56 protein-coding genes and 1 pseudogene (2 of these 57 running past the window's edge) are annotated in these 57671 nt (G+C 48.9%); 26 read left to right on the top strand and 31 right to left on the bottom strand.

Features of this window, described 5'->3' with window-relative positions; translation table 11 throughout:
* Together pdsS and pdsR are read right to left on the bottom strand one after the other, a co-directional pair.
* On the bottom strand, positions 1 to 1519 hold the 5' portion of the coding sequence (gene pdsS / locus ACXAGC_RS15875; RefSeq protein ID WP_474845329.1) for a proteobacterial dedicated sortase system histidine kinase. Its footprint begins 659 nt before the window's first position; 1519 of the gene's 2178 nt are visible here — the first part of the coding sequence; its start codon is at positions 1517 to 1519; the stop codon falls past the left edge of the window.
* A 6-nt stretch (positions 1520 to 1525) separates the two neighbouring features.
* On the bottom strand, positions 1526 to 2215 hold the full coding sequence (pdsR, locus tag ACXAGC_RS15870; RefSeq protein WP_119503272.1) for a proteobacterial dedicated sortase system response regulator: 690 nt from the start codon (positions 2213 to 2215) through the stop codon (positions 1526 to 1528).
* 258 nt (positions 2216 to 2473) lie between these two features.
* Between pdsR and pdsO the strand changes: the two genes are divergently transcribed.
* The 4 genes from pdsO to ACXAGC_RS15850 all read left to right on the top strand — a co-directional run bounded on the left by pdsO (position 2474) and on the right by ACXAGC_RS15850 (position 5688).
* Entirely contained in the window at positions 2474 to 3208 is a 735-nt protein-coding gene (gene pdsO, locus ACXAGC_RS15865) for a sortase-associated OmpA-like protein PdsO (protein WP_474845327.1), read from the top strand.
* Between the two features lie 100 nt (positions 3209 to 3308).
* Entirely contained in the window at positions 3309 to 4238 is a 930-nt protein-coding gene (locus ACXAGC_RS15860) for an ABC transporter ATP-binding protein (RefSeq protein ID WP_119499908.1), read from the top strand.
* A 2-nt stretch (positions 4239 to 4240) separates the two neighbouring features.
* On the top strand, positions 4241 to 5014 hold the full coding sequence (locus tag ACXAGC_RS15855) for an ABC transporter permease (RefSeq protein WP_474845325.1): 774 nt from the start codon (positions 4241 to 4243) through the stop codon (positions 5012 to 5014).
* A gap of 2 nt (positions 5015 to 5016) precedes the next feature.
* Positions 5017 to 5688, top strand: a complete 672-nt coding sequence (locus ACXAGC_RS15850) for a methyltransferase domain-containing protein (protein WP_474845323.1) — start codon at positions 5017 to 5019, stop codon at positions 5686 to 5688.
* Positions 5689 to 5793: 105 nt separating this feature from the next.
* On the opposite strand, the gene ACXAGC_RS15845 is transcribed toward ACXAGC_RS15850, so the two are convergent.
* The 3 genes from ACXAGC_RS15845 to ACXAGC_RS15835 form a co-directional block, all read right to left on the bottom strand.
* Positions 5794 to 8106 carry a GH92 family glycosyl hydrolase gene (locus ACXAGC_RS15845; RefSeq protein WP_474845321.1) on the bottom strand — a complete coding sequence of 771 codons (2313 nt, stop codon included), beginning with the start codon at positions 8104 to 8106 and terminating at the stop codon, positions 5794 to 5796.
* A gap of 55 nt (positions 8107 to 8161) precedes the next feature.
* Complete coding sequence (locus ACXAGC_RS15840) at positions 8162 to 8872, bottom strand: FadR/GntR family transcriptional regulator (RefSeq protein WP_474845319.1); 711 nt, start codon at positions 8870 to 8872, stop codon at positions 8162 to 8164.
* Between the two features lie 123 nt (positions 8873 to 8995).
* Positions 8996 to 11653: a TonB-dependent receptor gene (locus ACXAGC_RS15835; protein WP_474845317.1), complete on the bottom strand. Its 2658-nt coding sequence runs from the start codon at positions 11651 to 11653 to the stop codon at positions 8996 to 8998.
* 404 nt (positions 11654 to 12057) lie between these two features.
* On the opposite strand from ACXAGC_RS15835, the gene ACXAGC_RS15830 reads away from it, so the two are divergent.
* The 5 genes and pseudogenes from ACXAGC_RS15830 to ACXAGC_RS15810 all read left to right on the top strand — a co-directional run bounded on the left by ACXAGC_RS15830 (position 12058) and on the right by ACXAGC_RS15810 (position 17889).
* The gene (locus ACXAGC_RS15830; RefSeq protein ID WP_474845315.1) at positions 12058 to 13293 is read left to right on the top strand and encodes a sugar MFS transporter; all 1236 of its coding nucleotides are present in this window, start codon (positions 12058 to 12060) and stop codon (positions 13291 to 13293) included.
* Positions 13294 to 13307: 14 nt separating this feature from the next.
* Positions 13308 to 14486 carry an AGE family epimerase/isomerase gene (locus ACXAGC_RS15825; RefSeq protein WP_474845375.1) on the top strand — a complete coding sequence of 393 codons (1179 nt, stop codon included), beginning with the start codon at positions 13308 to 13310 and terminating at the stop codon, positions 14484 to 14486.
* A 20-nt stretch (positions 14487 to 14506) separates the two neighbouring features.
* A pseudogene (locus ACXAGC_RS15820) lies at positions 14507 to 14677 on the top strand (mannonate dehydratase); the annotation flags it as partial.
* A 1-nt stretch (position 14678) separates the two neighbouring features.
* Positions 14679 to 14951 carry a hypothetical protein gene (locus tag ACXAGC_RS15815; protein WP_474845377.1) on the top strand — a complete coding sequence of 91 codons (273 nt, stop codon included), beginning with the start codon at positions 14679 to 14681 and terminating at the stop codon, positions 14949 to 14951.
* Positions 14926 to 17889, top strand: a complete 2964-nt coding sequence (locus ACXAGC_RS15810; protein WP_474845314.1) for a glycosyl hydrolase 115 family protein — start codon at positions 14926 to 14928, stop codon at positions 17887 to 17889. Before ACXAGC_RS15815 ends, ACXAGC_RS15810 begins: the two co-directional genes overlap by 26 nt.
* A 68-nt stretch (positions 17890 to 17957) precedes the next feature.
* Here the strand turns inward: ACXAGC_RS15810 and ACXAGC_RS15805 are convergent, their stop codons facing one another.
* Entirely contained in the window at positions 17958 to 18686 is a 729-nt protein-coding gene (locus tag ACXAGC_RS15805; RefSeq protein ID WP_474845312.1) for an EAL domain-containing protein, read from the bottom strand.
* 309 nt (positions 18687 to 18995) lie between these two features.
* Between ACXAGC_RS15805 and panP the strand changes: the two genes are divergently transcribed.
* The gene (gene panP / locus ACXAGC_RS15800; protein WP_474845310.1) at positions 18996 to 20624 is read left to right on the top strand and encodes a pyridoxal-dependent aspartate 1-decarboxylase PanP; all 1629 of its coding nucleotides are present in this window, start codon (positions 18996 to 18998) and stop codon (positions 20622 to 20624) included.
* Positions 20625 to 20722: 98 nt separating this feature from the next.
* On the opposite strand, the gene panC is transcribed toward panP, so the two are convergent.
* The 7 genes from panC to sfsA all read right to left on the bottom strand — a co-directional run bounded on the left by panC (position 20723) and on the right by sfsA (position 26698).
* The gene (gene panC, locus ACXAGC_RS15795) at positions 20723 to 21571 is read right to left on the bottom strand and encodes a pantoate--beta-alanine ligase (protein WP_474845308.1); all 849 of its coding nucleotides are present in this window, start codon (positions 21569 to 21571) and stop codon (positions 20723 to 20725) included.
* Positions 21572 to 21574: 3 nt separating this feature from the next.
* Positions 21575 to 22369 carry a 3-methyl-2-oxobutanoate hydroxymethyltransferase gene (gene panB, locus ACXAGC_RS15790; RefSeq protein WP_119499914.1) on the bottom strand — a complete coding sequence of 265 codons (795 nt, stop codon included), beginning with the start codon at positions 22367 to 22369 and terminating at the stop codon, positions 21575 to 21577.
* A 61-nt stretch (positions 22370 to 22430) separates the two neighbouring features.
* Positions 22431 to 22934: a 2-amino-4-hydroxy-6-hydroxymethyldihydropteridine diphosphokinase gene (gene folK, locus ACXAGC_RS15785; RefSeq protein ID WP_474845305.1), complete on the bottom strand. Its 504-nt coding sequence runs from the start codon at positions 22932 to 22934 to the stop codon at positions 22431 to 22433.
* The gene (gene pcnB / locus ACXAGC_RS15780; protein WP_119503273.1) at positions 22927 to 24249 is read right to left on the bottom strand and encodes a polynucleotide adenylyltransferase PcnB; all 1323 of its coding nucleotides are present in this window, start codon (positions 24247 to 24249) and stop codon (positions 22927 to 22929) included. The genes folK and pcnB overlap by 8 nt, the downstream gene beginning before the upstream one ends.
* Before the next feature lie 84 nt (positions 24250 to 24333).
* A complete protein-coding gene (gene gluQRS, locus ACXAGC_RS15775) occupies positions 24334 to 25260 on the bottom strand; it encodes a tRNA glutamyl-Q(34) synthetase GluQRS (protein ID WP_474845303.1) in 927 nt (308 codons plus the stop codon).
* A gap of 66 nt (positions 25261 to 25326) precedes the next feature.
* A complete protein-coding gene (dksA, locus tag ACXAGC_RS15770) occupies positions 25327 to 25776 on the bottom strand; it encodes an RNA polymerase-binding protein DksA (RefSeq protein ID WP_119503274.1) in 450 nt (149 codons plus the stop codon).
* Between the two features lie 220 nt (positions 25777 to 25996).
* Positions 25997 to 26698, bottom strand: coding sequence for a DNA/RNA nuclease SfsA (gene sfsA, locus ACXAGC_RS15765; protein WP_474845301.1), 702 nt, complete (start codon positions 26696 to 26698; stop codon positions 25997 to 25999).
* A 69-nt stretch (positions 26699 to 26767) separates the two neighbouring features.
* On the opposite strand from sfsA, the gene pepB reads away from it, so the two are divergent.
* Entirely contained in the window at positions 26768 to 28051 is a 1284-nt protein-coding gene (pepB, locus tag ACXAGC_RS15760; protein ID WP_474845299.1) for an aminopeptidase PepB, read from the top strand.
* A gap of 85 nt (positions 28052 to 28136) precedes the next feature.
* On the opposite strand, the gene ACXAGC_RS15755 is transcribed toward pepB, so the two are convergent.
* Entirely contained in the window at positions 28137 to 28319 is a 183-nt protein-coding gene (locus ACXAGC_RS15755) for a helix-turn-helix domain-containing protein (RefSeq protein ID WP_119499919.1), read from the bottom strand.
* 174 nt (positions 28320 to 28493) lie between these two features.
* On the opposite strand from ACXAGC_RS15755, the gene ACXAGC_RS15750 reads away from it, so the two are divergent.
* Both ACXAGC_RS15750 and ACXAGC_RS15745 read left to right on the top strand, forming a co-directional pair.
* Entirely contained in the window at positions 28494 to 29102 is a 609-nt protein-coding gene (locus ACXAGC_RS15750) for a YhgN family NAAT transporter (protein WP_119499920.1), read from the top strand.
* Entirely contained in the window at positions 29102 to 29683 is a 582-nt protein-coding gene (locus ACXAGC_RS15745) for a YjaG family protein (RefSeq protein WP_474845296.1), read from the top strand. Before ACXAGC_RS15750 ends, ACXAGC_RS15745 begins: the two co-directional genes overlap by 1 nt.
* Positions 29684 to 29864: 181 nt before the next feature.
* Here the strand turns inward: ACXAGC_RS15745 and rsmD are convergent, their stop codons facing one another.
* Positions 29865 to 30455 carry a 16S rRNA (guanine(966)-N(2))-methyltransferase RsmD gene (rsmD, locus tag ACXAGC_RS15740; protein ID WP_474845294.1) on the bottom strand — a complete coding sequence of 197 codons (591 nt, stop codon included), beginning with the start codon at positions 30453 to 30455 and terminating at the stop codon, positions 29865 to 29867.
* A gap of 85 nt (positions 30456 to 30540) precedes the next feature.
* Between rsmD and ftsY the strand changes: the two genes are divergently transcribed.
* The 3 genes from ftsY to ftsX are packed head-to-tail and all read left to right on the top strand — an operon-like array spanning position 30541 to position 33737.
* Positions 30541 to 32028, top strand: coding sequence for a signal recognition particle-docking protein FtsY (gene ftsY / locus ACXAGC_RS15735; protein ID WP_474845292.1), 1488 nt, complete (start codon positions 30541 to 30543; stop codon positions 32026 to 32028).
* Positions 32029 to 32070: 42 nt separating this feature from the next.
* Positions 32071 to 32760: a cell division ATP-binding protein FtsE gene (gene ftsE, locus ACXAGC_RS15730; RefSeq protein ID WP_119499924.1), complete on the top strand. Its 690-nt coding sequence runs from the start codon at positions 32071 to 32073 to the stop codon at positions 32758 to 32760.
* Positions 32757 to 33737, top strand: coding sequence for a permease-like cell division protein FtsX (ftsX, locus tag ACXAGC_RS15725; RefSeq protein WP_474845290.1), 981 nt, complete (start codon positions 32757 to 32759; stop codon positions 33735 to 33737). The genes ftsE and ftsX overlap by 4 nt, the downstream gene beginning before the upstream one ends.
* Positions 33738 to 33818: 81 nt before the next feature.
* Here ftsX and ACXAGC_RS15720 read toward each other — a convergent pair whose 3' ends face one another.
* The gene (locus ACXAGC_RS15720; RefSeq protein ID WP_474845288.1) at positions 33819 to 35057 is read right to left on the bottom strand and encodes an EAL and HDOD domain-containing protein; all 1239 of its coding nucleotides are present in this window, start codon (positions 35055 to 35057) and stop codon (positions 33819 to 33821) included.
* A 153-nt stretch (positions 35058 to 35210) separates the two neighbouring features.
* On the bottom strand, positions 35211 to 36428 hold the full coding sequence (locus tag ACXAGC_RS15715; RefSeq protein WP_474845286.1) for an EAL and HDOD domain-containing protein: 1218 nt from the start codon (positions 36426 to 36428) through the stop codon (positions 35211 to 35213).
* A 428-nt stretch (positions 36429 to 36856) separates the two neighbouring features.
* On the opposite strand from ACXAGC_RS15715, the gene rpoH reads away from it, so the two are divergent.
* Positions 36857 to 37711 carry an RNA polymerase sigma factor RpoH gene (gene rpoH, locus ACXAGC_RS15710; RefSeq protein ID WP_119499928.1) on the top strand — a complete coding sequence of 285 codons (855 nt, stop codon included), beginning with the start codon at positions 36857 to 36859 and terminating at the stop codon, positions 37709 to 37711.
* A 40-nt stretch (positions 37712 to 37751) separates the two neighbouring features.
* Here the strand turns inward: rpoH and ACXAGC_RS15705 are convergent, their stop codons facing one another.
* The 6 genes from ACXAGC_RS15705 to pip form a co-directional block, all read right to left on the bottom strand.
* On the bottom strand, positions 37752 to 37946 hold the full coding sequence (locus ACXAGC_RS15705) for a YrhK family protein (RefSeq protein ID WP_349583794.1): 195 nt from the start codon (positions 37944 to 37946) through the stop codon (positions 37752 to 37754).
* Positions 37947 to 37949: 3 nt separating this feature from the next.
* Complete coding sequence (locus ACXAGC_RS15700; protein ID WP_474845283.1) at positions 37950 to 38408, bottom strand: carboxymuconolactone decarboxylase family protein; 459 nt, start codon at positions 38406 to 38408, stop codon at positions 37950 to 37952.
* A 101-nt stretch (positions 38409 to 38509) separates the two neighbouring features.
* A complete protein-coding gene (locus ACXAGC_RS15695; protein WP_474845281.1) occupies positions 38510 to 39316 on the bottom strand; it encodes a helix-turn-helix domain-containing protein in 807 nt (268 codons plus the stop codon).
* Between the two features lie 26 nt (positions 39317 to 39342).
* Positions 39343 to 40263: a bifunctional GNAT family N-acetyltransferase/hotdog fold thioesterase gene (locus tag ACXAGC_RS15690; protein WP_474845279.1), complete on the bottom strand. Its 921-nt coding sequence runs from the start codon at positions 40261 to 40263 to the stop codon at positions 39343 to 39345.
* A gap of 140 nt (positions 40264 to 40403) precedes the next feature.
* On the bottom strand, positions 40404 to 40841 hold the full coding sequence (gene dtd, locus ACXAGC_RS15685) for a D-aminoacyl-tRNA deacylase (protein WP_474845277.1): 438 nt from the start codon (positions 40839 to 40841) through the stop codon (positions 40404 to 40406).
* Positions 40838 to 41815: a prolyl aminopeptidase gene (gene pip, locus ACXAGC_RS15680; protein WP_474845275.1), complete on the bottom strand. Its 978-nt coding sequence runs from the start codon at positions 41813 to 41815 to the stop codon at positions 40838 to 40840. Before pip ends, dtd begins: the two co-directional genes overlap by 4 nt.
* A gap of 86 nt (positions 41816 to 41901) precedes the next feature.
* On the opposite strand from pip, the gene ACXAGC_RS15675 reads away from it, so the two are divergent.
* Together ACXAGC_RS15675 and ACXAGC_RS15670 are read left to right on the top strand one after the other, a co-directional pair.
* Complete coding sequence (locus ACXAGC_RS15675) at positions 41902 to 42144, top strand: DUF6677 family protein (RefSeq protein WP_119499934.1); 243 nt, start codon at positions 41902 to 41904, stop codon at positions 42142 to 42144.
* Positions 42141 to 42791, top strand: a complete 651-nt coding sequence (locus tag ACXAGC_RS15670) for a DUF2959 domain-containing protein (protein ID WP_303573895.1) — start codon at positions 42141 to 42143, stop codon at positions 42789 to 42791. The genes ACXAGC_RS15675 and ACXAGC_RS15670 overlap by 4 nt, the downstream gene beginning before the upstream one ends.
* Before the next feature lie 49 nt (positions 42792 to 42840).
* Here ACXAGC_RS15670 and ACXAGC_RS15665 read toward each other — a convergent pair whose 3' ends face one another.
* Positions 42841 to 43725, bottom strand: coding sequence for a virulence factor BrkB family protein (locus tag ACXAGC_RS15665; RefSeq protein ID WP_119499936.1), 885 nt, complete (start codon positions 43723 to 43725; stop codon positions 42841 to 42843).
* Positions 43726 to 44002: 277 nt separating this feature from the next.
* Positions 44003 to 44887, bottom strand: a complete 885-nt coding sequence (gene metF / locus ACXAGC_RS15660) for a methylenetetrahydrofolate reductase (protein ID WP_303573894.1) — start codon at positions 44885 to 44887, stop codon at positions 44003 to 44005.
* A gap of 156 nt (positions 44888 to 45043) precedes the next feature.
* Between metF and metJ the strand changes: the two genes are divergently transcribed.
* On the top strand, positions 45044 to 45367 hold the full coding sequence (metJ, locus tag ACXAGC_RS15655; RefSeq protein WP_119499938.1) for a met regulon transcriptional regulator MetJ: 324 nt from the start codon (positions 45044 to 45046) through the stop codon (positions 45365 to 45367).
* A 48-nt stretch (positions 45368 to 45415) separates the two neighbouring features.
* Here the strand turns inward: metJ and ACXAGC_RS15650 are convergent, their stop codons facing one another.
* The 3 genes from ACXAGC_RS15650 to rpmE form a co-directional block, all read right to left on the bottom strand.
* Positions 45416 to 46624: an MFS transporter gene (locus ACXAGC_RS15650; protein ID WP_474845271.1), complete on the bottom strand. Its 1209-nt coding sequence runs from the start codon at positions 46622 to 46624 to the stop codon at positions 45416 to 45418.
* 97 nt (positions 46625 to 46721) lie between these two features.
* Complete coding sequence (locus tag ACXAGC_RS15645) at positions 46722 to 47975, bottom strand: malic enzyme-like NAD(P)-binding protein (RefSeq protein ID WP_303573892.1); 1254 nt, start codon at positions 47973 to 47975, stop codon at positions 46722 to 46724.
* 381 nt (positions 47976 to 48356) lie between these two features.
* The gene (rpmE, locus tag ACXAGC_RS15640) at positions 48357 to 48569 is read right to left on the bottom strand and encodes a 50S ribosomal protein L31 (protein ID WP_303573891.1); all 213 of its coding nucleotides are present in this window, start codon (positions 48567 to 48569) and stop codon (positions 48357 to 48359) included.
* A gap of 176 nt (positions 48570 to 48745) precedes the next feature.
* Between rpmE and priA the strand changes: the two genes are divergently transcribed.
* From priA to ACXAGC_RS15610, 6 genes are all read left to right on the top strand, one after another.
* The gene (gene priA / locus ACXAGC_RS15635) at positions 48746 to 50917 is read left to right on the top strand and encodes a primosomal protein N' (protein WP_474845269.1); all 2172 of its coding nucleotides are present in this window, start codon (positions 48746 to 48748) and stop codon (positions 50915 to 50917) included.
* Positions 50918 to 51072: 155 nt separating this feature from the next.
* Positions 51073 to 51636 (top strand): SPOR domain-containing protein, encoded by a 564-nt coding sequence (locus ACXAGC_RS15630; protein WP_119499943.1) that lies wholly within the window; start codon positions 51073 to 51075, stop codon positions 51634 to 51636.
* A 405-nt stretch (positions 51637 to 52041) separates the two neighbouring features.
* The gene (hslV, locus tag ACXAGC_RS15625) at positions 52042 to 52566 is read left to right on the top strand and encodes an ATP-dependent protease subunit HslV (RefSeq protein ID WP_119499945.1); all 525 of its coding nucleotides are present in this window, start codon (positions 52042 to 52044) and stop codon (positions 52564 to 52566) included.
* A 73-nt stretch (positions 52567 to 52639) separates the two neighbouring features.
* Entirely contained in the window at positions 52640 to 53971 is a 1332-nt protein-coding gene (gene hslU / locus ACXAGC_RS15620; protein WP_474845266.1) for an HslU--HslV peptidase ATPase subunit, read from the top strand.
* A gap of 210 nt (positions 53972 to 54181) precedes the next feature.
* On the top strand, positions 54182 to 55069 hold the full coding sequence (locus ACXAGC_RS15615; protein WP_474845264.1) for a LysR family transcriptional regulator: 888 nt from the start codon (positions 54182 to 54184) through the stop codon (positions 55067 to 55069).
* Positions 55070 to 55163: 94 nt separating this feature from the next.
* Entirely contained in the window at positions 55164 to 56252 is a 1089-nt protein-coding gene (locus ACXAGC_RS15610) for an alkene reductase (RefSeq protein WP_474845262.1), read from the top strand.
* Between the two features lie 39 nt (positions 56253 to 56291).
* Here ACXAGC_RS15610 and ACXAGC_RS15605 read toward each other — a convergent pair whose 3' ends face one another.
* The 3 genes from ACXAGC_RS15605 to ACXAGC_RS15595 form a co-directional block, all read right to left on the bottom strand.
* Positions 56292 to 57182, bottom strand: coding sequence for an ATP-grasp domain-containing protein (locus tag ACXAGC_RS15605; protein WP_474845260.1), 891 nt, complete (start codon positions 57180 to 57182; stop codon positions 56292 to 56294).
* A gap of 82 nt (positions 57183 to 57264) precedes the next feature.
* Entirely contained in the window at positions 57265 to 57444 is a 180-nt protein-coding gene (locus ACXAGC_RS15600) for a hypothetical protein (protein ID WP_474845258.1), read from the bottom strand.
* Between the two features lie 65 nt (positions 57445 to 57509).
* Positions 57510 to 57671, bottom strand: the 3' portion of a protein-coding gene (locus ACXAGC_RS15595; protein ID WP_474845256.1) for a hypothetical protein. The gene runs 147 nt beyond the window's last position; 162 of the gene's 309 nt are visible here — the last part of the coding sequence; the start codon falls outside the window, past its right edge; its stop codon occupies positions 57510 to 57512.

Below are 57671 nucleotides of genomic sequence, written 5' to 3'. Positions count from 1 at the left end.
GTCGTGAGGCCATGTTTTCCAGATACGAATTGTATTGCTGAAGACGGTTTAACACGCCGGCGAAGGACTGATGCAAGTCATCAATTTCATCTACACGGCGCACTGCCGGTAAACTGCCGACAATTTTGCCGTTATCGTCAATCACTGCCTCAGTGTTGTCTCTCAGTGTCCGCACCCGGTTAGAAATACGGTTAGCAAACAAAAATAAACTGAGGGTGCCCAGCAGCATCACTGCCAGGATTACATGGAAAAGTTGCTCCAGAGCACGGTTTCGCAGGGTACGGATGCCGTTGGTGGTTTGTTCAACCACCACTGCACCCATTACGTTTTCCTCAATATAAATAGGGTAAGCGGCGGAAAGAATAACGGCTTTACTGTCAGGAGAAAGCCGCCATAAGGAATCCGGTGTGCCGGACAGCGCCGAAGCAATATCTTTTCCGGCCAGCGCATACGCGCCCTGCAACTCATCAACAAATCCGGCTGGCGGACGGGTCAGAATATGATAATAAAGCGGCAGCAAAACATGCTGCTCAAGCCACTGCCACCACGGGTAACCTTGCTGCTCCTCACGGCGTACTTTAAACCCGGTGGCTGACTGGATCGAGCCGGCTCTGGCAAGTACACGCATGTGGTTATCGACTACCCACACCCGTGAATCGGCATATTTAAGCCCGGAAAGGATGCGTTCAATTTCCGGCGACGGCGTCAGTACCGTGCCCATGCCGTCGGCCTGATTGGGGTTCGCTGTGCCCACCGCGTAGCGCTTCTCCCGGCTGGCCGGATCGTCCACATCAACCAGCGCAAAGGCGAGAGCGCCTGTGGTCATACTCAATGGAAAGCGTAGTTCAATGCCGTATCCCTCACCGGTTAGTTGCCAGCGGCCCTGAATACGCAGTTCGTTGTCTGTGGCTCTGTAGCCCCCCGGCGTGTCGTCCAGCTTAAATGCATTCACCCAGCCTTCTGAGTAAGGTGCAATGACAAAACGTTCCAGTTCGCCGTCACCGGCAATAACACTGATCAGTAAATGGTCACTCTGATCGACGGCCAGTGCGTTAGATGCACGCCACACAACGCTGTCATCCTGCACATCAAACATGGCATACAGGTATTTTCCGTAGCGTCCCACCATATGATTAAAAGACAGTGTGACCGGCGGAAAATCCGCAACTTTGCCAAACCACGAAACTACCTGACCTTCACCATATTGCTGACTGAGGCCAGAGACTGCATTCCAGTCTGAAAATTTGCCATCCAGCTGAATGGGAGTGGGGATGGGCGGAGCGTACAAATCTGTGCCGGGGCGAACATCTTTTAAGTAGGCAGACTGACTGTCAAACAGGGCCGGGCGTTCGTGCAGCGCAGTGGCCACCGCTCTTGCTGTACCAATCATGGTTTGTTCCTGCCCGGTCCGCAAATATTGTTCAAGCTCCCACACATAGCGGTACCCCAGCCAGGGGATGGTGAACAAAAATAGCGACAGCACCAGCAATTGCAGGCGGATAGAAAAGCGTAAGTTCACGAACAATCAGCCCTGCCAGCGATAACCCATGCCATACACCGTATCGATATGATCAAAGGTGCTGTCCAGCTGGATAAATTTTTTACGCATGCGCTTAATATGGGACGTAATGGTGGTGTCGTCGACAACCATCCGTGATTCGTCCATCAGTTGTTGCCGGCTTTTTACGTGGCCGGGATGTTTGATCAATGCGTGCAGCATCCAGAACTCTGTGACTGTTAAGGCAACCGGCTCGTTCTTCCAGCTTACTGTCATGCGGCTGACATCTACACTTAAATGACCAAGCTGAATTTGTTCGCTCTGTTGCTTCGGCGATGACAATAAGTCCGTGCGCCTGAACAGGGCGGCGATACGTGCGAGCAGATGCGCCATACTGATATCTTTTGTCAGGTAGTCGTCGGCTCCCATACGCAGTCCGCTGATGGTATCCACATCGTTGTCTCTGGCGGTAAAGAAAATGACCGGCATGGTCTGGGATAGCTGTCGCAATTGCTGACACAGCATAAAGCCGCCTTCCATTTCTTCTTTCAGGCCAATATCAATAATAGCCAGATCAGGGAGCGCCTGTGAGAAAGCAGCAGAAGCGGATGGTCTGTCAGCATAGGCATTCACCTGATAACCCTGCGCCTGCAGTGCAGCAATATAGTTTTCCCTGATGGCGGCATCATCTTCAACAAGAGCAATAGTTCTTGGCATCGTCATTAATCTTTTCAGTTTCAGTGGCATGACTATACACCATGAAAACTGAACAATGCCTGATTAAGACAAAATTCCCCCGTAACGCCACTTTTTGGCCATATTTGCCCTGTTTAACCGGCGTAACGTGGTGCAGGTGACCTGATTGCCCCGATTTATCACAATGCTTCGCCACCTTTCCCCATTTCACTTGGAGCATGGTCAGATTGTGCCGGTTTAATTATTACCATCAACACTCACTCTGGTAAGGAAATGAACATGACAGGTAAAAAAGTACTTTTAGCAGGCATCATCGCGGTTATGGTTAACCCGGTAGCACAGGCTGCCAGTGACAGGCATTATCAGGAACAAAAAGACAAAGCTGCGGCAGTCGGATTAGGAACCGGCGTGGTTATCGGTGCTATTGTGGCAGGTCCCATTGGCGCCGGCGTTGCCGGTATTCTCGGGGCCGTGATTGGTGACAGCAAGGCAACCAGTGAACAGTTAAAAGATACACAGGCTGATTTAATGGCCAGCAATGCTGCATTAACTGAATCTCAACAGCAGCTTCTGGCTGTAAGAGATGCACTGGAATCGGCGCAGCTTCAGGCTTCAATCACTCAGGTAGGTTTGACGTCGTATCCGGAAGAGCAGGTGATGGCGATGGAGAGTGCTATTCAGTTTAAGAGCGGCTCTGACGATATCGAAGCGCTCTATAGTACGCAGCTTGATCTGATTGCGAAGGCGCTTAAGCAACATGAAGGATTGGGGATCCGGTTAACCGGTTATGCGGATTATCGCGGCGAAGCCACCTTTAACCAGACATTGTCAGAACAGCGCGCCGGCGCGGTTAAACAGGCACTCACAGCACGGGGTGTGAGTGAAGATAAAATTGCCCTGCTTGCTGTCGGGGAAGCGGGCAGTCAGCATTCTTCTGCAGAAAATACCTTCTTCGACCGCAAAGTGGTTATGCAAATCTTGCCTGCCGGACAGGCTATGACGGCACAGCGCTAATTCCTTTCGTTAATCCTCCCAACCCCAACGTTTAGCGCCCGCAACGGGCGCTTTTTTCATGTTATTATTAACGGCTTAATGAAAACAAAACAGGCAAAGCATGAAAGCGCTGGATATCACAGATTTGAAGAAAATCTACAAAGGTGGCGTGCAGGCACTGCGCGGCGTCAACCTGCATGTAGATGAGGGTGATTTTTTTGCCCTGCTGGGACCTAACGGTGCCGGTAAATCCACCACCATCGGCATCATCAGTTCACTGGTTAACGCCAGCGAAGGCGATGTGAAAGTGTTCGGGTACGACCTGAATACTGAAAAAGAAAAGGCTAAATCTTGCATTGGCCTGGTGCCGCAGGAATTCAACTTCAATCAGTTTGAAACTGTACTGCAAATCGTACTGAATCAGGCGGGTTACTATGGTGTGCCCCGCAACGTAGCTAAAGAACGGGCCGAAAAATATTTAAAGCAGCTCGACCTGTGGGAAAAGAAAGACATGGCTGCGCGCACGTTGTCAGGGGGCATGAAGCGCCGCCTGATGATTGCACGGGCGTTAATGCATGAACCCAAATTGCTGATTCTGGATGAGCCCACCGCCGGAGTAGATATTGAAATCCGCCGTTCCATGTGGGACTTCCTTAAAACCATCAATGAGCAGGGTATCACTATCATCCTGACAACCCATTATCTCGAGGAAGCGGAAATGTTGTGCCGCAATATCGCGATCATTGATAAGGGAACGATAGTGGAAAACACCAGCATGAAGTCACTGCTGGCCAAATTGAGCATGGAAACATTTGTGCTGGATCTTGGCAATTACGCCAACAAGCCGGTCATTTCAGGTTTTACTCACCGTTTGCTGGATGAAAATACGCTGGAAGTGGATGTGGAGAAAACTGAAGGGTTGAATCCGGTATTTACCCAGTTAACAGAGCAATCGGTGCCGGTGCTCAGTATGCGCAACAAGTCGAACCGTCTGGAAGAGTTGTTTGTTACCCTGGTCGAGAATGGCCGTAAAGCCAAAGAGGAGGCGTAATCATGCACGGACAAAATAACTGGATTGCGCTGAATACTATCTGGATTAAAGAATGTACCCGCTTTCTGCGCATCTGGGTACAAACACTGGTGCCGCCGGCAATTACTATGACACTGTATTTTGTCATTTTCGGTAGTCTGATTGGTGAACGGATTGGTCAGATGGGCGGCTTCACCTATATGGAGTTTATTGTACCCGGACTGATCATGATGTCTGTGATCACGAACTCTTATTCAAACGTGTCATCGTCGTTTTTCAGCGCCAAATTCCAACGCAATATTGAAGAATTGCTTGTGGCTCCTGTACCGACCTGGGTGATCATTTTCGGTTACGTGGGCGGCGGCGTGGCCCGTGCTATCTTAATCGGCATTATTGTGACCTGTGTATCAATGTTTTTCGTTGATGTGCAAATTCACAATCTGGCCGCTATTGTGGTTACCTTGCTGCTTACCTCCACCTTATTTGCTACCGCCGGTCTGGTAAACGCGGTATTTGCAAAAACCTTTGATGATATCAGCATGGTGCCCACTTTTGTGCTGACCCCGCTCACCTATCTGGGTGGCGTATTCTACTCGTTAACGCTGTTACCGGAATTCTGGCAAATTGTCAGTAAGGCGAACCCGATCGTGTACATGGTGAATGGTTTTCGCTACGGCTTTTTAGGTGTGTCAGACGTTAATGTTTCTGTGTCCATTGCCATTCTTGTCGGCTTCAACGTGGTGCTTTACGCTGTTGCACATCATCTGCTGACAAAAGGTAGCGGGATCCGGAGTTAACTGTGAGTACCGGTAATTCCCGAGAAGTATTAAGTAATCAGCAGGGCATTCATGAGAAGCTTGATGAACTGGTTGAGCGGTACCGCCGCACGGAAAACCAGCGTCCGGTGAGTGACCATACCCGCGCATCTTTTGATGACGTGTGTGCGTGGCTGGATGACTGGCAGGGCGATGTGATTCTGGATTCCTGCTGTGGGGTAGGGGAAAGCACGGCCAACCTGGCTGAACGCTTTCCTGATGCCAGAGTAATTGGTATTGATAAGTCTGCGCTGAGAGTAGATAAGCACGTGCACTATCAGTCAGAAAGTCAGAACTACGCTGTGTTTCGTGCTGATGTGAATGACTTCTGGCGCCTGGCCCGCACGGCGGACTGGAATATTGTGCAGCACTTTTTGCTGTACCCTAATCCTTATCCGAAACCGTCTCAGGTACAAAAGCGCTGGTACGCTTCTGCTGCCATGGTGGATATTATGGCGCTGTGCAGCAACATTGAGGTGCGCAGCAACTGGTTTTTGTATCTGATGGAGTTTGCCCGCGCGGCAAGTCACTATGGTTTATCCGGAGATATCAGTGAAATTACCGGTGATAACCACATGACCCCGTTCGAGCGGAAGTACCGTGGCAGCGGGCAACCATGCTGGCGGTTGAATACCCGTTACGATGAAGCTGATTAAATACATTTGTAAGCAGTAAAGGCCGGTTATCCGGCCTTTACTATTCTCAGAACGTCAATTTCTCCCTATAAGATATGGAAGAATCGTCACTGAACACGATTAATCTCAGGGCGTGGACGTCATTTCAAGTTTGAGTAACCCTCCCCGGGTAATTTCTCCGTGCGTCAGATACCGGCGGTTAAGAGGCTTACCGTTTAACCATGCCGATTTAATATAACGATTTTCGTCACTGTTGTTCACGGTCTCAATCGTGAAATTTTTGCCACTGTAATAACGTTCATCTAAAGCAATGGTGATACGCTCAAAGATCGGGCTTCCTATTTGATAAACGGGCTCTTGACGCGCGCCGCCATCGACCTGGAATAATCCGATTTTCATTAATACCGCAAGTGAACCCATTAATCCCTGGTCTTCATCACCGTTGTAGCCATGCTCAGGTGACAAGTTTTGATAAACCTGATTGACCACCTCCCTGGACCAATATTGGGTTTTGCCCGGCTCACCGAGTTCATTAAAGATAAATGCGGTTTGAATTGAAGGTTGATTGCCGTAGTTCACAGGAATACGGCGGTACTCTTCGTGGGTTTCCTGAGCGTGCGCGGTACCCGAAGTAAATCCAAGTTTTTCAGCGGCTTCAAAGGCCTCATTCAAACGATTGGCTGCGACTTTTTCCCCACCCATTAAATCAGCGAGGCCGGTAATATCGTGAGGTACGTACCACGTCATTTGTGCTGCGTTCGACTCGACGAAACCGTGCCGGTATTCAAACGGGTCAAAGTCGGCTTTCCACTTACCATTTTCATCTTTCGGACGCATGAAACCGGTCCCGGTATCATAAATATTCCGATAATTGAGACTACGGTTTTTCAGCCACTCAGCATCTTCAGCAAGGCCGAGTTCCTGCGCCAACTGTCCCAAAGTCCAGTCTTGATAAGCGTATTCAAGGGTTTGACCTGCTCCATCGCGGTGGAACGCGTCGCTTTCAACTGGCAGCGGGTAAGGCACAAAGCCCTTCTCGATATAATATTCCAACCCGCCACCTATGGCAGAGTCGTGTTCATAGCCTGCGTGGCTCATCATACCGCCTGGTAAGTGATTTTTTTTCAGCGCTTCATAGGCTTTCAGCGGGTCAAAATCATGAATACCTTTTAAATAAGTGCTGACGATAAATGGCGTAGACGAGGCGCCTGTCATTACGTAAGTGTAATTTCCACCAGATGGCCCTCTGGGCACATAGCCGCCATCTTCCGCCATGGTCAGCATCGAGTTTGAAAAGTCAGACGCCACCTTGGGATAGGCCAACGGCCACAAGGTTTGAATAGTCCACTGAGCGCCCCAGAAGGAATCTGAGTTGTGGTGATTGAATTCAGGTTGGTGTTGCGCATTTAAGGGGAGTTGTTTGATTTTTCGTTCAGCGCTGGTTTGATCTGAATAGCGGCCATCAACATCAGAGATAATTCGACGCCCTTGAAGCGCGTGGAATAAATCGGTGTAAAAACGACGGCGCACTTTTTCACTTCCCCCTTCTACCCGGATTTTCCCTAACCATTCATTCCAGGTATCACGTGAAGCCGCTACAGTGGCGTTGAAATCCCATCCGGGTAACTCAGATTGCATGTTTTGCTTAGCACCATCCTCATCTACGTAAGAAATAGCCACTTTCATCAGCACGTCATCTGTAGAGTCATCCAGTGTTAGCAGCGCTGCTGTTTCATTGACATCAATTTTGGCAACCGGCTTGTTCAGTTTGATATAAAAAAACACTGGTGTAGGGCGCGGGCGACGAATAGTGGGTGCATTAATCACAGAACCACTAAACGTGGTGTCATCAATTTGGGTAAAGCTGCCTTTGGATAACTCCGAGGGACCAAATTGACCCTCTAAATCCAGCAAGATCTGTTTCGGTCCCGCTTGTGTATATTCATAGTGATGAAAGCCAACGCGGGTGGTGGCGGTCAACTCAGCGTTGATGCCATAGCGCTCAAGGATGAGTGAATGGTAACCAGCCGCTACATTTTCTTTGTCGTGACTAAACGCAGAGAAATAGTCGTTTTCTATGTCTGCCAGTGGTCGCTGTTGAGAGATAGGAAGCACTGATAAACCTGACAACTGCCATGCATGGACATGGTTGAAGCCTTTTACTTCCTCAGTGTTATACCGGTAACCACTACCCCATGCTCCGTCAATTTCGGTGTCGGGGCTGAGATTCACCATGCCGAACGGTCGGGTGGCTGAATTAAAGTAAAACCAGCGGGAATTGGCTGAATCTAACCAGGGCCATACCGCATCGACAGGGGCAAGCTGTTCACTCACTGCTTGTTGCACAGAAACCGGTGCTTCTACTTTATTAGATTTTTCACAGCCAGCCAGCGCCGCACTGACAAATAACGCTGAAACAGCGCAATGCGTTAATCGCATGTCTTTCTCCAAGAGGGTTGCGATCAATCACACCGATGCATTAAGGGTCAGGTAACTAGTCGTCGTTTAAGGTGCACTCTGAGAACTCATTGATGACTCGCTGGATATGGGATCTCATTGCTTGTTTTGCCCGACTTTCGTCTCTGCTTTGTAATGCTTCTATAATCAGGTGATGATCTTCAATTATTGGTGACGCACCACGACGGCGAATTAACGCATCGAAAGTGGTATTCATTTCAGACCGGTTACGTAGCGACCACAACCCACAGATGATTTCGTAAATACTGGAGTTTCTTGTTGATTGTGCGATCAGCTCGTGAAAACTTCGGTCATAACTATGTGTTTTTGCTAAATCCTGACTCTCAAGATTTTGCATTTTCTTTTGAAACACTTTTAACTGATGAATTTCCTGATGAGTAATCCGCTGAGAAGCTAAAGCTGCGGCTTCTGATTCAAAATACAAACGGGCTTCCAGAATTTCAAACGGGCCGGGTAAGTTGTCTTCGATGTTGAGCTCGCTACGGCCAGATTCAGCGATGACATACACGCCGGAGCCCGAGCGAATTTCCACAATACCACTCACTTCCAGCGCGATCATTGCCTCGCGGATAGTGGGGCGGCTAACATTAAAGGTTTCCGCAAGTTTGCGTTCTGCCGGTAGTTTTTCACCGACACGTAAACTACCCTGACTTATCATCTCCAGGACTTGTTCGGCGATTTGCAAATAAAGGCGTTTGCTTGATAAATCATTAATTTGAAAGTGCATGAATATTGTTTTTTCTGAACCTGCTTTACTTCCACTCTAGCGTCTTACTGTTCGGGTGGTCAATTTACATGACCAAATAAAAGTATGTGGTTACCAAAAAAGGTAACCACATAAGCACAATTGTCAGAAGCTGTACGTTACACCCATGAAGTAGGTAGAGCCAAAGGTCGCAACAGATTGTAACCGGGCTTTCTCGAAACGTGTTCCACGCTCGTAATCGCCGTTAACGTTAATACCTTCCAACGACACTTTTACGCCATTCTCAAACTCGTATGACATGGATACATCGACTTGTTTCCGGGCATCGAGTAAGCTTCCGGGATTAGGCACTATGGCACTGCTGTCACCGAAGTTTTCACCTGTTTTTGAGCCATCATTCAATGAATATTCACTGCGATAGTTCATGGCAATACGAATGGCGAAACCACCATTTTCGTAATAACCAATGAGGTTGGCAGTACGTTCTGATGAACCCAGAAGCGGTTGTTCTTCTTGTGGATTGTCTGCATCCAACAGGGTGTAGTTAGCGATCATGCCCAAACCATTAAATGGTGCTGGCAAGAAATCAAACGACTGGTTATAAGCAAGCTCAATACCATTGATCTCTAAAACACCATCGGTCGCACGATTTCGTGTGATGTTATAGATATAGCCATCGGTGCCACGACATTCACCGGTTGCAGAGTCAAATGAAACATCGGCTAATTGGAAATCACCCGGGCATACTGCCTCAGTAATAACCTGATTTTTAACCTCTTTTTTGAAGTATGCCAGAGTAATTGCACTTGATTCATTGAAGTACCATTCTGCGCTTAAATCGTACTGGTTAGCGGTCAGCGCCGGAAGGTCGAAAGAGCCTTCAGAGACATTCACAATAATATCGGTACCGTTGTCCAGAGTCGCAATCTCGCGGCCAAAGCTCGCGGTTTCACCAATAATCGGGCGCACCAATACTTTGCCTGCCGCAGCACGAATCACGATGTCGTCGGTTAGATCATAGGCAAGGTTTAAGCTTGGTAGCCAGTTGTCATAATCAAAGCTACTCGATGACGGTTCGGCAGAATCGCCGCCGATATCCGTAAATGCGCCTGTTGTTACTTGAATTCCGCCGTCATAAGTAACGGTGTCAACGGTACGATCTGTTTTAGCGTAACGTACGCCAATATTACCGCGAAGGTAATCATTACCAAAGTCCAGCTGTGTATAAAAATTGGTAATGTTGCGATCGATTTGAAAGAATCCGGCTTCCTGGAAGTTTGGTTCAATTGTCAGACCCGATTCATCAAAGGCTTGCAGGTAAGCATCAACATCCGGTAATACATAATTCAAGTTTAACCCGGCGAACTCACCGCCGCTAAAGTCGTTTACGGTATAACTCGCTTCTGCAACGGTGGGGAAAGGCGCAGTATAAATATCGTCGTCACGGAAATTCCGGTCATAACGCGTACTTTCGGTATCCAGAGTTTGTCTGCGGTGCTTGAAACCAAACTTCACGGCTTTGAAGAAATCGCTGTCGAGATAATAGTTGAAGTCAACCTGTGCAGCGAGCTCGTCAGTATCGTAAGTTTGCACTTTACCTGAGATGTCATTACGAAACAGATTATCTAACGCCCATGAGCTGGGATCTGACACCGGATTGAGGCCGTTTGAAGTGAATACGGGATTATTTGGATCCATGTCGACTTCAAGGTCTGAACGAATACCTAATACAACTGCGCGTTCTACGATATCAATGCTTCCCGCAGTGTAATGGAGTGCACTATTCATGGTGAAATCATCGGTAATCATCCATTCTGATGTACCTGTTACAGCATAGCTGGTGCGGTCTTCAGTTTGACGGGTATGGTTGGCTTCTACGCGAATGTTCTCAGCAAGGATATGGTCTACAGTATTATCTGTTTGGCCCAGGTAGGTAAGGGTGGGTTCAGGATCACCACCACCAAAAAGTGGAACTAACTGCTGGAAGTAAATCTTACGTTCATCCTGTGCAAGAATCCCTGTTAATCCAAATTCCAGAGTATCGCTGGCTACATATTGTATTGCTGTATTTAACAGATAACGTTGCGTGTTGCCGTCTTCGCGGCGCATACGGGGACGATTGGTTCGTTCCAGTGGGATGCCATTAGCTGCGTAATCGCTTTCGCCATCGCTGTTCAGGTCAACATCGGAAAAACGTTGGCTGTACATTAAGTCATAACGGGTATCGAGTTCCTGATAACCAAAGTTAACTAAAACACCAAGGTTGTCATTAAATTGGTCGATATACGTAAAGCTTCCGCCGGGTGTGGCACTGCTGCGGTCTTCTGAGTAGTTTGCCTCGACTTTTGCAAGCATCTTGCGTTCGGAATAGTTGAGAGGCTTAGCTGTGCCTATATTCACAGCACCAGACAAGCCGCCTTCATCCATTGATGCGCTGGGAGTTTTGAATACCTGAATTTCTGATGCCAGTTCTGACTGCACAATATCAAAGCGGAAGCCACCGTCAAATTGTGCGCTGGCAAACGCCTGACCATTCAGAGTTGTTGCCGCATATTCGGGGCCTAATCCCCGAATGCTTATCAACGCACCGCGTCCGTTCGAACGTTGAATTTGAATACCGGCAATACGTTGGATCGATTCGGCGATATTTTCATCAGGAAAACTTGAAATGTCGTCAGCGGAAATGGCGTCAGAGACACCTACTTCGTAACGCTTCATCGACAATGCTTTGGTGACACTAGAACGAATCCCTTTAACTTCTATCACTTCAGGATCCTGTGAGCTTGTTTCTTGCGCTAGCACCGTAATTGGTAATGCCAGTGCCAAAGCTGTGGCTAACGGTGTGAGTGTGTATTGCGCCCCGAATCGTCTTCTCATGCTGTCTCTCCCAGTCTTATGAATAATTGGTAAGGCCGGATAAGTATAATCACAAGTCAATGCTCCCAACAACCAAATTTTTACAATAAATAAACGCAGATTACATTTCTGGTACGTAAATTACGTTCCGGTTATAGGTGGTATTTCTTTCTGTAAATCACTTAGTTAGTGGTTCTGATAAATACAATATTTCTATAAAACAATGATTTGGGTGTCTTTCCCGGTTTGTGCGCCCCCTTTATTGCAATGTTGATGGTCTTCATTTACTCTCTGTAAGGTGGCCTTACCAGAGTTGTGAGGTTGTCGAAATGTGAACATAAAGGTGACCAATGAATACAGTCAGTAATACACAAGCCTCAATAGCGAAGTCGCATTCGCCATTATTAGCGATGAGTGCATTGTTTTTTTTCTGGGGCTTTCTGACAAGCTTGAATGATGTCTTGATTCCTCACCTTAAAAGTGCGTTTTCACTTAATTACACTCAAGCCATGTTGGTGCAATTTGCCTTTTTCGGTGCTTACTTTCTCGTGTCACTGCCTGCTGGTAAGTTAATTAGGCGCCTGGGTTTTAAAGCCGGCATTATCGCGGGCTTATTAACTACAGCGGTGGGCTGTCTATTATTTTACCCCGCTGCAGAAGTGAAGTTGTATGTGTTTTTCTTAGGGGGGCTATTTGTTCTCGCAAGTGGAATAACGATATTGCAAGTGACGGCAAATCCCTATGTGGCTGCGCTTGGCGATGAAAAAAGCGCATCAAGCCGGTTGAATTTTTGCCAGGGATTGAATTCTGTGGGGCACACCGTCGCCCCGTTCTTTGGCGGTGCGCTAATCATTGGGGCGAGCCAGCTCGAAGGGCCTGCTAATCCTGAGTCGGTCCAAATTCCTTACTTGTTGATTGCGTTGGCGCTGGTTGTGGTGGCGATTGTATTTAAGCGTTTTCCACTACCTAAAATTGCCGCAGAATCCGGGCAATCTGCAAGCCTGCAAGGAGAGGCTGTGAAAAAGCTCACCGCTCATCGCCATCTTGTTTTAGGTGCTGTGGCGATATTTTTGTATGTCGGTGCCGAAGTATCGATCGGTAGCTTTTTGATTAACTTTTTAAGTAGCGACGATATCGCAGGTCTCACTCATAAAGATGCAGCCACCTATCTGGGGCTTTATTGGGGCGCCGCTATGGTCGGGCGTTTCGCTGGTGCTTACATCATGCAGTACATCAAAGCGTCTTCAGCACTCACATTTAACGCTTTGGCGGCTATATTTCTGCTCGTTGTTGTGATGTCAGCCAGTGGCAATATCGCAATGTGGGCTGTGGTATTGATTGGACTGTGCAACTCCATCATGTTCCCCACCATTTTCTCACTGGGAATCCGTGGGTTAGGGGCAGCAACGGCTGAAGGTGCGGGTCTGTTGTGTCTGGCTATTGTTGGAGGTGCAATTTTGCCTGTTTTGCAGGGCATTGTAGCCGACACCCTGAGTATTCAGATGAGCTTTATCGTGCCGTTAGCCAGTTATGGATTTGTGACCTGGTATGCACAAAAAGGCAGCAAGCTGCCAAATGAACAATAGAGGGTTAGATTATGTTGGACTGTAAAAGCGAACAGGCATTAACGTCACACATTGAAGATATACTGGCGTTTTACGCCCCGAATGTAATGGACGAAGTTAACGGTGGTTTTCATCAGAACTATTACGACAATGGTGACATTTTCGAACCGGGGAAAAAGCACCTGGTGAGCTCCACCCGGATGATTTTCAACTATTGCAAAGCCTATCAGCACTTTCAACGTGAAGAAGACCTCCAACGCATTGAGCACGGTTTAGTGTATTTGCTTACCCGGCACTGGGATGAAGAACGTCAAGCGTATAATTGGTTGTTAGATGCTAATACACCGGTGGACCAAACCAACCATGCTTATGGATTAGCTTTCGTGATCCTCGCGCTCGCAACCTGTGTGAAAACAGGACTTAACAAGGCTGAGATACCTTTATATCAGGCGTGGGAAATACTCAACGAGCGTTTTTGGCAAGAGTCCGATGGTTGCTATGCCGATGAAGCCTCACCAGATTGGTCAACGTTAGGTACTTATCGCGGTCAGAATGCCAATATGCATTGCTGTGAAGCGTTATTAATTGCCTATGATGCAACAAAGGATAAGGCGTTTTTAAAACGTGCTTATACACTGGCAAAAACTTTCGCGGTAGAAAAAGCAGCACTGACGCAAGGACTGATTTGGGAACACTACCATGCTGATATGTCGATTGATTGGGAGTACAACAAAGACGACCCGAAAAATCTTTATCGTCCGTGGGGCTTCCAACCGGGCCACCAAACTGAATGGACTAAATTACTGTTAATTTTGCATCGTCATCAGCCCGAAAGCTGGATGGTGGAAAGAGCGCAAGCGCTATTTGATAGCGCACTGAACCTTTGCTGGGACGAGGAAAACGGCGGTATTTTTTATGGTCATGCCCCTGACGGTGAAATTTGCGACAGTGACAAATATTTCTGGGTACAAGCCGAGTCGTTAGCAGCGGCTGCGTTGTTAGCTAAAGCAACAGGTAATGATGCGTATTGGCAATGGTATGAGAAAATTTGGGCGTATTGCTGGAGCGCCATGATTGACCACACATACGGCAGTTGGTTCCGTGTACTTACGGCGGACAACAAGCCTTACAACAATGAGAAAAGTCTGGCTGGCGCTAAGTGTGATTACCATACCCAGGGGGCGCTTTGGGAAATTATCGAACAGGCATTATAACTTTCGAAGAGTAACTATTTATGATTGAAACGTGGAGATGGTTTGGTCCTGATGACACCATTACCCTGGAAAAAATCAAACAGGCGGGCGCAGCCGGTGTGACTGGGGTTTGCTACAACTTTATGCCGGTAGTTGGTTGGACACGTACTAACCTCAACTATCAATTGTCCGATAAAACATACGCACTTCGTTTTGAATACTCTGACTTTGCGGCATACGACGTTTACATCATGCAACGACGGGGCAGAAGCAGATTACCCGGCAAGTTTGCTGGCGAAAGCCAAAGCCCGTCTGGATGTCATGTCAGAAGAACAGAAAGCCTTGCTTGAAAGGTTTGGCTTAATTACCTGGTGTGATAAGTGCGGTTTCGTACATTCAGACTCGTTAGTAGTATTTTCTGCAAGGAGAAAGGACAGTGGTATTGTGGTGGAAATCCAAAATGTGGATGTTCGTAATTTTATGTAGTGTTGGCCTGAGTGTGCAAAGTTGGGCCGGGCCTTTTTCACTGGTTGGGGAAGAAGGCGTAGCCACGCTGTTTGTTGATGAATCAGATGCGACAGTAGTACACAAATCAGCGGCTATGCTAGCCAGCGATGTGGCGGCAATCAGCGGTCACAAATTGTCACTCGCGTCACATTTTAGTCCGGTTCCTCACACTGCAATTATTGCCGGAACATTAGGTCAAAGCGCTTTGATCGACAGCTTAATTGAACAGGGAGACATTGACCCGTCCTCAATTCAAGGTCAGTGGGAACGCTATCAGATCTGGCTGAAGCCTGTTGCTATTTTGGGTGACAAACCGGCGTTAGTTGTTGTGGGCAGTGACCGGCGTGGTACTGCCTACGGTTTACTTTCATTGTCACGTCAGATGGGCGTGTCTCCATGGGAATGGTGGGCCGATGTCACGCCCGCTACACAGTATCCTTTGTCTGTTGACGTAAAAACATCAGTCTCTTCATCACCGGATGTTAAGTATCGTGGTATTTTCCTTAATGATGAGGATTGGGGCTTACAGATTTGGGCAGCGAAAAACTATGAGCCGGAAACCGGTGACATAGGGCCAAAAACTTATGCCCGCGTATTTGAACTGTTATTGCGTTTGCGGGCCAATACTATCTGGCCCGCTATGCATAAAACCACAACACCTTTTTATGCAATTCCTGAGAATAAACAAGTCGCTGACGATTACGGTATTGTTGTCGGTTCCTCCCATGCGGAACCTATGTTGTCGAATATCAACGGGGAATGGGACAAGGATGTAATGGGGCAATATCGTTACGATACAAATGCTGGCGCCGTAAAGCAGTTTTTTAGTCATCGAATTAGAGAAACAAAAGACTTTGAGAGTATCTACACCGTGGCGATGCGAGGTGAACATGACTCGCCAATGATCATGCGCGACAGCTCCATGGCTGATCAGGTAGCTTTGCTCGATAAGGTGATTACAGATCAAAGAAAGTTATTGTCTTCGATTACTGGCGAAGATGTCGATTCCATTCCGCAAGCTTTTGTGCCTTATAAAGAAGTATTAACTTACTACCAAAACGGCCTCGAAGTACCCGATGACATCACGTTAATGTGGACCGACGATAACTACGGTTATCTGCGACAACTCAGCAACCCCGAAGAGCAAAAACGCAGTGGTGGGGCGGGTATTTACTATCACACGTCTTATTGGGGGCGGCCTCATGATTATCTGTGGTTAAACTCGACTAACCCTGTTTTAATGTGGCAGGAAATTACAAAAGCGTGGGATCTCCACGCCAGAGAGCAATGGATATTGAATGTAGGGGATATTAAGCCTCACGAATACAATACCGAGTTATTTATGGACATTGCCTGGCAGCGAGATCAGTTTAATTCTGCGGATGATGTTTACTTGCAAATGGCGGAGTATTTTGCCCGCGACCTGTCGGCCGGGGCATCAGATAAACTGGTCGCTATATTCAAACAGTATTTTCATCTTGTGTATCAACGACGCCCTGAATTTATGGCCTGGAGTCATGTCGAACCAGTGTCATTGCCTCAGCCCGGCGAACTAACACAAACTCATTACGGTGATGAAGTGAGCGCACTTATCACCCAGTGGCAGGCGTTGATCAAAGAAGTTGAAACCTTACAACCGCAAATCGATAAGACCCGTCAGGATGCGTTTTACCAGTTGGCCTATTACCCTATTGTCGCGGCCGGGAATATGAGCCTCAAATGGCTTTACCATTATAAAAATGTCTTTGCTGCAGCCCAGGGCCGTGGTGATGCTGACTGGTATGCAGAACAGATGCTCTCGAGTTATCAAACCATCCGGGACATTACCCGTTATTACAATACTGAATTAGCTGGTGGTAAGTGGCAGCACATCATGTCTGCGTCTCCGCGCAACTTACCTGTGTTTGATATACCTTCTTCGGCACAGCCTCATCGAGAGCAGAAGCAGGCTGTAGGGTTTGTGTTAGAGGGCTTCGACATGCCAGCCAATTCGCATATCACTAATAGCCATGCCCGTACCTTACCTGTATTTAATAGTTTTACCCGTAACCCGCGTTTTATTGATATTTATTTGAATGGCTCTGAAGCGAGAAAGTGGAGTATTTCTCCTCAACAACCGTGGATTAAATTATCTAAAACACAGGGAAGATTGAGCCAGGCTCATCCTCATGAACGGGTGTGGGTGGATATCGACTGGGGTAAAGTCCCTAAAGGTGAAGCTTTAAAAGAGCCACCACTAGGGCATGATCATCAGTTAATACCTCCTTCATATAAAGTGCCCGGCAAACTGATTTTTACGACAGAAGATTTTCAATCGGATATTAGTTTGAATGTGTTTAACCCTGATTTACCAGAATTGAAGAGTTTTGATGGCTACGTAGAAGATCTGGGATATGTGGTGTTGGATGCGGCCAATTTCCAGCGTCAAAAAAACGGGGAAAACCGTCGTTGGCAGAAAGTAGACAATTTGGGTTACAGCGGCAGCGTCATGAAAGCAGTCCCCGTTACCGCCGACCCGGAATCGGCAGATCTTTTGTCTCTTGAAGGTCCTGCATTGGAATATGACTTTTATACGTTTAATCAAGGTATGGCTGAGATTAGTGTGAATGTGGTGCCGACTCACCCTATGTATGAAGGACGAGGCGTTCGTGTTGCCGTTGTTGTAGATGATAACAATCCTGAAATATTGGATTTTCGTACACGAGGGCGCAGTGAGACGTGGAAGCAAAATGTTCTGAAAAACCAGGCGACCGGATCTATCCAGCAGCTTATCGACAAGCCCGGCAAACACACGTTGACCATTTACATGGTTGATTCAGGTGTCCTGGTTGACTCGATATTAATTGACCTGGGCGGCAAGAAGGCAAGTTATGCATTGCCCGCAGCCACTGTTAATAAAGCGTTTGAGAATCGCTGATAATCTACTGGTTAAATCCTGAACGCTGCCCCTGATTTACCTGTGTAGACATATGCAAGTATGTTTTATCAGTGGGCAGCGGCGTTGCGCGGCACCGGAGCCGGTTCACAGAATACAAAACCCTGTGCATACTGAATCGGCAGTTGCATCACTTTTTCCAGGGTATCGGCATCTTCGACATGTTCGGCCACAATACTCATATGCCGTGTTTTAGCCAGGTCGCAAATGCTGAGTATGAAATCCTCGATTTCTTCGCTGTGGTCGAGCCGGCGCAATAAGCCGCCGTCCAGTTTTACGCCCCGTATTGGCAGCGACATCAGTTTACGCACATTGCCGCTGCTTTTGCCCAGATTATCAATAAACACCCCCATTCCGCTGTGCATCGATTTATCGATAAAGCGCTTGAGGATTTCATATTGGTGGCTGGCAACGTCAGCACTGACTTCCACACATACCCGTGAAGGATTCGGATAGTTGGCAAGTTGGGTGATAAGCGAGTTCAGCAGCTCTTCGTTATTGAGATCAGAGGCATCCAGGTTGATGTTCCAGGGCGTATTGGATTCTTCGAAATACACCGCACTTTTGCAAAACATCATTTCAGCCAGTTGGTGAATATGGTTGTTACGTTCAATGAGGTACAGAAAATCGCTGGGCAGGAAAACCCGTTGCTCAGGCGTAACAAGCCGTGCAAGGCATTCATAACGCCATACAATTTCTGACCTGATATCGACGATTGGCTGAAAGTAAGGCACAATAGATTCGAGAGTGTAGCTGTCTGTTATTTCACGAATTGGCATGTCACTCGCCTCTGGCTATTCCTGTCTTTTCACTATAGCAGACGTTGTCAGATTACCCATTCTCTATTTTCACATATTCGTGTTAACCGTAATGATGGGCGGTATTTAAAGTCATTTGGCGTGATTATCACTACCGTTTAATCCGTCTTACACTTGGCGCAGGCGTGTTTCCGGGGTAAAGTTCGGCACTTTGTAAGATGCGTGCTAAGTTTTCATTGTCACTGACGATGTTTGTCAGGGTGCAGCCGGTGTTGTACTTTGCCTGTGGCGAAGCGCGGTTTGCTCCAATTTAATTAAGAGGTGTGTGGAGTGGGTGAAGCACAAGTCAGTCTGAAACATCTGTTTCGGGTCTTTACTAAACCTGAACACAAAGACTCAAAGCTCGCACAAATCGAACAGCATTTGTCCGATAACATTCTGGATTTTCTGTCTCAGCACGTAGTGACGAAAAAGACGTCGCTGGAAGAGGTTGAGCAGGATTTTTCTGATCCCTTTGTGCCGGAATCCCCTGAGTTTGTTTCTTCTCACGCTGAGTCGTTGCTGAACAAGCTGGTCGCCCATTCTGTCAATACCTATTCCCCGACCTTTATTGGTCATATGACCTCTGCGTTACCCTATTTTCATTTGCCACTGGCCAAATTGCTGGTGGGCCTGAATCAGAATCTGGTAAAAATCGAAACATCTAAAGCCTTTACACCGCTTGAACGGCAGGTACTGGGCATGATGCACAACCTGGTTTATGGCCAGGAAGACAGCTGGTATCAGCAGTATTTGCACAGCGCCAGACATGCACTGGGAGCGTTCTGCTCTGGTGGTACGGTGGCAAACATTACAGCGCTTTGGGTTGCGCGGAATAAAATTCTCGGGCCGGATAAGAAATTTGCCGGTGTGGCTAAGTCAGGTCTTGCTGCTGCTTACCGCCATTATGGTATTAACCAGATGGGCGTAATGTGTTCCCGCCGTGGTCACTACTCATTGTCTAAAGCCGTGGATGTGCTGGGGATCGGGCGTGACAACCTAATTACCCTGCCATGCCCGCAACAGACCCTGTCACCTGAACAGGCGCTTGCTGAAGGCCGTCGCTATCAGGAAGAAGGCAATAAGTTGCTGGCTCTGGTGGGTGTTGGCGGTACTACGGAAACCGGTCACGTTGATCCGCTGGATGAACTGGCAGATGTGGCCCGTGAGCTGGGTTGCTGGTTCCATGTGGATGCTGCCTGGGGCGGCGCTACGTTGTTTTCCGGCACGCACCGGAGCAAGCTTAAAGGCATAGAGCGTGCAGATTCAGTTACCATTGATGCGCATAAGCAAATGTACGTGCCCATGGGCGCTGGTATGGCACTGTTTAAGAATCCTGAAGACGCCAATGCTGTGCGCCATCATGCCCAGTACATTCTGCGTCAGGGTTCGAAAGACTTAGGTGCAACAACGCTGGAAGGCTCCAGAAATGGTATGGCGATGATGGTGTATGCGTCATTACATATTTTTGGCCGCCGGGGTTATGAACTGCTGATCGACCAGAGTATCAGTAAGGCAAAAGCCTTCGCCCGTATGATTTCAGAGCATCCTGATTTCGAACTGGTGACAGCACCCACATTATCCTTGCTGACTTACCGCGTTTGTCCGCCGGTTATACAGGAAAAACTGAAAACCGCTTCTGATGACGAGAAAGCACGGCTGAATCACAAAATTGATGCGCTGGTGGTGAATGTGCAAAAGCTGCAACGTGAAGCCGGTAAATCCTTCGTGTCACGTACCCGTCTTGAAAACCCGGACCTGAATCCGAAGCCGGTAACTGTATTTCGTGTAGTGCTGGCCAATCCGCTGACGACAGAGCAGGATTTAAAGAATATTCTGCAGGAACAGTCTGAAATCGCCCGCGCCCGCCATGCCTGGGCAGAGCTGGAGAAAGCCATTCCTTCTGCGGTTGCCGGTTAATATCTTCCGGTAAGCTCCGCAATATCGCAGTAACCTGCGGGATCAAAAAAGCCGCGCAAGGGTATTTAACCTTTGCGCGGCTTTTGTTTGTGCTTAGGCTACTTGCTAAAGTGAATATTGTCGATGAGACGGGTGTTGCCCAGATACGCAGCTACAAGGATCACGAACTCCGTCGACGCCGCAGTCGCATCGGTTAAGTCAGCAGCATTTTTAACTGCCAGGTAATCCGTGCGGAACCCTGACTTGTCAATGTGAGCACTTACTGTCGATATGAGCGATTTGAAGTCTGTCTCGCCAGCCAAAATTGCGGCTTTCATATCGCACAGTTGCTGATAAATAACCGGTGCAATTTCACGTTCCTGCGCCGTGAGATATCCGTTGCGTGAACTCATTGCCAGGCCGGAGGCCTCTCTTTCCGTCGGCACCCCTTTGATTGACAGACCCATAGATAAGTCTTTCGCCATTAAACGGATAACCTGCAACTGCTGAAAATCCTTTTCACCGAAAAAGGCGGTATCCGGAGAAACCATATTAAACAGTTTACAAACAATGGTAGCGACACCACGGAAATGTCCCGGACGACTTTCGCCGCAAAGGATAGAGGAAATGCCCGGGACTTCGACAAAGGTTTGCTGCTCAAGGCCTCTGGGATACATTTCTGCCACTGATGGCAGAAAAACAGCATCTACGCCAAGGCTTTCAAGCTTTTCTTTATCTGCATCCAGTGTACGGGGATAGTTATCCAAATCTTCATTTTTCCCGAATTGCATCGGATTGACGAAAATCGATACCACCACAATATCGCACTCAGCTTTCGCTGCACGAACAAGCTGCATATGGCCATTATGCAAATTACCCATCGTCGGCACAAAGCCAACAGTTTTACCTGCCTGCACCCATGCGCTGCGTTGCGCACGTAAGTCTTCAACTGTTGTCAGAGATTTCATGAATTACTCGAAGCTGTGAGAGGCGCCCGGGAAAGCACCGCTTTGAACATCGCTGATATACTTTTGCACTGCTTTTCGCATATCACCGGTTTCTGCCAGAAAGTTCTTTGAGAACTTCGGCATGTAATTGGCTGAGATGCCGAACATATCGTGCATCACCAGAATCTGTCCGTCAGTACCGGCTCCTGCACCAATACCGATAACCGGAATGGACAGTGCTTCAGACACTTTTTTACCTAAAGAGGTCGGCACACACTCCAGCACCAGCAACTGCGCGCCGGCTTTTTCCAGCGCAAGGGCATCTTCAAGGAGTTTTGCCGCTTTATCTTCTTCACGGCCCTGTACTTTAAAGCCGCCAAAAACATGAACCGACTGCGGGGTAAGACCAAGGTGTCCGCACACAGGAACACTGCGCTCTACCAGGCCTCTGACAGTCTCTGCCAGCCACGCACCGCCTTCAATTTTCACCATGCTGGCACCGGCAGCCATTAGTCTGGCTGCGTTCTGATAAGCATGTTCAGGTGTGTCATAAGACATAAAAGGCATATCCGAAAGCACAAAAGCCCGTTTCGTACCTTTTCTCACCGCGCGGGTGTGATAAGCAATATCGTCTGTGGTGACGGGCAGGGTGTCTTCTTCACCTTGCAGCACCATGCCCAGTGAGTCACCGATAAGCAGGACATCAATATTCTGTTCATCGAACATCTTGGCAAAGCTTGCGTCATAGGCGGTGAGGGCGGTTATCTTCTCGCCGGCTGCTTTTTTGGTTTGAAGACCGGAAATGGTGATTTTTTTCATGGGAACAACCTCATTTGACACACCCCTGAGGGGGTTGAACAGATTGCGAACTATACGGATTTTAAGACTGATTGGAAGGCGTTATACGCCGAAGTCCCTCAAGATTGCAGCGGGACACCCACAAGGCGATGGGGTTACCGTCCGGCATGATCATAGATGGCGCAATTTCAAACAGCGGCACCATCACAAACTCCCTGGCGGCCATACCATAGTGAGGCAGGGTTAACTCAGCGGTGTTCATCCCGGTGTTGCCGTAAAGCAGCATGTCTAAATCAAGGGTTCGCGGGCCCCAGCGCTCACCTTTGCGCTCACGGCCATGACTGTTTTCAATATTCTGTAATGCCCGTAATAGTTCCACGGGTTCCAGTGCCGTTTCCAGCAGGCACACTGCGTTAATATAGTCCGGTTGATCCTGCGGACCCATAGGAGAGGAACAATACAGAGATGAACGGGCCAGAACACGGGTGTCAGCCAGTTCGCCCATAGCCTTTGTGGCAGCCTCAAGGGTTGCACCTGAATCGCCCAGATTACTGCCCAGACCAACGTAAACGTGTTCTTTATGCATTACCGGCATCTCGTTTTTCAGGTGAGCGGCGGCGCCGCTTTCGCGGGCCTGATGACTTGCTGCCTTCCGACTGGCGCAATGCGTTCAGCAACTTTTTCTGCTTACCCTGGTCAGCGTGCTGGAATTCGGTCCACCAGTCAGCCAGCTCCATTGTATTGCCACCTTCAATTTCGCCGCGGGCATGCAGGAAGTCATAACCGGCACGGAATTTAGGGTGCGACAGCAACTGAAATGCGCGGCGGCCAAAGCGTCGTGGTAAACGTTGTTGCAGGATCCAGATATCACGGATAACCGTGGAGAAACGTTTCGGGATCATAATACGTTGCACCTGACGGTGAATCACTTCACCGGAGGCAATATTAAAGGCGTCGTGCTGATTCAGGCCGCTTTCTGCCTGCAGCTTCTGCGCATGTTCTTCCAGCGGATACCATAGCAATGCCGCGTACAGGAAAGCCGGTGTTACCCGCTGGTTGCTGTTGATGCGCTCATCGGTATTTTCCAGCACTTTAAGAATAAACTGACACTCACGGCTGTCAGGATTTTTCGCAATGCTTTCTAACTGCGGGAATAACGGCGTTAACAACCCGTATTGTTGCAATAAGCGGAAGGTTTGCACACCGGCGCCGCCAAGGAACAGCTTCAGGGTTTCTTCAAATAATCTTGCCGGCGGAATGTTTGCCAGTAAGTGTGCCAGCTCGGGGATGGGCTTCGCTGTGCGGGGCGTAATCGTCATGTCCAGCTTGGCAGCAAAACGGATAGCTCGTAGCATGCGCACCGGGTCTTCACGGTAACGGGTTTCCGGGTCACCAATTAGGTCTACTTCGCGGTTTTTAACGGCATCGCGGCCACGGGCGAAGTCGGTAACTGTAAAGTCAGCCACGCTGTAGTACATGGCATTGAAGGTGAAATCCCGGCGTTCGGCGTCTTCTTCGATAGTACCGAACACGTTATCCCGGACCAGCTGGCCCTGCGCGTCCTGCTGACCCAGTTTATTGTCTGATTCGCCTTCACTGTGGTGACCACGGAAAGTGGCAACCTCAATGATTTCCCGGCCGAATACAATGTGGGCAAGACGGAAACGGCGGCCGATCAGCCGGCAGTTTTTGAACAGGCTTTTAATTTGTTCCGGTGTGGCATTGGTAACGACATCGAAGTCTTTTGGCAGTTTACCCAGCATAAGGTCGCGGACACAGCCACCCACCAGGTACGCTTCAAAACCGGATTTATTGAGGCGGTACAGCACTTTCAGCGCGTTATCACTGATGTCTTCCCGTGAAATACCATGCTCGGCACGGGGAAGGGTATAGGCCTGTATCGTTGCTTCTGAGGCCGGGTCTTTACTTAATACCCGTTTTACCGTTTTAAACACGCGCGTAATGATGATGCTGTCTCCGAAAAATTAAATGCCACAAAAAATAAAGGGTCTATGATAAGTGGATTCTGACGCAGCGACAATAATTTCGCGCTGTCTTGGTATTCTATCACAACCCCAGTGTTCAACAGCCCATTGTAGCACTTCTGCCGGCGGAGCATTTTTAGCATCTTCCGGAAGAGCTAAGCCTAAGAAGGTCAGCGCTGCGGCGAGGTTTTCCGACGGGGTTAAGTTATTGAGGGCTGCAGCATGATTCTGTTTACTCAATTTGCGCCCTTCAGACACAGAGGCCACCGGAACATGGGCATACGCCGGCGCACGTGCCTGCAGCAATTTGTAAAGGCTTAAGTGCGTTGCTGTTGTGGTAAGCAGATCGCTGCCCCGTACAATATGGGTAACACCCTGGTGTATATCGTCGGCCACCACCACCAGATTGTAAGAAAATAATCCGTCGCGACGTTTGAGCACGGTGTCTTCAAAGGCGTGGGCGTCGGTAACGTGTACCCGTCCCATAATACGATCATCAAACCGGGTGACCGGAGAGGTCATCTTTAACCGGATTGCCGTGCCGTCACCAGTGAGATGTTTATCTCTGCAGGTGCCGGGGTATGTGCCGCCGGCTTCTTTAATCATCTTTCTCGTGCAACTGCACCGGTATGCCAGGCCTTGCCGGATAAACTGGTCTGTGAGCGCCTGATAACGGGCATGTTCTGCAGACTGATACATGACTTCACCGTCCCAGTGAAGATGGTGAGCTTCAAGTGTGTCCAGAATGAGTTTGTCGGCACCGCCAACGCAGCGGGGTTCGTCTATGTCTTCCATTCGCAGTAACCACTGCCCTTGATGATGTCTGGCATCAAGAAAGCTGGCAAGGGCGGCTATCAGCGAACCGAAATGAAGAGGACCTGAGGGAGAAGGGGCAAATCTGCCGGTATAAGAATGATGACCCGTCATAATATTACGAGTAAAAATGACTTAAGGCGCGGGTTTAGCACCGGCGCCCTGAGTATCAGAAAAGCGTTAGCCCTGAAGCTGCTTTTCTTTGATTTCTGCCATTGTTTTACAGTCGATACATAAATCAGCTGTAGGGCGTGCTTCCAGACGGCGGATACCAATTTCGATACCGCACTGATCACAGAAACCGAAATCATCGTCTTCAATGCGACGCATGGTTTTCTCGATTTTTTTAATCAGTTTACGTTCACGGTCACGTGTACGCAGTTCAAGGCTGAATTCTTCTTCCTGCGCTGCACGGTCGACTGGATCAGGGAAGTTGGCAGCTTCGTCTTTCATATGCGTCACAGTACGGTCTACTTCTTCACGCAACTGATCACGCCATGCTTTAAGCAACAAACGGAAATGCTCCATTTGCGCATCGTTCATGTATTCTTCGTCAGGCTTTGGCTGGTAAGGCTCAAGGCCGGCTAAGGCTAAAAGGCCCAGGGATTTCGTTTCTTTTCCTGTTGGCATGTGCCACATCTCCTACACTACGACACCCATATGTCCTGAACAACCGGGAATCTATAGCAGAATCGCTATGTTCAGGCAACCTTTGGTGTCAAAGTTACCCTTCCGTTATTTAATGCATCCATTGCTCTTCGAATGCAAAACGCCGGTGGCGTCTGTGCACCACAACGGTAAAAAGCAAGCCGCAAATATGGCGTTCCTTTGAGAAATTGCAACCCCTTTTTCACCAAATTACTGGTAGTGATTGATTTACCTTAATATTTTGTTCATTGATTTCGCAACCTAAAGCGATGATTTGCATTCCTTTATCGTGCGCAACCTTTACGGCTGCGGCATAGTTTGGATCAATGTGCTCTGCAACCCGTACTTCACGTATACCAGTATGCTGCACGCAAAACACCAGAGTCGCTGGCACGCCCGCTGCGGCCAGATTACCCAGTGTCTCGCAGTGTTTGGCGCCGCGGGTTGTTCTGGCATCGGGAAAGTAGCCTTTTCCCTCTTCCAGCAGAGTGACAGACTTCACTTCTATATAGGCATCGCCTTCAGCGGTTGTGATACGAAAATCGAAGCGGCTGTCGGCGCCGGGTGGTGTCACCTCTGCTTTCCAGTCCTGTACGTGAGAAAATTCGGCTATGGTATTGTTATCCAGTGCTTCCGCTACCAGTTTATTAGCATTATGTGTATTGATGCCGATGAAGTGTCCGTCAAAGGTTTTTGCCAGTTCCCAGGTGTAGGCCAGCTTGCGTTTGGGATTATTTGAGGGGCTGAGCCAGACCTCGTATCCCGGTTCGGCGCAGCCAGTCATTGCGCCGGTGTTCGGACAATGCGCAACCACTTCTTCGCCTGAATCCAGGGTTACATCGGCAAGAAACCGTTTGTAACGACGAATAAGCTTTCCGTGAAGTAAAGGCGTAGTAAACTGCATACAAATAACCAGTCAATTTAATTGTCTGAAGATAAAGAACACATTGTAACAAGCTAATAAGGAATTGTTATGTCGATTTTTTCTGTGTCACTTTCCACCGGAAAGGCGCCGGCTCACTGGGGCGAAAATGCCAGATTAAGCATGACAGCAGACGGTGCTGTTATCCATATTACTGAGAAAGGCGACAGCACAAGATTGATTCGTCAGGCGGGCCGTCGTATCGACGGACTCGGCATCGCTGAAGTTCAGCTGACCGGTGACTGGTCTAAAGAGCAACAATGGGCTTTTGCCCTGAGTTATACCCGTGCGAGAAAGCCCGGATCAATCCGCTGGGCAGACACCGGTGATGTTGCTGAGTTAGATAAAGCGTATGCCGCCTTGTTGTTTACCCGCAGTCTGGTGAACGACACCCCTGAAGATTTATCACCTGAAACCCTTGCCGGTCGTGCAGCACAGTGGATTCAGTCGCTGGGCGGAGACAAGGTCTCTTACAGTATGACAGTGGGTGAAGCACTGCAGAAAGCTGGCTGGACTGGTATTTATAACGTCGGTCGTGGCAGCGAGCGTCCGCCGGTGTTACTGGAGCTGGACTATAACCCCACCGGCAACAACGATGCACCGGTCGATGCTGTGCTGGTAGGTAAAGGCATCACCTTTGACAGTGGTGGTTACAGCATTAAATCCAGTGAAGGGATGCTGGATATGAAATGTGATATGGGCGGCGCGGCAACAGTAACCGGTGCCCTCGGACTGGCTATCAGTCAGGGACTCAAAAAGCGTGTGAAACTGCTTTTATGTTGCGCTGAAAACCTGATTAGCGGTCACGCATACAAGTTGGGCGATGTACTGACCTATAAAAACGGGCTTACAGTAGAAATCGTCAATACCGATGCAGAGGGTCGTCTGGTGCTTGCTGATGGCTTGATCCGTGCAACTGAAACTGGTGCTCCCCTTATAATTAACGCGGCAACGCTGACCGGTGCAGCAACGGTTGCATTAGGTAATGACTACCATGCTGTTTTCAGTATGGATGATGACGCCAGACAAGCGATGCTTGAAGCAGGTAAAGCCGAGGGCGAGGGCTTCTGGCCATTGCCGCTGGAAAAATGGCATCAGGATAAGTGTCCGTCTGCTTTTGCTGATACTGCCAACAGTCGTCCTATGAAAGGAGGCGGTGGCGGCGGCGCCTCAAATGCAGCCGGTTTCTTATCCCGTTTTGTTAATGAAGAAGGTAAGGGCTGGGTACACCTGGATCTGGCTGCAGCTTACAACGGCAGCGCTACACCGGAAATGCCGGCAGGTGCAACAGGTATTGGTATCCGCAGTATTGCGCGAATGCTGCAGCAGAACTGAACACTGATGAACAGATAAAGAAAAGCCCCCGGTTTTTACGAATAATGCCGGGGGCTTTTTCATTCTGAATTAAAAATGAAGCAGGTCAGATGCCGCCTAACCGTTCAGCCAGCACTTTATAACGCTCCACATCGCCCTTATCGAACAGCGGTTTACCTTCGCTATCCTTCTCTTTTGCAACTAAAAGGCTTTCTCTTTCAAGGCGCTCTACGCGGATAGGCTGTACGTCAAGAAATGTCGCCACTTCTTCAATAGACATCAAACTCATAGTTCTCATTCCTGTCTGATTAGATAGTAAAATCAACGCGTAAATGCGACAATCCTGCGCTTATCTATCATTCTTATTTACGCTGTTGGCTAAATTTCCGTTTTTTAACCGGAAATCTAAACATAGCAGCGGGTCCGGGTAAGTCCAATTACACTTTAGGGGAGAATCTCTTTCATGGATACGTGGTCTGCGGCCATCATGTTATTTCTGATCATGGATCCACTGGGGAATCTGCCGGTGTTTATGTCGGTGCTGAAGACCATCGAGCCTAAACGACGCCGTGTCATACTGGTAAGGGAGCTGGTATTTGCACTTATCATTTTGCTGATATTTCTGTTCAGCGGTCAGGCTGTGCTGGATTTCCTGAATGTCCGTCAGGAAACCGTGAGTATTGCCGGTGGTATCATTCTGTTCCTGATTGCTCTGAAAATGATTTTCCCTCCACAGTCGGGGAACGCGCTGGGGCTGGCCGTGGGTGAAGAGCCCTTTCTGGTCCCGTTGGCAATACCTATGATTGCAGGGCCGTCGACCCTGGCTGCACTTATTCTGATTGCTAACCAGGCGCCGGACAGAATGACGGACTGGACGATTGCATTGGGAGCAGCCTGGGTGATCAGCGCGATCATTTTGCTATTCTCTGAAGTGTTTCACCGCTTATTGGGTGAGCGCGGCTTAACCGCCATGGAACGTCTGATGGGGATGATTCTGGTGATGATTTCAATACAAATGTTTTTAGATGGTGTCAGCCATTACTTTCAACATGCTTCCGGAGCGATACAATAATGAAAAAACTGTCTACATTTGCACGGGTGAGACAACTGGAAGGATGGCGTGCCGTTGCCTTCAGCGCTGCGCTGCTGGAGCGGATGTTACCGAATTATGCGTTATTTAAAGAAGTCACGGGCTTTGATGATGAAGGCGTTTGCAAAAACTGTTTATCTTTATTGTGGGAATCGGTACGCAGCCCGAAAAGCAAAATCAACTTTTCTGTTCAGCTTGAGAAAGTAGAGTGCGTCACCCCTGATACCGCAGATTACGACACCTTCGGTGTTTACCCTGCTATCGATGCAACAATCGCTCTGGCTGCGGCGATTGGCCTTGTGCTGAAGCAGGATCTGCAAGGGGCTGTGGTGGTCAGTAAGCTGTCGCAGGGCAGTGTGGAAGCTTACCTGCTGGCATCCGGCGTTGACGAAGAAGACATTAAAGGCCATCCGCTGATGGTATTTGAAGTAGAGCTGCAAAACGCCATGCTCGACCTGCTGGAAAAGGACGGCAGTCCGCTGTCCACCTGCGACGAACTCAAGGCCCTCGCTCTCGAAGAAGGCATCTCCAACATCGGCCTCGAAATCAATCCTGAGGCGTGAGCCCTTTCGGGGGATCGGCGTGTAGTTCGGGAACACGCCGTAAATCCATCCCTGGAGGCTTGGCAGTCGCATCCCTGCGACTGACAGTTCCCGAACTACACACCTTCACCGCCTGCGGGCTCACTGCGTACAGCAGTGCCCGACAACCGCATTAACGCCTGCCTCTGGCTTAACCGCTCAGTCAGTCTTCCAGTGATAGCAAGCAGTACATCACCTGTGCGAGTTTCTTTTCTTTAACTACCTGCAGGCGTTCGCTGATGAGCGGGGAAGGGGCGTTGATTTCCTGCTCGACGTAAATTACACCGTCGGGTTTCAGAAGGTTCCGGCTTAGGATGACTTGCAGTACCGGTTCAACGAGGCCGTGATTGAAGGGTGGATCGATGAAAATAATATCGAACTGCTTGTCTGTGGAAGACAATATCTGAACAGCATCGCCATTGATCACTTCACCATTTGCAGACATTGCTGAAAGGTTGGTTTTCAGTTGTGCGGCCACATTTCTGTCTTTCTCAATGAATGTGCAATGTCCGGCATAGCGGGAAAGTGCTTCAAAGCCAAGTCCGCCTGAGCCTGCAAAAGCGTCGAGACAGTGAGCGTCGGGTAAATCATGCATCAGCCAGTTGAACAGGGTTTCTTTGTTCCTGTCAGTGGTGGGACGTAACCCGTCCACGTCTGCCACGGGCAGTTTCCGGCCGCGATACTGACCTGAAATGATCCTGACGTTGCCTGATTTCGTCTTTTGTGTCTGAGGCTTTCTGGATACTCGCTTCATAGGGGCTGACAATGTATGATAACGGCTATTGAAAGCCGGCCAGTGTAGCCGAATTTTGCCGATTTACTAAGGATTTGACCAAACAATGTCGAAACTTTTTGGCTGGTTCAGAAAGAACAAGCAACCTGAAAAAGAACAAAGTGAAGTAAAGCCGCAGGAAAGCAACGCGGTTGAGACGCCAGAAACAGAAGTGCCTGAGCCTGCGCAAAGTAATGTTGAAGCTGAGGCCCCTGCCGGAGAAACTAAACCTGAAGATGCTGTACTTAAAGAGCCCGTAGTTGAAGCGGAAGTGGATACGCCGGTTGAACCGCATGATATCGTTAAGGCTCAGCCAGAAAGCTCTGCTGCAGTGCAGTCTGAACCCGAAGTACCTGCATTTGATGAGCCTGCACCAGAGCCGTTAATACGGAAAACTGGACCTGAGGATGCAACCGGACCGGGATGGGTTGAGTCTGAGAAGGTAACCCAACAGGTAAAACAAGACGAAGTTCAGCCGGAAGTTGTTTCTGACGAAGACATTACGCCGGATGAAATGACGCCGGTTGTCGCCGCCGTGCCTGAACCTGAGCCGGAAGTAGAATCTGAGCCGGAACCGGTTGTTGAAGCAAAGCCCGAAGCCAAAGAAGAGAAAAAGTCTCTTTTCAGTCGCCTGAAAGCCAGCTTATCGCGCACTAAAACAAACCTTGGCAGTGGCTTTATCAGTTTGTTCCGCGGCAAAGCCATCGACGATGATTTGTATGAAGAGCTTGAAACTCAGTTGCTGGTGGCTGATGTGGGCATGGACACCACACAGAAAATCATCAACAAACTTACAGACAGTGCAAAACGTTCGCAACTCAAGGACGCTGAGGCGCTGGTGGATATCCTTAAAGGCCAGATGCGTGAGATGCTCAAATCTGTTGAGCGCCCGCTGGCTGAAGATATGAAACAGCATAATGCGGGTAGCGGACCATACGTCATTCTGATGGTGGGCGTTAACGGTGTGGGTAAAACCACCACCATCGGTAAACTGGCAAAACAGTTCCAGCAACAGGGTAAGAAAGTCATGCTGGCTGCGGGTGATACCTTTCGTGCTGCCGCCGTTGAACAGCTTCAGGTTTGGGGAGAGCGTAACAAGATTCCTGTTATCGCCCAGCCCACAGGCTCAGACAGTGCATCTGTATTGTATGACGCTCTGGAAGCCGCAAAATCCCGTGGTACAGATATTCTTATCGCGGATACCGCCGGCCGCCTGCAGAATAAAAATAACCTGATGGAAGAACTGAAAAAAGTGGTTCGGGTAATGAAGAAACTCAACCCGGACGCACCTCATGAAGTCATGCTCACACTAGATGCAGGAACGGGCCAGAATGCAGTAAGTCAGGCGAAGCTGTTCAACGAAGCCGTAGGTCTGACAGGTTTAACGCTGACCAAGTTGGACGGTACTGCAAAAGGCGGCGTGATTTTCTCTATCGCTGACCAGTTCGGTATTCCAATCCGTTACATTGGTGTGGGTGAGGGAATTGACGACTTGCGCACATTTAACGGCGATGAATTCATCGACGCACTTTTCAGTGAGAGCGAAAACGATTAACGTAGAGAATTCAGTATCCTTTCGTCGTTGCAGGATTAGCAGATGATCAAATTTGAGCAGGTAAGTAAAACCTACCCCGGTGGTCAGCGCGCACTGTCAAAAGTGAGCTTTCACATTGAACCGGGTGAGATGGCTTTTCTTACCGGCCACTCCGGCGCGGGGAAAAGCACGCTGCTCAAATTAATCAGTATCATGGAACGCCCCAGTGTGGGCAAGGTACTGATTAACGGTCACGATCTGAACGAAATAAAACGCCGGCAGATAGCGTTTATCCGCCGGGATATCGGCATGATCTTCCAGAGCCCGCATTTGCTGGACTCAAAATCAGTTTTCGATAATGTGGCGCTGCCACTTATTATTGAAGGCTATACCCGTAAAGAAACCTCTAAGCGTGTTGAAGCAGCGCTGGAAATGGTGGGATTGCGGGATAAAGCCCGCAGTTTGCCAATGATGTTGTCAGGTGGTGAAGCTCAGCGCGTCGGCATCGCCCGTGCGGTGGTTAATAAGCCGCCTCTGTTGTTGGCCGACGAACCCACCGGTAACCTCGATCCTAAGTTATCTATGGAAATCATTCGTCTGTTTGAAGACTTCAACCAGGCCGGCGTTTCTGTGTTTGTTGCGACCCACGATCTCGGGCTTATAGCCCGGATGAAGTACCGCACACTGACATTGAGAAACGGGCAGATGATCACCGACGGATTGTCTGAGGAACAGGGAGGAAACTGGGCATGAGTATTTTATTCAAAGGCCGCTCTCAGGGAGCCAGTGATACCCGCATTGGCATCATTCAGGTTATCAGTGCGTTCTTTATCAGTCATGTCCGTCAGGCTTTAGGCAGCCTCGGGGAATTGTGGCGTCAGCCGGCCGCATCGTTAATGACTATTGCGGTGCTTGGTCTGAGCATAACCTTACCGGGCACACTCTACATTCTGGTTAAAAATACTGAAAAAATCAGCGCAGGCTGGGATCAGGCCTCGGAAATCTCCTTGTTTTTGAAAGAAGACACACCACCAGCCAGCGCGCAGCAACTGGTTGCCAGGCTGAACACCTGGACGGAGATTGACAGCGTTACTTTCATCCCCGCAGATGATGCCCTGAAGGAATTTCAGCATTTATCCGGACTGGGTGATGCTATCGCCTATCTGGAGTCCAATCCTTTACCTGATGTGGTGCTGGTGACGCCGGACGAGAAACATGCTTCGCCTACATCCGCCAGGTTACTGCTTGAAAAGCTCAAAGATCAGCGTGAAGTCGACATCGGTAAGCTGGATATTGAATGGCTTGAGCGCTTGTATGCGCTGTTGGATATTGCCAGAGAGCTGGTGTCGCTCATTGGCGTGTTGTTGTTTGTTTCTGTGGTACTGATCATTGGTAACACCATCAGGCTGAACATCCTTAGCAAGCGGGAAGAAATTCTGGTGATGAAGCTTGTGGGCGCGACTGACGCATTTATTCACCGGCCGTTTTTATATACCGGTTTCTGGTACGGATTGTTGGGTGGTTTGATTGCCTGGTTCGCCGTCATCATTATCTTATGGTGGATGGACAGCAGTATTCAGGCATTTGCGACGCTCTATCAGAAAGAATTCAATATTACCGGTCTGTCCGGTACTGCCTTACTGACGATGCTGGGTTTGTCGATTCTGTTGGGTTTACTGGGGTCACTGATGTCAGTACAGCGGCATGTCAGAGAGATTGAACCGCAATAACCACTTCATCATCCTATTTTAAACGGCTGAACAGGTTACTTTCTCCGTGTATCCGGTAACCTGTTGTCTCTGCATAACCCCTCAGCGCATGACCGGCTTAGGGAAATATGCCGAGATGGTGGACCGGACGCCGTTTCCCCACTGAATAGCCTGATTGTAAAGTACGTGAAGCTGCTTCTGGTCGATATCCAGCACTTTGGACTGCTTAATAATATTCATCCAAAGGGCACCCTCGAACGCTCTTGCCAGCGCTACATAGCTGTTAAATTCGCTGGATTTACCCAACAACGCATCATTCACTTCGTCGGTCAGCGGCAGTTGTTTAAGAACGTCAGGCATATCCTGATCAAGGAGTGCATCCAGCAGTGAAAACAGGCCTATCAGGAAGCCGATTGGCGGATTCGTGTTAATGCCGCGCTGCTGAGAAAGCAAATCGAAGAATTTCGCCCGCACCAGTGACATGTGGATCAGCTCCAGCGGTTTATTGTCACTTAAATTGGCCAGCGATAATAAAGCGATGAACTTCTTAATTTCCACTTCGCCCATGTAAGTCAGGGCATGTTTTAGTGAGGTAATTTTGTAACGTTTATTGATTGCCGGGTTATTAATAAATTTGAGTAGCAGGAAGCTGAGAGCAGCGTCACGCTCAATGATCTGGTTGATCCGGCTGATGTTAAAGTCGTTGCGGGCACTTTCTCCCATCAAATCAACCAGGTTCATTTTCGAAGCCGGCAAGTGACGATGGAGTCGCGCTTCCGGCAGGGCGAAGAAATAGCCCTGGAAGAAATCAAACCCGAGAGAGCGGCAACTGTCGAAATCTTCGTGGGTGTTTACCTGTTCCGCCACCAGTTTGATATTGGCATCAAGATAACGGGGGATATTCTTTTCAATCAGATCGTAGTTCGTTTTGGTGACATCAACTTTGACCACATCAATCAACGGAAAAATGTCCTGCTTCCCGCTCAGCATCATGGGATCATCAATGGCCAGACTGAATCCGAGATGTTTAATATGCGTGCAGGCTTCCAGTAATCCCGGTGTCGGTGCCATGGGTTCATTCAGCTGCACGACAACAGACTCGGGATTCAAGGAGGTAGGAAAGCGGGAAATCAGAGTGTCCGGATTAAAGTGAATAAACGATTTCTTTTCACCGGAAATATCGTCCAGCCCTAACGGATGGAAATGTTGGGCAATATATTTTGCTTTGTCCGGCTCTAATTCGGGGTAAGCGCCGCTTTTGCCGTCACGGAACAAAAGCTCATACGCGAAAACATCCTTTTCACGGTCTAAAATAGGCTGGCGTGCAATAAATGCGAACATACGACCTGACAATCCCTTCAACAATGGTAACGACAACTTTGTAAGTTGACTGCTAATAACACGGCATGAGCACGATGATATCAACTTTATCTTATGGGCCGCAGATTATCTATGCTCACGTAATTCTTTTCACTTATACAATGGGCAGAATTATTAATTAATACTATTTTCCATCGCGCCGGCCCATTTAAGTGACGAGTTATACATACCATGAAGGGTGGTCTGGCGAATACCATATTTCTTTGAGAAGGCTTTTATTGTGGACCAGCGGGCGGACTCAATATGTTTTGCCAGCAAAAGGCAATCACTGAGCATACCCGGATTACCTTGTAAAGCGTGCTTCACTTCTTCACTCACCGGTACTTTCTCCAGCAACTCGCTCATGGGCTGCAGCATCATGGCATCCAGCAACGACAGCAAGCCGGCGAGAAAACTGGCGGGAGAATCGTTCAGTTCGTTCATACCTGCAACCAGCAAGCTGCAGAACTTTGCTCTGACGAGGGATAGTTGTAACAGTTCCCGTGGACTGTCATTATTCAGGTTTGCCAGGGCAATCAATGATACGAACTTTTTCACTTCATTTTCACCAAGGTAATTCAGTGCGTGGCGCAAATCTTTTACCTTTATCCGTTTATTGTATAACGGATTGTTTATAAAGCGAAGTAACAGAAATGTCAGCGATGCATCCTTGTTGATAATGTTATTTATGCGGTCGAAATCCATCGGGGATTGATTACATGCGCTGATAAGCGCAAGCATATTCATCTGAGCCGGGATAATTTGTTTATGACGGACGAGCTCCGGCCGCGCCAGAAAGTAACCCTGAAAGTAGTGAAAGCCCAACTCTCTGAAACGTTCGAATTCGGCGTAAGTTTCAACTTTCTCGGCGAGCAGCTTGATTTCATACTGGCTTATTTCTGGCAGCAGAGAAAGGATCCTTTCCTCTTTCATTGAACGGATATCAAATTTTATGACCTGAACGTAAGGCAATAGTGGCCGCCATTTTTCGTCAGCGTCAAAATCATCAAGTGCCAGTTCAAACCCTATCTCGCGAAGGTGCCGGCATGCAGCAATAAGAGTCTCATCAACCTCGACGGTTTCCAGGATCTCAATCATCACCATTGAAGGATCCAGCGATGTGGGAAAGCGGTGAATTAATGTATCGCGATGAAAATTAATGAAAGCTGTCTTTCCACCTGTTATCTCATCCAGGCCTATTCCAAGGTGAGTTGAGCTGATTATTTTCGATGTGGCTTCATTTGGGTCGATATCTGGAAATCCGTTACTTTTTCCATCGCGAAAGAGGATCTCATAAGCGATAACATTTAGTGCCGTGTCAAAAATTGGCTGTCTGGCGACAAAAGAGAACATCCATACCTCCTGTATGATCTGTTTCCGTTATTATTTTGTTAGTTTTGACCGGCATGAATCTCATTATGTGTGTCTGTCGTATACACAAGCGAACATTTACAGCTGTCAATTACTACCCATGGATTTAGCGTATACGTTTGAAGGATCAGGAAAAATTGGTATTTCGTCTAATTTCCGTGCTAAACGCGGTGAGTGGACTGATTTGAGAGACTAATTACATGACAGAACGTTTATCGATATCTATCGTTTACTCTGTCGTGCTGAGTGGTGGTTTCATCGTCTGTACGGAACTAATTTGATGCAAATCAGGTCTTGATATTTAGTAATTTGTCACTATATTCCTAACTTGGAATTATCTGCGACAATCAAGGACTCGAAAGGCACTGCCCGTTTTGGTACAATACAGTGCTTAGCAAATTGAGGTGAATATGAGCAATAACATGCAAACAATGGCATTATCGGTGCCCCACAGCGGTAGCATCGAAGGCTACATTCAGGCTGTGAGCAGCATCAACATGCTCTCTGCTGATGAAGAAAGAAGTCTGGCGACACGTTTACGTGACGAAGGCGATCTGGAAGCGGCAAGAAAGCTGGTCATGTCGCATTTACGCTTTGTTGTACATATTGCTAAATCCTATTCAGGATACGGTTTGCCGCAGGCTGATTTGATTCAGGAAGGTAACATTGGCCTGATGAAGGCAGTTAAGCGATTCGATCCGGGCGTAGGTGTGAGACTGGTGTCTTTTGCTGTTCACTGGATCAAAGCTGAAATTCATGAATTCGTACTGAAGAACTGGCGTATCGTTAAAGTGGCTACCACGAAGGCGCAACGTAAGTTGTTCTTCAACTTGCGCAAGGCGAAAAAACGTCTGGGCTGGTTCACTCACGAAGAAGTGCAAACTGTTGCTGATGAACTGGGTGTAAGCACGAAAGAAGTGCTGCAAATGGAAGCCCGCATGAGTAGTCAGGATCAGGCATTTGATCTGAGTGCTGATGACGACGAGAGTGGCAACTTTGCGCCTGTGCAGTTCCTTGAAGATAAAAGCGCAGATGTTGAGATGGACGTTATCAATAATGACTGGGATAGCAATGCTTCCAAACGTCTTTATTCTGCTATCAAAACGTTAGATGAGCGTAGTCAGGACATTATTGAAACTCGCTGGTTGGCAGACAATAAGATCACACTTCAAGATCTTGCCGACAAATATCAGGTTTCTGCTGAGCGTGTACGTCAGATTGAAAAAAATGCCATGAAGAAACTTCAGGCAGCAATGGCAGCGTAAGCATTAACTAATACGCGATAGAAAATTGAAAAAAGCGCCGTCAGGCGCTTTTTTTATGCTTAAGGAAATCTACTGTGGATGTGTATATCCATAGAGCCGATCCCAACATGAACAGATAAACACCGGTAACGGCATAATCTGCAAATTGCGGCAGAAACAGGGAGCTGCCACTGAGAAAGGCGAAACCGGCCAGAATATTGAGTAAGTAACAACTTGACGGGGCAATTGAAAACACAGTTTACCTCTTTTCTGTTAATGCCGGAATAAAGTTGAATCCTATCGACAGACGGTTCCAGCTGTTAATTTCTAAAATAACCGTGGTGAGGTCAATTACTGACTGCTCATCAAAAAATGATGACACATGATGATAATCGTCATCGCTTACACCGCTTTCCAGACGGGTTAACGCTTCAGCCCATCTGAGTGCCGCTTTCTCCTGGTCAGTAAAGTATGGCACTTCCCGCCATGCCTGTAACATATCCAGACGTTCCTGTGACTCGCCGTGTTGCCTGAGCTCTGCTGCATGCATGTGCAGGCAAAAAGCACAGCCGTTGAGCTGTGAGACACGTAATCTGATGAGATCGGTTAAAGACTGTGTAATCGCACTATCTGTAGCCGGGCGGCTTAATGCGGTCAGGCATTTAACAATGCGCGGGGCACAGGCATATACGGTGTCCTGTGTAATACGAGTTTGCATATCTGCTCTCCTGTAAAGTAACTGAGAAGCAGTGTAGGCAATGGTTAACCGTCATTATTGTAAAAATACGACACGGGTGTGGATAAGCAATAAATGAGGGGTTACGGGTTATTTTTTTGTTTTCTCAGACGATACCTGGCGGGTGTTTCGCCCACAAAATCACGGAAGTGATTGGTGAAATGTGCCTGATCAAAGTAGCCGCTGGACAGGGCGATATCACTGAGCGGCGCATTACTGTAAATCAGACTTTTCCTCGCCAGATAAATTTTACCAAACATCACCATTTCTTTGGGTGCCAGGCCGAGTGCCTGTTTGCATTTACGCTGTAATGTCCGTGTGGAACAGCCAAACAACTTTTCAAAATTTTGAGCACCGGCCTGGTAAGAAGATGTTACCAGCGCTTCTGTCAGTTTAAGACGCTGCTGCGTGTTGTTGCTGTGCCGGTGAATTTGCAAAGTAAGCCAGTCTGTAAGTACTGCGTAAACCTGAGGCAATGGCTTTCCACATAACGCCTCTGACGGGGGCAGCGGCTCCTGAAACAGTGCAGACAGCGGAATATCTGTATTCTGTGGTACCGACTCTGCTCTTATACCGAAACACTCTGAGAAAGCGCCGGGATGAAACCGGAAACTGACAGCAGAGGGACGATTGAATTTTGATAAATTGCCGGTTTTCGTTCCGAATAACACGGTGGCGTCATAACAAACATCATCGACTGAGAATGTCAGGCTATGGCCGCCATCCGGATAACACCGTTCTGAGGACAGCGCAGTATGGGTGGCATGTTCAGATTGCCACACAGAGTGGAGCCAGGACTTTAAATGAGCCGGTACGGGCACAAAAGTCATGTGCCCGGCGGTAAGTGAGGCAGCGGGAATAATTTGCTGTGGGGGTATGATGACTGTCATAACGTAACCTGCCGCCGCACGATTAGTTACTCTTCTTCGTCCTGCTCTTTCTTCGGAGGAAGTACCCAGAAAACACCACGGAATTCAGCCACGGCGTTGTCGTCATCCATAATATCGACCTGCAATGTGAAACTGCATTTCTTACGCTTTTCCAAGGGGGCAAATTTGCCGCTTAAGCTCTCCACATGACAGGTGGCACGGGGTTTCATTGTAATCGGCTTATGATAGTGAATATCACCGTCACCCAGTACAATATCGCCCATCAACTGGCGTTCTTTCAGTTGCAGGAAAATCATCCCCCATCCGGTGAGAGTGGCCAGAGAAAAAATACTGCCGGCGAACATAGTACCGTGAATATTGATATTTTTATTCAGTGAGGCCCGTGTCTCCAGTGTACGGCCGGTATACTGATGCAGCTTGATGCCCATGTGTTCGGTAATCGGGATTGTTTCGGTCCATGTGTCCTGAAGCTCTTTGCACCACTTCGGATGCAGCATAACGATCCCGGGATCAGTAAGCTTCTTCACCATTTGCTGGCGTTTCAGCATACCCAGTTCATTCGGGGCTTCCCGTTCGATAACGAAGCCGCAGGAGCTGAAAAAATCGATGGAGGTTTCGCGGCTGTTGGTTACGGCCCGTATTGCGCCCATCTCACGGGCAACGCCTTCCAGCGCTCCCAGAATCATCTGGCCGAGGCCTCTGCGCTGATAATCAGAGTTAACAGCAATGTGACGAATCTGAGCTTCTTCTGCCGTATTCAGATGAACGCGACCGGCAGCAACAATGTCTCCCTTGCCGTTTACGATGACACGGTGCTCCGCAACCTGTTCATACTCATCTTTTTCTGAACCGGGAGGAAAATTCCATGGCTGGCGCAGATAAGTCCATCGAAACGCGAAGTATTTTTCTAGTTCTTCTTCTGTTTTCGGTGTGGCTACTCTAAACAATGTATGAGCCTTTTTAAAAATGCATCCGTCGCCCATTTAACCCTAAGGTGACCCTGCTTAACAAGGCAATTCACCGATATCAGGCTATCCGGCCGGGATTAAGAGAATAAATAATTGAAATGTGAAACGTTTGCAGAAAATTACACGGCGAAATGGAATGTAACCGGCCCGTCGTTAATCAGTGAAACCTTCATATCTGCACCGAAACGTCCGGTCCGGACCGGAATGCCCAGCGAGCTGAGGTGCTCTGTGAAGCGGTTATAAATGGCTTCGCCATGAGCAGGACTGGCGCCTTTTGAAAACCCCGGACGATTACCTTTTTGCGTATCTGCCACCAGCGTAAATTGTGACACGACCAGTACTGCGCCGCCGGCCTGCTGAATATTCAGGTTCATTTTACCGTCGTCATCACTGAATATCCGGTAATTCGCTACTTTCCGGGCGAGTTTTTCGATTTGTTCTTCGCCATCTTCTTTTTCTACTCCGAGGAGTAACAGTATGCCATGCCCGATGGCTCCGGTGACATCACCGTCTACTTTTACACTGGCTTCAGATACCCGTTGTACTAATCCAATCAACGCTTTTTCTCCCTGAGATAACGGGACATATCACGGGTGGCCCTGCAAAGAGCCAGTGCTATGCCCGGCTCAGATGTGCTGTGTCCGGCTTCCTGAACTATCTGCAATTCACTGTTTGTCCATGCTTTATGTAACGTGTATGCCCCTTTTGTGCTGCATATTACATCGTAGCGGCCGTGAACGATAGTGCCCGGAATGTGGCTGATGGCCGCTGTATTCTGCAGTATAAAATCTTCGGGAATAAAGCAGTGATTAGCCAGGTAATGGCATTCAAGTTTAGCCAGGCTGGTCATCAGGCCTACCGGATAATGGCCGGTGAGCTCACCGGTTCCTGCGGGCAGTGACAGCCTTGAAAGGCGTTCTTCCCAGATGTACCAGCGTTTCAGCGCACTGAGTCGCTGAAGATCGTCAGAGGAGTCAAACAGTTTGCGGTAGTGGGCACACACAGAGGCGGTATTCAGATCGCCCTCAATACCATCTATAAAGAGTTCGTAGTGTTCGGGAAAGAGGGTCGCCGCTGCCCCCTGATGTGAGATAAACCAGTCCCGGTCTTCTTGCCTGGCCAGAAAAACGCCCCGCAGAATGAGTCCGGAAACGGTATCCGGCGCATCGATTGCAGCAAGCAAAGCCAGTGTTGAGCCCCACGAACCACCAAACAGGATCCATTGCTCTACGCCTAATAACTGTCTTAAGCCTTTTATATCGCCCAGAATATGTTGTGTAGTGTTGTTTTCCAGAGAACCGAAAGGCTTGGAACGGCCACATCCACGCTGTTCAAATGCAATGATGCGGAAACGGTTGCCATCGAAAAAGCGCCTGTAACCCGGGGATAAACCTGCGCCCGGACCGCCATGTAAATACAGAACGGGAAATCCATCCGGATTGCCACTTTCTTCGTAATACAGTGAGTGACCGTCACCCGTGTCAAAATACCCACTGCTGTAACATCCAATGTCAGGGTAAAGTCGTTTCATTTTATTTCAGTGCGTTGTATGTCTGGTTTTTTTGGTTTAGTTTAGCTACTAAAACACATATTTACGTAATATACGAGGAAGTTTATATGGCAGGTCAGGGTTCAGGCGGTAACGTCATCGCAGCAATCTGTAACTTTTTTATTCCCGGATTAGGTCATCTGGTCCAGGGGCGGATCTTAAGAGCATTTGTGTTCTTCGTGATTTGCTTCGCCTGTTACGGGCTTGCCGCAACAGTCATTTTCTTTTTTCTGTGGCCGGTGGGGGCTATTTTCCACCTGTGGGCCATTATTGATGCCGCCCGCTACAGGGGGCCTGAGGTACAGTTATGATGGGTAATGTTAAGACCGGTTTACTGGCAGTCGCAGCTTGCGTTGCGCTGTCCGGATGTCAGTCTGCTTATTACGGCGCCTGGGAGAAGCTTGGCGTAGAGAAGCGGGACATTCTTGTCGACCGTGTTGAAAACGCGAAAGAGTCTCAGGAAGAGGCGCAGGAGCAGTTTGCAGATGCACTGGAAGAGTTCAGCGCGCTGATTAATTTCAACGGCGGTGAACTGGAAGACGTTTACGATGAACTTAACGGCGAATTTCAGGACAGCCAGGCTGCCGCTGCTGACGTTACTGCCCGTATCGACAAGGTGGAAAGCGTTGCAGAAGCCCTGTTTTCCGAATGGGAAGATGAGCTGGAGAAATACGACAGCGACAAACTGCGCCGCTCCAGTGCAGAAAAGCTCCGAGCTACCCGTCGCCAGTACGAGACCATGATTAAGGCCATGAGAAAGGCTGAGAGCCGCATGGAACCGGTATTAACGGCGCTTCAGGATAATGTGCTTTACCTGAAGCATAACCTGAACGCCAGTGCGGTGGGTGCACTGGAAGGTGAGCTGAAAACTATTCAGCAGGACGTGTCCCGTTTAATCAACGAGATGAAAGCGTCGGTTGCAGAGTCAGATGCGTTTATCCGCACCATGAAAAACTAAACGACTCAAAACTGAAAAGCTGACAGATTACTGCCAGCTTTTTTTATGCCTATTCCAGAGGGACCTTCCGCGGCTCTTCACTGGCTCTGATGTCACCGAAGGCATCTTCCAGACTGCAGGTAAATTCAGCACCAATCAGCACCACCATCCACGATACATAAACCCACAAAAACAGTATTGGCAGCACGGCCAGCGCACCGTATATCACCTGATATGAAGTAAAGTTAGTAATATAAAGAGCAAAGCCTTTTTTCGTGAACTCAAAGCAGATAGTGGCGACGACCGCACCGATGAGAGCGTGGGAATAGCGCACACGGCGGTTGGGCACCAGCAGGTAAAGAATCACAAAAGCCAGCAGTGCAGCGAAACTCGGGATCAAAGTGAGCATAAAGGTACCCACGCCGGGCGTGTATTCTTCAGCAAACTCCGCCACGCCAACCAGATATGAGCTGATTGCCACACTGGAGCCCATGAGCATAGGCCCCAGAGTAATCACCATCCAGTAGATGGCAAAAGTATAAATAACCGGCCGGTCGCTTTGCGTACGCCAGATGCGGTTCAGTGTTTTGTCCACATTTGAAATCAGCAGCAGGGCGACGACCAGTAACGACAAAATACCCACAGCCCCCATTTCCGAGGCATTGGAAACAAAATCGGTCATGTACTGCTGGACGACATCGCCGGCAGTCGGGACAAAATTAGAGAAAACGAATTGTTCCAGTTTACTGCGTACTGATGCAAAAGCCGGAAAGGCTGACATAACAGTAAATGTCACCATGATGAACGGCACCAGTGACAGCAGTGTCACGTACGCCAGGTGTCCGGCCGAGATAGTAATGTTGTCCGCTTTACAGCGGCGCAGGAAAATATGGAAGAAGGCATTGAGTGCGGGACGTTTGTCATTCCACAGCTTTACCCAGCGATTATCTGTCAAAACAGACTCCTTTCAAACTGCACGGATAGTTTCATGCTTGTACAGTGTAACCATTCGCAGTCATGGGGGGAATGTTTTGTTGGTTTCTCAGCAGATTGTAATGTCTGGCGTGGTGGCGAAATTGCGTAAATTGCCAGGCATCGTAGCGATAAGGGGGAGGAGGCCAGAGAAAAAACCGTCTGCAGCAGGGATGCTGCAGCCGAGCCTCCATGGATGGAGTTCCGGCGTGTTTTTTCTCTGGCCTTCGCGCCCAGCGAAGATGCCGGGAGAAATCCGCCTATTCAGCGCGAACGCCCAGCATGTGGCAGATGGCGTAGCTGAGTTCGCAGCGGTTCAGGGTGTAGAAATGGAAGTGTTTTACCCCTTCTTTCGCCAGCACTTTTACTTGCTCCATGGCGATGTTTGCGCCAATCAGATTACGTGTTGCCTGATCATCGTCATCAAGCCCTTCGTACATTTTGTGCAGCCAGCCGGGTACGTGAACATTGGTGAAACCGGCAAACTTAATCAGTGTCTGATAATTCGTAACCGGCAGGATCCCGGGGACGATATCCAAATCGATACCGGCTGCAGCAGCACGGTCACGGAAACGCAGGTAAACACTGGTGTCAAAGAAGAACTGAGTAATTGCTTCAGAAGCCCCGGCTTCCGCTTTACGCTTCAGGTTAAGCAAGTCGAACTGGGCATTCGGTGCTTCCGGATGTTTTTCCGGATAGGCAGCAACGGAAATATCAAAGTCTGCTACGTCTTTCAGCAGTGCCACCAGATCAGAGGCATACATTTCGGTTTTATCTACGCCCTTCGGTAAATCGCCCCGCAGAGCAACAATGCGGCGAATACCCGAATCCCAGTATTCCTGAGCAATTTGTTTGAGTTCATCACGGCTTGCGTCCACACAGGTCAGGTGAGGGGCTGCCTGTACACCGGTTTGTTGTTGAATGCGTTTAACAACATCATGGGTGCGGTCACGCTCACCACTGTTTGCACCGTAGGTCACAGACATATAAGAAGGCTTCAATGGCGCCAGGCGTTCAACAGATTTCCACAGCGTTTGTTCCATCTTTTCCGAGTTAGGCGGAAAAAATTCAAAAGAGACATCAATGTCACGCAATTCGGACAATGACTGGTTTAAGGCGTCGATACCTTGTGCATAGGAAACCATTTTGTTGACTCACTCAATTCTTTGGACGTTTAGACGTCTAAACTAATTAATATATGTCTGGACGTCAAGAGGTTTACACGGCTTAATTGACCTTTTCGCTACATTGTTTAGAATTTCCGCTTATAAAGTAAAATAACAGGCAGTCCGAGATTTCACATGGCAGAATGGAATGGTAAGTATATACACCCTTACGCAGAGCATGGAAAAAAGAGTGAGCAAGTAAAGAAAGTCACTGTTTCTATTCCGATTAATGTGCTTAAGGTGCTCACAGACGAGCGAACCCGCAGACAAATTAATAACCTGCGTCACGCGACGAATTCAGAGTTACTGTGCGAAGCATTCCTTCATGCTTTCACCGGGCAGCCGCTGCCTGACGACGACGATTTGCGCAAAGATAACCCTAACCGTGTTCCTGCCGTTGCAAGGAAAATGATGGAAGAGATGGGGATCGACCCCACCGCCGACAACGAAGAAGAATAAAGTAAAGCCAGAGCAAATCACTCTGGCTTTTTTGTATCAGGGGCAAGTTTAGTCTTGTCTGGCTGAGGGCGGCTCGATTTTTTGTAATTCGAACAGGGGCCTGAAAGTTGAACGGAACAGGAGCACGATACCCAGGCTCATTACTCCGCCCGCAACCGCGCAGGCTACCGGACCAAAAGCTGCTGTCACCGAACCACTTCTGAAGTCTCCGAGTTCGTTGGAAGACGCGATGAACAGGGAGTTCACTGCACTCACCCGGCCACGTAATGCGTCCGGTGTCATAATTTGTACTACTGAGCTTCTGATCACCACACTTATCATGTCTGAACCGCCATAAATCAGCAAAGCGAAGCAAGCCACATAAAGGTTCTGTGAAAAGGCAAAGCCGATAATGGAAAAGCTGAAAATGATCAGTGACCAGAACAGCAGCGGGCCGTTGCGTTCAATGGCCCGTTTACGTCGTACCATTGTCAGACCGATAAGCGTCGCACCAACAGCCGGCATGGCCCGCAATAAACCCAGTGTTTCCGGACCTTCATGTAAGACGTCTTTCACAAACACAGGCAATATCGCCATGACACTGCCACAAAGTATGACCACAAGATCAGTAAACAGCGCTCCGCGGACAACGTTGTTGTGCATCAGGTATTCCACACCGCTGAATATGTCTTTAAGCGCCAGTTTGCGCTCTGAATGAATGTTCAGAGCGGGCAATAAAGAAAAGCCACCCAGCGTAAACAGGCCGAAAATGATGAGCACCCAGTAGAGCTGACGGTCGAGCGCCGCCAGTAACACGCCGGCGAGGAAAGGCCCCACGGTTAAGGCGATATTCCAGATGGAGCTTATGGCAGCCACCGCACGCCCCAGATGATCGGTGCTGACGATATTCGGCAACACAGACTGAATGGCCGGTGCGAAGAAAGCCCGCCCTGCGCCCAATACCGATAACGAGCAAAACAGCGCCCATTTATTCAGTTCCGGCTGATTCATCAGCAAAGCGACGGCCAGCACCACCAGTAACTGCAATCCGGCAGAAATTAATAAAATGCTTTTGCGGGAAAAGTTGTCTGCAGCCCAACCTGCCACGAGGAATAAACTGATCACCGGCACAATCTGAAAAATGCCTACCAGTGCCAGGTCAAAGGCCTCGCCGGTGGCTTCGTATAAATGCCAGCCTATACTGACTGCCATGGTTGAGCCGATAAGCGTGGTAGCTATTCGTCCGATGATGAGCCCGATAAGTGCTTTTGACCACATGAAATCTTTGTCCGTCAGATTAGGGGAAGCGGGAAGATAAACGAAAACGGGCCGGTAGTATAACCGGCCCGTAACAAATGAAGTCAGTATGCTTCAATCAGTCTTTGTTACCCGTGTATTTTGCCGGTAAGGATTCAACACCGGCAACGCCTGAGTCAATCGCTGCCTGTGCTACGGCACTGGCAATACGGTGAAGCAAACGGGGATCCATAGGTTTAGGAATAATGTAATCTTTACCAAATGTCAGCGATGCTGATTTACTGGCTTTCAATACTTCTTCAGGTACAGGCTCTTTCGATACTGAACGTAATGCTTCAACCGCAGCGACTTTCATTTCGTCATTAATGGTCGAAGCACGCACATCCAGTGCACCACGGAAAATGAACGGGAAGCACAGTACATTGTTCACCTGGTTGGGGTAATCTGAACGGCCCGTTGCCATGATCAAATCACTGCGAACCTCATGGGCCAGTTCCGGTTTAATTTCCGGATCAGGGTTTGAACAGGCAAATACCACCGGGTTTGGTGCCATCAGTTTTAAGGTTTCTGGAGGCAATACGTCAGGGCCGGAAACACCGACAAAAATATCCGCACCATCCATTACATCGTCAAGGGTACGTTTATCCGTGTTGTTGGCGAACAACATTTTGTGTTCCGTGAGATCGTCACGGCGGGTATGAATCACCCCTTTACGATCGAGCATATAAATGCGCTCACGCTGGGCGCCGCACTTGATCAGCAGCTCCATACATGCAACGGCGGCAGCACCGGCTCCCATACAAACAATTTTGGCGTCTTCGATGTTCTTGCCCTGAATTTCCAGCGCGTTGAGCATACCGGCCGCTGTTACGATGGCTGTACCGTGTTGATCGTCATGGAATACCGGAATCTTGCAGCGTTTGATCAGCTCCTGCTCGATTTCGAAACATTCCGGCGCTTTAATATCTTCAAGGTTAATACCGCCGAACGTATCAGCGATATTGGCAACCGTGTTGATGAATTCTTCAGTAGTCCGGTGTTTAACTTCAATATCGATAGCATCCAGTCCGGCAAAACGCTTAAACAGTAACGCTTTACCTTCCATCACTGGTTTTGATGCCAGCGGACCTAAATTACCTAATCCGAGAATGGCCGTACCATTACTGATTACTGCAACCATATTACCTTTGGCGGTATATCGGTATGCTGCATCAGGATCTTCGGCAATTTCACGTACCGGTTCGGCTACGCCGGGGCTGTAGGCCAGTGCTAAATCATCTACGCTGTCAGCCGGAGTCGACAGTTCTACCTTTATTTTGCCCGGAGTAGGGTATTCGTGGTAATCCAGGGCGCGTTGTCTGAAATCTGACATTCTTTTGTGTGTCCTTCTCAGGGTTTGGTCTTTGCACAACTACTACTTGTCGTTCCTGCGCTAATCTCTTGTTTTCGTTATAAAGCGCAGCTTGCGACAAATGTAACACAACGCCTTTCACAGTACATATCTGATCAGGAGCTATCTTATGCTTACTTTAGTTGCCGGAGGGCAGCTTCACAAAACGGAATTATCAATGTCGGCTATTGATGAAATTTATAAGTTAACTTTAATTTATAATTTATTTTATATGGTTGGACGGTGGAGCGGGCTGTTGAGTAAAGCGTAACGGGACGAACACGGGTTAAGTGTTTTAAGTAACGGATTTAAGGCACAAAAAAAGCGCCATAAAGGCGCTTTTTTCGCAATTCAATGCCGGACTTATTTTTTGCCCAGTGCACCAAAACGCTTCTTGAAGCGGTCAACACGACCACCAGTATCAACGTTACGCTGCTTACCAGTGTAGAACGGGTGGCAGTTTGAACATACGTCCAGGTTCAGTTCTTTACCTGCAGTCGAACGTACTTTGATAACGTTACCGCAAGAGCAAGATGCAGTAATTTCTTCGTAAGTAGGGTGGATACCTTGTTTCATGGGTTACCTCATTATATAAGGCCGTATCGCAATCCAGCCCGAAGCTGAACACCATACGCAACTATATTCAATACAAGGCACAACTGGCCTTGCCGTAAAGAGCGGCGCATATTAATGTATGACGCCGTTTTGATCAAGAACGATAAGTAAAAAAGTGCGGAAAATATAGGCAGATTATGCGTTTTGTTGAGGTGGCGGTTCCTGTACCGTTACGACAAGCTTTTACCTACTCCTGTGACACATTACCGGAAGCAGGCTGCAGGGTCAGTGTGCCTTTCGGCCCCCGCACATTAACCGGCGTCGTTCTGGGAGAGGCGAAAACGCCGGAGAACAGCGGAAAAATTAAACCGGTTCACCATGTCATTGATGACAGGCCGGTGCTCGACAGTGTGATGCTGAAACTGTGTCACTGGTTATCCCAGTATTATCTTCACCCGGTGGGTGAGGTTATTCACACCGTATTGCCAGTTCTGCTGCGCAAGGGCGAACCGGCGAATCCGGTGGACGAAATCTGGTGGCATGCCGGCGATAACATTGATGAAAATCTGGCGTCCCTGAAGCGTGCGAAGCGCCAGTACGCTTGTCTTGAGGCACTGGCGGATGAGCCGGTTCGCGAAGGCGATCTCAAAAATACCTTTCCTTCCTCCATCATCAGTGCTCTGGAAGAGAAGGGCTTTGTGTACAGCGAAAGTAAACCGCCGCCCCTGCGACCGAAAATGTGGCTCGATTATTTTCATGTCGGCAAGAAGCCGTTGCCTGATAAAGAGCAGGCGGTTGCCATCAGCGCGTTGTCGCAACAGGCCGGCAAGTTTGCGCCTTTTTTACTGGAAGGGATCACCGGAAGCGGGAAAACCGAAGTCTACCTGCAGGCCATTGAAGATATTCTTTCTGCAGGTAAACAGGTATTGATTCTGGTACCGGAGATTGGTCTTACTCCGCAGACGGTTACCCGTTTTGCCAACCGCTTTGGTATCGATATCGGCGTATTACACTCCCAATTGAATGACAAAGATCGCCTTTCAGTCTGGCAGCGTGCGCGGGAAGGTGAACTGGGCATCATTATTGGTACCCGGTCTGCGATTTTTACGCCAATGAAATTCCCGGGCATGATCATTGTGGACGAAGAACATGATGATTCGTTTAAGCAGCAGGACGGATTGCGATATCACGCCAGAGATCTCGCAGTTATGCGCGCCAGTACTGAGCACATTCCTCTTATTCTGGGCACCGCGACGCCTTCACTGGAAACACTGAACAACGCCCTGACGAAGCGATATGGTCATCTGCAACTGACCCGGCGGGCCGGCGGTGCTTCGAACACTCATCAGCAGGTACTGGATGTACGGGACCAGCGGATGCAGTTTGGTATTGCCGATGGCATGCTGAGCATCATGCGCCAGCATTTGTCGATGGGAAATCAGGTACTGGTATTTGTTAACCGGCGGGGGTACGCACCGGCATTGCTCTGCCATCATTGTGGTCATTCTTATGATTGCCGCCGGTGCGAACGGCCCTACACGGTTCACCGCACCCAGCAACGTTTGCAGTGCCATCATTGCGGTGGCGCCAGACCGGTACCCCGCCAGTGCGAACATTGCGGTGAAAATAAACTGATTACTGCCGGCGTGGGAACGGAGCAGATTGAAGATGGTCTGGCGAAGTTGTTCCCCGCCGTGAAACAAATCCGTATCGACAGCGACTCGGTGCGGGGCAAAGACAAGTTGCAACGTTCTCTGGATGACATTAATGCGCAGAAGTATCAATTGCTGATCGGTACGCAGATCTTGTCAAAAGGGCATCATTTTCCCCATGTGACTCTGGTTGTTGTACTGGACTGCGACGGCGCCTTATTCAGCGCAGATTTTCGTGCCAGTGAAAAGCTGGCGCAACTGGTTACTCAACTGGCGGGGCGCGCAGGCAGGGCATCGAAGCCGGGGGAAATGTGGCTACAAACGCATAATCCGGGGCACCCGTTGTTGCAGGATTTAGTGCACAACGGTTACGCGCATTTTGCCCGCCAGGCGCTGGAAGAAAGAAAGTTATCATGGATGCCGCCCTTTCAGTCTCAGGCGGTGATCCGTGCTGAAGCCACTCATGCTGAACAGGCGTGGGATTTTCTTGAACAGGCGGGGTCGCTGTTGCAAAGTCCGTCTGTGAGATTAAACGGGCCACTTCCCTGCCTGATTGAGAAGCGTCAGGGGCGTTACCGTTTTATGCTGGTCCTGCAGTCGGCGCGGCGTAATGATATCAACGGGTTACTCAGAAAAGCCTTACCGCTATTATCAGCGATGCCAGCGGCAAGCCGTGTTCGCTGGTCACTGGATGTTGATCCCTCTGACTTCAGTTAGTATTCGCTTCTTAACGCATATAGCGGCAGCATTTTAGGAAAATTCACGATACACTGCTGTGCGGTTTCACTAAAAAGCGCTGATTTAATCACGTGATAATCAGCCAGCAGGTGATGCTTTTTTCAAACAATATTTGACGGGATATTACGCCGGATATGGCACAACGTGATTATGTAGCTCGTGGTCGTGCGCCACAAAATAAAAAGAACAACAATAAACGCAAGCCGCCTTCGCCGGAGACGAACCGGACTAAGATTTGGGCACGTCTGGTGGTTGTGGTGATCGCTATTCTGGGTCTTATTTATTTTCTGTTCTCTATTAAAGACAATGTTGATGAAACGGCTGACTCGCCGATGGAACCACTACCGCAAATTGTCGAAGAAGAGGAATTGCCTGAGCTGCCTAAGGAAGAATGGGAATACATTAAATCCTTACCCGGTTACGAAGTCGAAGTGGAAGTCGCGGAGCAACAAAAATCCGACAAACTGTATTTACTTCAGTGTGGTTCATTCCGCACCCGCTCGCAGGCTGAAGAAATGAAAGCCAAAATCGCCTTTCAGGGTCTTGAAGCACAGGTTCGGGCCACTACCGGCTCTAACGGTGAATGGTTCCGGGTCATCATGGGGCCGTTACAAACCAAACGTGATGCAGAAAGAGCAAGACACAGCCTGAGAAAAGTAAACATCACCACCTGCATGATCCTGTACTGGAATCTCTAAGGTAGATAACCCGTCGCTGTCGGGGCTTCCGATATTCTGGTACAGAACTCGCTGTAAACCCATCCATGGGCGCTCGGCAGCCGCTTCCCTGCGGCTGACGGTTCTGTACCAGAATATCTTCAACCCCTGCGCTTAGGGTTCTCAATCTCTTTTCGCCGGATCGTGTGCCTTTCCCGCCGGTAATACTTCATCCCGTCCACAGGCTCACCATGTTCCCTGCAGCAGCTTTCCTACTGCTGAAGGTTTGTAATGGCTTCTTCTTGCTCTGTTTGCGGGCCTGACACCGGACTTTATTGATGCTGGTGGATTGTCCCTTGAAAAAATTATCTCTTCCCCCACTTATCTCTTCATTGAAATTAATTTGCTGCGCGACAGCCAGCGACACCCGGAATATGGGGAAGTGTAGTGACTACTATTGTATCTGTAAGACGCGACAATCAGGTCGTCATTGCCGGAGACGGACAGGTTTCTCTGGGCAATACCGTAATGAAAGGCAACGCGAAAAAAGTGCGTCGCCTGTATCATAATAAAGTGCTCGCCGGTTTTGCCGGTGGTACTGCTGATGCATTTACGCTGTTCGAGCGTTTTGAATCTAAACTCGAGATCCACCAGGGGCACCTTACCCGCGCTGCGGTGGAACTGGCCAAAGACTGGCGTACTGACAGGGCGCTGCGAAAGCTCGAAGCGCTTCTGGCGGTGGCTGATGAGACGGCATCTTTCATCATTACCGGTAACGGCGACGTAGTGCAACCTGAAAACGACTTAATTGCCATTGGTTCCGGCGGTGCTTATGCGCAGGCGGCTGCAACGGCCTTGCTGGCAAATACTGAATTGTCAGCCCGTGAAATAGCAGAAAAGAGTTTAACCATCGCAGGGGATATCTGCGTATATACCAACCATCACCAGACGGTTGAAGTACTAGATTATTGATCGACTGCAGGCCGTATCACGGTCATGCAGCCGGTAGCTGAGCATCATCAGCGTTAGTAAGAGAAGGTTTATTATGTCTGAAATGACACCCAGAGAAATTGTTCACGAGTTAGATCGCCACATCATTGGTCAGCAGGACGCAAAACGCGCCGTATCTATCGCCCTGCGTAACCGCTGGCGCCGGATGCAACTGCCGGAAGAGCTTCGTGTTGAAGTCACGCCTAAGAATATTCTGATGATTGGTCCTACCGGTGTGGGTAAAACTGAAATTGCCCGTCGACTGGCGAAGCTGGCAAATGCGCCTTTCATTAAGGTTGAAGCCACGAAGTTCACTGAAGTGGGCTATGTTGGTAAAGAAGTTGAGACAATCATCCGCGATCTGACAGATATCGCGGTAAAGCTGACTAAAGAGCAGGAAATGACGAAGGTCAAATTCCGTGCTGAGGAAGCGGCGGAAGAGCGTGTGCTGGATGCTCTATTGCCACCACCGGAAGACGTGTGGGGTAAAAAGGAGCAGGTTGAGGATCGCGGCACCCGTCAGGCATTCCGTAAAAAACTCCGTGAAGGTCAGCTGGATGACAAAGAAATTGAAATCGATGTCGCACTGCCGCAAATGGGTGTTGAAATCATGGCGCCTCCGGGCATGGAAGACATGACCAATCAACTGCAGTCGATGTTCCAGAACCTGAATTCTGACTCTCAGAAGAAAAAGAAAAAACTGAAAATCAAAGATGCGCTGAAAATGCTTACTGAAGAGGAAGCTGCCCGTCTTGTGAATCAGGAAGATCTGAAAGAAAAAGCGATTCATGCGGTTGAACAGCACGGTATTGTGTTCATTGATGAAATCGACAAGATTTGTAAGCGTGAAGGCAATAACTCTGCGGATGTGTCCCGTGAAGGTGTGCAACGGGATCTGCTGCCGCTGGTGGAAGGCTCTACTGTATCGACTAAGCACGGGATGGTGAAAACTGACCACATGTTGTTTATCGCATCCGGTGCTTTCCAGATGAGTAAGCCGTCTGACCTGATCCCAGAGTTGCAGGGCCGTCTGCCAATCCGTGTTGAACTGTCAGCACTGAAAGTGGAAGACTTTAAACGTATTCTGACTGAACCGAATGCGGCACTGACAGAGCAGTATAGTGCACTTATGGCTACAGAAGGCGTGACAATTAAGTTTGAAGAGTCTGGCATTCAGCGCATTGCTGAAGCAGCCTGGCAGGTAAACGAGCGCCTTGAGAACATCGGTGCCCGTCGTTTGCACACGGTGCTGGAGCGTTTGATGGAAGATATTTCTTTCGACGCATCCGAGAAGTCCGGTGAAACTTTTACTATCGACGCCGCCTATGTGGACTCACACTTAGAAACGCTGGTCGATAACGAAGATCTCAGCCGCTTTATTCTGTAAGGCTCTGTCTGTTACTTACCACATGGGTCGCTGCCTGGCTGAACGGTAGCTGCTCATTAATAATATTAAAACGCGCGACTGTCTGACGGTTGCGCGTTTTTTGTTGCCTGCAAAGTTGATTGCGTTGAATACGTCAGGTTTCTTTCTGGTTATTTGTATAAAATGTAATTAGTAAGCTGCTATCTTTGTGGAAAATGAAAAGGTTGAACAATGCCGGTTAATGCTAAAACAGAAGATTTAGAAGCCTTTGTAACGGTGGTGGATACCGGTGGTTTCTCTGCCGCCGCAGCGCTGCTGGACCAGCAGGTTGCCAGGATATCACGCTCGGTAACGCGGCTGGAAAAGACTCTCAATGTTACTCTGTTTAACCGCACCACCAGACGGGTAGAGCTGACGGAAGAAGGTGAGCTTTTCCTGCGTTACGCCAGAGACGGTCTGAACATGCTGGAAAAAGGCGAGGAGGCATTGCGACTGCTCGGGCGGACACCATCAGGCAAGCTGCGGGTTGATGCAGCCAGCCCGTTTGTATTTCATCAGCTGACACCGTTAATAGACGGGTTCTGCCGCACCTATCCGGATATATCTCTGGAGCTGACCAGTCACGACAGCATCATTGACTTACTGGAGCATAAAACCGATATCGCCATTCGTATCGGCGATTTAAGTGACTCCAATCTCCATGCCAGAAAGTTAGGGCGAAGCCGGTTACATGTAGTGGCAAGTCCGCAATACCTGGCTAAACATCCGGTCAGCGGCGATATTACAAGCCTTTCGCAGCATCGTTTAATTGGTTTCAGTGACGCGCCGCATTTAAATAACTGGCCACTTAAAAGTCCTCAGCAGCTTACATTTGCCATCAGTGCCTCAAGTGGTGAAACCGTGCGGCAACTTTGCATTGCAGGGCAGGGGCTGGCGATGCTGTCACACTTTATGACGTATGAAGATATTGAGGCCGGCCGGTTGGTGCCTGTGCTGACAGACCATGTCCTGAGTCCGAACCGGCGGGAACTGGTACAGGCGGTATATTACCGTAACAGTGCCGTGTCTTCCCGCATCTCTGCATTCCTGGATTATATCGCGCCGCGACTCACTCTATAATTGCAAAAATAACAAAAGTGTTTTTAATTTATTGCTGTTAATGATTCAAATAGGCTGCGATATGCTTCATCCATTGAAAATGGAAGGAGGCTTTATGAGTCTATTATTTAACAGTATTTCTCTTGCCGGCAAAACGCTTAAAAACCGTATTGTCATGCCCCCGATGACCCGCTCAAGGTCAACGCAGCCCGGTGATGTCGCCAACGATTTAATGGCTACTTATTATGCCCAGCGTGCCAGTGCCGGTTTGATTATCAGTGAAGGTACGCAAATCAGTGAACTGGGCAAGGGCTACGCCTGGACCCCAGGCATTTACACCGGAGCGCAAGTCGAAGGCTGGAAGAAGGTCACAAATGCCGTTCACAAGGCAGGAGGTGTGATGTTTGCGCAACTGTGGCACGTTGGCCGCGTATCCCACGAAAGTAATACGGGTGGCAAACAGCCGGTTTCTTCGTCAGCGCTTCAGGCTGAGGGCGTGAAGGTATTTATCGACGAAAATAGCTCACCGGGTTTTGTGCAGTCTTCTGTACCCAGAGCACTCAGTAAAGAAGAAATCAAAGCGGTCGTTGAAGAGTACCGGCACGCGGCGCAATGTGCCAAAGATGCCGGATTTGATGGCATCGAGCTGCATGGAGCCAATGGCTATCTCATCAACCAGTTTCTTGATTCACAAGCCAACAACCGTACTGATGAATACGGCGGCAGCCTGGAGAACCGTCTGCGGTTCCTGAAAGAAGTCGTGTCTGCCGTCAGCACGGTGTTCGACAGTCGCGCAGTGGGGATCCGTCTGGCTCCGCTGACGACGTTGAACGGTGCGGTAGACGAAAACCCTGAGCAGACGTACGTTGAAGCGGTGCGGGCCCTGAATGAGTTAGAGGCCGGCTATGTACATATCGCTGAAGCCGACTGGGATGATGCGCCGGAAATGGCGGTAAGTTTTAAACAGGCCATCCGCGAGGCGTTTGACGGTATTTTGATTTATGCCGGCAAATATACCCGTGACCGCGCTGAACAGGCGCTGGAAGAAGGATGGGCTGATATGATTGGTTTCGGTCGCCCCTTTGTATCGAATCCCGATCTGCCTGCCCGTTTACAACAAGGCATCGCGCTGGCAGAGCATGATCCTGATACCTTGTTCGGTGGCGCAGAGAAAGGTTATACCGATTATTCTGTCGCGTCATAACGGTTATCTGAGATAACCTGCTTCATCAACAACAGCGGACTAGTGTTCCGCTGTTGTTATCAGCGCCCGGCATAAGGTTTCAGTGAGCGGGTGCTGTGTTTCATGTTCAAATTTCAAAAAGTACGGGCAGGGATTCGCTTCAAGGAAGATAAACTCGCCTTTACTGTTACACCGCCAGTCAATGGCGCACCATTTCATCCCGAAAGCAGCGCAAATTGTTCTGGCCAGTGAGCGGATATCCTCAGGAATGTCTGTAGCCTGCGCCTCTGCGCACTCATCAATACGGTAATCCGGCTTATCCGAGTAGATAACACCGGAAAAAACCTCATCACCAATAACGTACGTCCGCACATCAAGCCCGTCAATCCGGGCCTGTAACGTCACTGCACCAGTGTCCTGCTGATGCGGAAGTTCACTGGTATACACGCCATGCTGACGAAGCAAGGTGGTGTGGGCACCACCGGAAACCGGTTTGACAATGACATCCTGAAACTGCTCAGCGAAGTGTTTGAGGGCAGTGACATCATTGCTGATGAGCGTATCGGGAATGATGGCGCCCAGTGCCGATGCTGTTTGCAATTGCACGGGCTTGGCCTGGTGAAAACGAATGGCACTCAGCGGGTTATACCAGCGCTCAGGCTGATGATAAAAAAGCGGCGAAAGTGCACTGATTTGATTTTTACCGGCAACAGGATTTGTTGCCGGTGGAGCTGAAAAGCGCTGCCACCAAAAGGCGCTGGCTTCGTCAATATCCACGTATTCGTTATCGACAACAAGCGTGAAGGCATTTTTAAGCGGTTGCCATTGCAACTTTAACTGATCGCCCAGGTTCGCCGTATTGAGGATCAGTGTTTCTTCCTGAAGGTCGTGAAGTGTTGTCACTACATGCTGTAGTTGATGGTCTGATTCATCACCCAGACAAAGAATCATATATTACGTCCTTTTAAGAATGATGCTGACGCCAACAGGTGCGGGAGACAACCCTGTCTGCGCAGCATCATCAGACCTGAAATCAGTAAACCGATTCTTCCGGGTAATCGCCACCATTTTCACCCAGCGCCAGGGTGAAATAGCGGGGCGGGATTAAGATGGCTTTGTTTTCTGTGACCGGCGTAGTTTGTACCGGGCCGGCGCCTGATACTTCGCAGGCTTCTTCATTCGTTAACGGGCGGGGTGTTGTTGTTTCTTTCATGATGTTCTCCTTGAACAGGTTATTTTTCCGTTACGGGTTTTGTTGCGCATAACTCACAACAGGTTTTAGTTTACCGGGTCTTCCGGCGCTGTCTTCTGGCTAAAAGTCCGGTTATCACCAACGCCGGGTTTCAGATAGGGCGACTGGCCAACTGTGTCTGAAACCCCTTGCAGGTAGCAGGTTAAAATGGTCTCGCGCAGACTCATTATCCAGCACAAATTAAACGT

It is taken from the genome of Alteromonas sp. AWJ4_197, from assembly GCF_056160285.1.
The sequence above is the reverse complement of the archived record's forward strand: the minus strand, read 5'-3'. Positions and strand labels throughout refer to the sequence as shown.

Excerpts from the sequence above, each read along its gene's own strand:
- pdsR (WP_119503272.1), bottom strand. The coding sequence starts at position 2,215 with ATGCCAAGAACTATTGCTCTTGTTGAAGATGATGCCGCCATCAGGGAA.
- pdsO (WP_474845327.1), top strand. The coding sequence starts at position 2,474 with ATGACAGGTAAAAAAGTACTTTTAGCAGGCATCATCGCGGTTATGGTT.
- ACXAGC_RS15860 (WP_119499908.1), top strand. The coding sequence starts at position 3,309 with ATGAAAGCGCTGGATATCACAGATTTGAAGAAAATCTACAAAGGTGGC.
- ACXAGC_RS15855 (WP_474845325.1), top strand. The coding sequence starts at position 4,241 with ATGCACGGACAAAATAACTGGATTGCGCTGAATACTATCTGGATTAAA.
- ACXAGC_RS15845 (WP_474845321.1), bottom strand. The coding sequence starts at position 8,106 with ATGCGATTAACGCATTGCGCTGTTTCAGCGTTATTTGTCAGTGCGGCG.
- ACXAGC_RS15840 (WP_474845319.1), bottom strand. The coding sequence starts at position 8,872 with ATGCACTTTCAAATTAATGATTTATCAAGCAAACGCCTTTATTTGCAA.
- ACXAGC_RS15830 (WP_474845315.1), top strand. The coding sequence starts at position 12,058 with ATGAATACAGTCAGTAATACACAAGCCTCAATAGCGAAGTCGCATTCG.
- ACXAGC_RS15810 (WP_474845314.1), top strand. The coding sequence starts at position 14,926 with ATGTGGATGTTCGTAATTTTATGTAGTGTTGGCCTGAGTGTGCAAAGT.
- ACXAGC_RS15805 (WP_474845312.1), bottom strand. The coding sequence starts at position 18,686 with ATGCCAATTCGTGAAATAACAGACAGCTACACTCTCGAATCTATTGTG.
- panC (WP_474845308.1), bottom strand. The coding sequence starts at position 21,571 with ATGAAATCTCTGACAACAGTTGAAGACTTACGTGCGCAACGCAGCGCA.
- panB (WP_119499914.1), bottom strand. The coding sequence starts at position 22,369 with ATGAAAAAAATCACCATTTCCGGTCTTCAAACCAAAAAAGCAGCCGGC.
- folK (WP_474845305.1), bottom strand. The coding sequence starts at position 22,934 with ATGCATAAAGAACACGTTTACGTTGGTCTGGGCAGTAATCTGGGCGAT.
- gluQRS (WP_474845303.1), bottom strand. The coding sequence starts at position 25,260 with ATGACGGGTCATCATTCTTATACCGGCAGATTTGCCCCTTCTCCCTCA.
- dksA (WP_119503274.1), bottom strand. The coding sequence starts at position 25,776 with ATGCCAACAGGAAAAGAAACGAAATCCCTGGGCCTTTTAGCCTTAGCC.
- sfsA (WP_474845301.1), bottom strand. The coding sequence starts at position 26,698 with ATGCAGTTTACTACGCCTTTACTTCACGGAAAGCTTATTCGTCGTTAC.
- pepB (WP_474845299.1), top strand. The coding sequence starts at position 26,768 with ATGTCGATTTTTTCTGTGTCACTTTCCACCGGAAAGGCGCCGGCTCAC.
- ACXAGC_RS15755 (WP_119499919.1), bottom strand. The coding sequence starts at position 28,319 with ATGAGTTTGATGTCTATTGAAGAAGTGGCGACATTTCTTGACGTACAG.
- ACXAGC_RS15750 (WP_119499920.1), top strand. The coding sequence starts at position 28,494 with ATGGATACGTGGTCTGCGGCCATCATGTTATTTCTGATCATGGATCCA.
- ACXAGC_RS15745 (WP_474845296.1), top strand. The coding sequence starts at position 29,102 with ATGAAAAAACTGTCTACATTTGCACGGGTGAGACAACTGGAAGGATGG.
- rsmD (WP_474845294.1), bottom strand. The coding sequence starts at position 30,455 with ATGAAGCGAGTATCCAGAAAGCCTCAGACACAAAAGACGAAATCAGGC.
- ftsY (WP_474845292.1), top strand. The coding sequence starts at position 30,541 with ATGTCGAAACTTTTTGGCTGGTTCAGAAAGAACAAGCAACCTGAAAAA.
- ftsE (WP_119499924.1), top strand. The coding sequence starts at position 32,071 with ATGATCAAATTTGAGCAGGTAAGTAAAACCTACCCCGGTGGTCAGCGC.
- ftsX (WP_474845290.1), top strand. The coding sequence starts at position 32,757 with ATGAGTATTTTATTCAAAGGCCGCTCTCAGGGAGCCAGTGATACCCGC.
- ACXAGC_RS15720 (WP_474845288.1), bottom strand. The coding sequence starts at position 35,057 with ATGTTCGCATTTATTGCACGCCAGCCTATTTTAGACCGTGAAAAGGAT.
- ACXAGC_RS15715 (WP_474845286.1), bottom strand. The coding sequence starts at position 36,428 with ATGTTCTCTTTTGTCGCCAGACAGCCAATTTTTGACACGGCACTAAAT.
- rpoH (WP_119499928.1), top strand. The coding sequence starts at position 36,857 with ATGAGCAATAACATGCAAACAATGGCATTATCGGTGCCCCACAGCGGT.
- ACXAGC_RS15700 (WP_474845283.1), bottom strand. The coding sequence starts at position 38,408 with ATGCAAACTCGTATTACACAGGACACCGTATATGCCTGTGCCCCGCGC.
- ACXAGC_RS15695 (WP_474845281.1), bottom strand. The coding sequence starts at position 39,316 with ATGACAGTCATCATACCCCCACAGCAAATTATTCCCGCTGCCTCACTT.
- pip (WP_474845275.1), bottom strand. The coding sequence starts at position 41,815 with ATGAAACGACTTTACCCTGACATTGGATGTTACAGCAGTGGGTATTTT.
- ACXAGC_RS15675 (WP_119499934.1), top strand. The coding sequence starts at position 41,902 with ATGGCAGGTCAGGGTTCAGGCGGTAACGTCATCGCAGCAATCTGTAAC.
- ACXAGC_RS15670 (WP_303573895.1), top strand. The coding sequence starts at position 42,141 with ATGATGGGTAATGTTAAGACCGGTTTACTGGCAGTCGCAGCTTGCGTT.
- metF (WP_303573894.1), bottom strand. The coding sequence starts at position 44,887 with ATGGTTTCCTATGCACAAGGTATCGACGCCTTAAACCAGTCATTGTCC.
- metJ (WP_119499938.1), top strand. The coding sequence starts at position 45,044 with ATGGCAGAATGGAATGGTAAGTATATACACCCTTACGCAGAGCATGGA.
- ACXAGC_RS15650 (WP_474845271.1), bottom strand. The coding sequence starts at position 46,624 with ATGTGGTCAAAAGCACTTATCGGGCTCATCATCGGACGAATAGCTACC.
- ACXAGC_RS15645 (WP_303573892.1), bottom strand. The coding sequence starts at position 47,975 with ATGTCAGATTTCAGACAACGCGCCCTGGATTACCACGAATACCCTACT.
- rpmE (WP_303573891.1), bottom strand. The coding sequence starts at position 48,569 with ATGAAACAAGGTATCCACCCTACTTACGAAGAAATTACTGCATCTTGC.
- priA (WP_474845269.1), top strand. The coding sequence starts at position 48,746 with ATGCGTTTTGTTGAGGTGGCGGTTCCTGTACCGTTACGACAAGCTTTT.
- ACXAGC_RS15630 (WP_119499943.1), top strand. The coding sequence starts at position 51,073 with ATGGCACAACGTGATTATGTAGCTCGTGGTCGTGCGCCACAAAATAAA.
- hslU (WP_474845266.1), top strand. The coding sequence starts at position 52,640 with ATGTCTGAAATGACACCCAGAGAAATTGTTCACGAGTTAGATCGCCAC.
- ACXAGC_RS15615 (WP_474845264.1), top strand. The coding sequence starts at position 54,182 with ATGCCGGTTAATGCTAAAACAGAAGATTTAGAAGCCTTTGTAACGGTG.
- ACXAGC_RS15610 (WP_474845262.1), top strand. The coding sequence starts at position 55,164 with ATGAGTCTATTATTTAACAGTATTTCTCTTGCCGGCAAAACGCTTAAA.
- ACXAGC_RS15605 (WP_474845260.1), bottom strand. The coding sequence starts at position 57,182 with ATGATTCTTTGTCTGGGTGATGAATCAGACCATCAACTACAGCATGTA.
- ACXAGC_RS15600 (WP_474845258.1), bottom strand. The coding sequence starts at position 57,444 with ATGAAAGAAACAACAACACCCCGCCCGTTAACGAATGAAGAAGCCTGC.